We start from the raw sequence: 56,907 nt of genomic DNA, 5'->3' as shown, positions 1-56,907 counted from the left end.
GGTCATGCCCTGGTCCGTGATGATCGCGAACTGTCCGCGCTTGTCCGAGGGGCAGTCCTCGCGCCGCACCCAGCCGTTCTTCTCCAGCCGGGCGACGGCATGCGAGAGCCGGGACCGCGTGATCTTCATCTTCATCGCGAGTTCGGTCATCCGCAGTCGCCTGTGCGGTGCCTCACTGAGGCATGCGAGCAGAACGTAATAGATGTGCGGCATCTTGGCGTCGCGCTGGAGCTGACGGTCGAGGTGGTCCTCGAGGAGGGCGGTGGCGTGCACATACGCACGCCAGACGAGCTGTTCCTCATCGCTGAGCCAGCGCGGCTCTTCAACGTGTGCCGTATCCATGTATCTACTGTAGACGACCCCTCCTTGAATTTTAAACGAAAGGGAGCTATTGTCCTTTTCAGATAAGTTTAGGTTTCAAGTACGGCTTCAAGTGCTGAGGTCGATCACGAGATCCCGGAGGGGAGCCGCCGCCATGTCCGCCGCCACCGAGGAGCGTTCCGCCCCCGAGCGCATGCCCGCGCTCTACCTCTCGCACGGAGCCCCGCCGCTGGCCGACGACCCCATCTGGCCCGGCGAACTCGCCGCCTGGTCGGCCGGCCTGCCCCGCCCCAAGGCGATCCTCATGGTCTCCGCCCACTGGGAAGAGGCCCCACTGGCCCTCGGCGCGGTCGAGACCATCCCGCTCGTCTACGACTTCTGGGGCTTCCCCGAGCACTACTACCAAGTCCGTTACGAGGCTCCCGGCGCCCCCGAACTCGCCGAGTCCGTACGCAAGTTGCTGCGTGCCCCCGGCACCCCGGTACAGGACATCCCCGACCGCGGCCTCGACCACGGGGCGTACGTCCCGCTCGTCGAGATGTTCCCGGCCGCCGACATCCCCGTACTCCAGATCTCGATGCCCACGCTCGACCCGGTCCGCCTCATGGACATCGGCCGCAAGCTGGCACCGCTGCGCGACGAGGGCGTCCTGATCGTCGGCTCCGGCTTCTTCACGCACAACCTCGCGGCCCTGCGGCACACGGGCGGCGGCGTGCCCTCCTGGTCGAGCGAGTTCGACGACTGGGGACGCGCCGCCCTGGAAGCCGGTGACATCGACGGACTGCTCGACTTCGAGCGCAAGTCCCCGGCGGGCCGCCTCGCCCACCCCCGCACCGAACACTTCGCCCCGCTCTTCGTGACCATGGGCGCGGCGGACGCGGCCGGCGAACTGAAGAACCAGAAGTCCGTCATCGAGGGCTTCTGGGTGGGCATGGCCAAGCGGTCGGTGCAGTTCGGCTGAGCATGGCCAAGCAGTCGGTGCAGTCCGGCTGAAGGGTGTTCCCGTACGAGCGGAGCCCCTAGAGTTCTTTCTCGTACCAGGCCACGTCCCAGTACCGTCCGAACTTCCGCCCGACCTCGCGATACGTGCCGACGTAGCGGAAACCGAAGCGCTCGTGGAGTCGTACGGAGGCCTCGTTCGGCAGGGCGATCCCCGCGTATGCCCGGTGCAGGTCCTCGTGAGCCAGATCCTCGAACAGGGACTTGTAGAGCAGCGTGCCGATGCCGCGCCCGCCCGCATCCGGGGCGAGGTAGACGGTGACCTCGACGGAGGTGCCGTAGGCGGGCTTGGCTCGGTAAAGGCTGGATGTGGCGTAACCCAGAATCTCCTGTGAGTCCACGTCCACGGCAACCTTCAGGCGGTGCGGACCGTCTTCAGGGTGGGAGAGCAGCCAAGGGCGGCGTTCTTCCGGAGTGAAGACCGCGGTATCGAAAGTGATAGGCGTCTCGCGTACGTAGTGGTTGTAGAGGTCGGTGAGAGCGACGAGGTCATCCTCGACTCCCGGTCTGACCAGCACCTCTGTACGTTTCGACGACATCTGGCCTCCCTTTGTGGCGGCACAGGGTACTGCAAGATCAGAAAAATTGAGGGGCAGGTTGGGAATTCTGTCCGGATTCCAGTCGTTGAATCCATCGGATGCAGGGCACCCGGAAGGGTGGCCGAACCCCCACAGATGACCCGCAAGCCCACCACGCAAGGGAGCACGCATGGCAACCCGTGCCGTCGCCCGTCACAAGTCCGCCTCTGGCGAGACCGACGCGGTACGCAGCGTTCGCGCGGGCGAGATCGCCGACCGGGACCTGGTCGGCATGTACCTCGACGAGATAGCGCGTACACCGCTGCTCGACGCCGCCAAGGAAGTCGAGCTGTCCCAGATCATCGAGGCGGGTGTGTTCGCCCAGCAGATCCTCGACGGTGAGGTGACCGACGCCAAGGCCGACGCCTCCCGTGAGGAACTGGAAGCGCTGGTGGCCGACGCCGAGCGGGCCAAGGACATCTTCATCCGCTCCAACCTGCGCCTGGTCGTCGCGGTCGCCCGCCGCTACCCCCGTAGCGGGCTTCCGCTCCTCGACCTGATCCAGGAGGGGAACGCGGGCCTGGTGCGCGCGGTCGAGAAGTTCGACTACCGCAAGGGCTTCAAGTTCTCGACGTACGCGACCTGGTGGATCCGTCAGGCCATCACGCGCTCGATAGCCGACCAGTCGCGCACCATCCGGCTCCCCGTCCACCTGGTGGAGGAGCTGGGCCGGATCCGCCGAGTGCAGCGCGAGTTCAACCGCGAGCACGGGCGGGAGCCGGAGCCCGCGGAGATCGCCAAGGAGTTGGGCTCGAACCCGGAGCGCGTCATCGACGTCCTGGACTGGGCCCGTGACCCGGTCTCGCTGAACATGTCGGTGGACGACGAGGGCGACACGCAGTTCGGCGACCTGCTCGAGGACACCTCGGCGGTCTCGCCTGAGCAGTCCGTACTCACCCTGCTGCGCAGCGAGGAGCTCGACGACCTGATCGGACGGCTCGACCAGCGCACGGCCTCGATCATCAAGATGCGGTACGGCATCGAGGACGGTCGCGAGCGCACGCTCACCGAGGTCGGCAAGGAGCACGGCCTCACCCGCGAGCGCATCCGCCAGATAGAGAAGCACGCACTGCTGGAGCTGAAGAAGCTGGCCCGCCAGACCGGCTTCGACGCGGCGGCGTAACGCTCGGCCACCGCCTCGCGATGAGTCGCACACCACACGCTTCAGACCCGCATCAACCGCTCGAGCCCGGGCACAAGCCCCGAGGGCTCCCAGAACCAAGTCCCGACGCTATCCCCCCCGGCGCCGGGACTTCCCCAGAGCCGAGCCTCCGGCGCCTCTCCCCCTGGCGCCGGGGCTCGGCTCCATCTTTGTAGCGGGATGGGGATAGAAGAAGGGCCACCCCGGACCTGAACCCCGGGGTGACCCTGTGGACACATTGTGTCACGGGGGCAGGTCCTGCGGCCCCTACAGGCTGAGGGGGACCTGTGAAGTAAGGGGAGGATGGCGCCCCTTTTAGGGGCGCGGGGCTGTATCAATTTGCGGCTCCGCCGCGTGGGCGCGACAAGCCACAACGAACCCGCAGGTTCGAACCGGCCCCCTCGGCGGAGCCGTCAGCCCGGGCCCGCCGCCCGAGAAAGGCGCCCCCCCAAGTCCCGTACACACTGCACAAGTTCCACAGGTGCATGCACCGTGAACTCGCAGTCCACCATCGCCAACCGCACCGCCATCCACTCCACCGAGTCCCCCACGGTGGCCCGGAGCCGGCAGCTCTGGTCGTCGATTGGCTCGGGCGCACCGAGCCATTTGGGCAGGCGGGCCGCGATGGAGTCCGCGGGTGCCGCGAACGTCACGTCCAGCTCGTACGTCTGCTGCCATGCGTACATCGACTGCCGCAGATACTCGGCCGCATCCCCCGTCGGCAGCTCGCGCGGCGCGAAGCGGGCGCCCGTCGCGAAGGGGTCGGAGACCCGGTCGACGCGGAACGTACGCCAGTCCTCGCGGTCGAGGTCGTACGCGACGAGGTACCAGCGGCGGCCGGTCGACACCAGACGGTACGGCTCGGTCAGGCGCTTCGAGGGCGTGCCGTCCCCCGAGCGGTAGGCGAACCGCAGTCGCTCATGGCCCGCGACCGTCGAGGCCATCACGGTCAGCGTCTCGGGCGCGATGCTCGCCCCGTCCCCGCTGGTCAGGGGAGTGGTCGCGGCCTGAAGCGTGGAGACACGGTGGCGCAGCCGGCCCGGCAGGACCTGCTCCAGCTTGGCGAGCGCCCGTACGGAGGCCTCGTCGACGCCCTCGAGGGCGTGCCCGGCACCGGCCCGCAGCCCGACCGCGATCGCCACCGCCTCCTCGTCGTCGAGCACGAGCGGCGGCATGGCCTTCCCGGCGACCAGCCGGTATCCGCCGTCCGCGCCCATCGTCGCCTGCACGGGATATCCCAGTTCCCGCAGCCGGTCCACATCCCGCCGTACGGTCCGCCGTGACACCCCGAGGCGGTCGGCGAGCTCGCCGCCGGGCCACTCGCGCGGGGTCTGGAGGAGGGAGAGGAGCGTGAGAAGCCGGGCCGGAGTGTCGGTGGTCATGGGGTGTCTCCCTCTCAGCGTTTCCGTTTTCTTGGCTACTTCGAGGATGCCCGACCAGTAGGACACGATCTGACCTACTAGACCTCTAACTTCGAAGCATGACTTCCACCGAGACCCCTCTCAACAGTCCGGCCGACAAGGCCGACCGGCGGCGATGGATCGCCCTCGCCATCGTGATGACCGCGGCCTTCATGGATCTGGTCGACGTCACGATCGTCAACATCGCGATCCCCTCGATCCAGCGGGAGGCCGGTGCGTCGTACGGCCAGATCCAGTGGATCACGGCCGGATACGCGCTCGCCTTCGCCGCCGGTCTGATCACTGGAGGGCGGCTCGGCGACATCCACGGCGCCTCTTCCTCATCGGCATCGGCGGATTCACGCTCGCGTCCGCGCTGTGCGGCTTCGCGGTGAATCCCGACATGCTCGTCGCCTCCCGCATCCTCCAGGGCGGAATGGCCGCGCTGATGGTGCCGCAGGTGCTGTCGATCGTGCACGCCACCTTCCCGGCGCACGAACGCGGCAAGGTGTTCGGCCTGTTCGGCGCGGTCGTCGGACTCGGAGCGGTGTCCGGTCCGCTGCTGGGCGCGCTGCTGACCGAGTGGAACCTGTTCGGGCTCGAGTGGCGGCCGATCTTCCTCATCAACCTGCCGGTGGGCATCGCGGGCCTCATCCTCGGCCGCCGCTACATCACCGAGTCCAAGGCCCCGCACGCCCTAAAGCTGGACCTCGTCGGCGTCGCCCTCGTCACCCTCGGCCTGCTGATGCTGCTCTACCCGCTGATCCGCGGTCGTGAGCTGGGCTGGCCGATGTGGGGTTACGTCTCGATGGGCGGCGCGCTTGTCGTGTTCGCGGCGCTGGTGGCGTACGAGAAGAGGAAGACCGTGCGGGACGGTTCGCCGCTGATCGAGCTCTCCCTGTTCAAGGTGAAGAGCTTCGCGGCGGGCATCGCGGTGCAGACGGTCTTCGGGATCGCGCTGGGCATCTTCTTCCTGGTGTGGACGTTCTACATGCAGACCGGCCTCGGCTGGGGCGAGTTGAAGGCCGGACTGACGGGCGTCCCCTTCTCGATCGCGGTGTCGTTGGCGGCCGGGCTGTCGGTGCAGAAGCTGACGCCGCGGTTCGGGCGGAAGGTGCTCCAGGCGGGCGCGCTGATCATGGCCCTCGGTGTCGTGATCTACATCTGGGAGTCCGAGCGGTACGGCCTGACCATCGCCCCGTGGCAGATGGCGCTTCCCCTGGTGGTCATGGGCGTGGGCATGGGCCTGATCGTGGCCCCGCTGACGGACGCGATCCTCTCCGAGGTGCCCCGCGAGCACTCGGGTTCGGCGTCCGGCCTGATCAGTACGGTCCAGCAGATGGGCAACGCGCTCGGGCTCGGCCTGGTGTCCGTGGTCTTCTTCGGCACGATGTCCGACCACCTGCCGCGGGCCGAGGTGGGCGCGGCCTTCGTCGACGCCTTCCAGAACGCGCTGATCTGGGTCGCCGCGGTGATGACGGCCATCTTCCTGCTGATGTTCGCCCTGCCGAAGCGCCCGGCCCAGCACGTGGAGGGCGCCGAGCCGACGCCCGCCGTCGCCACGGACAAGGAGCCCGAACTCGTGGGCTGAGGCGATCAGTTCACGCCGACGTGGCTCAGTCACAGGCCCGGTCCCACTTGGGACCGGGCCTGACGGCTGTCCCGTGACCGGTGCTACGCGACCCACGCCCTTGCCTTGCTGGCTCCTTCCGGACGATGTCCGTTCGTGCCCACTTTTACTTCCGCACCCGTTTACATGGCTGAAATCCGGGCGTACTCTACGAGTGAAACCACACGTTCGGGCATGAGCGGAGGCGAACGGACATGTACGCACCGGAGCGGCAGCAGGAGATTCTCCGGCTGGCGCGTGACGGTGGCCGCGTGGACGTGGTGTCGTTGGCCGAGGAGTTCCAGGTCACGGCCGAGACGATCCGGCGGGACCTGAAGGCGCTGGACCGCGCGGGGCTCGTTCGCCGGGTTCATGGCGGTGCCATCCCGGCCGGCCGGCTCGACTTCGAGCCCGACCTCGCCGAGCGCGAGACCACCGCGGCCGACGAGAAGGACCGCATCGCGAAGGCCGCGCTCGCCGAACTGCCCAGCAACGGCACGATGATTCTCGACGCGGGCACGACGATCGCCCGGCTCGCCGGGTCCCTCCCGCTGGAGACCACGCTCACCGTCGTGACGCACAGCCTCCCCATCGCGGCCCGCCTGGCCGACCACCCGGGCATCCAGCTCCACCTCGTCGGGGGGCGCGTGCGGCACCGTACGCGCGCCGCCGTCGACGCCTGGGCGCTGCGGGCGTACGGCGAGATCCGCGCCGATGTCGTCTTCCTGGCCACGAACGGCTTCTCCCTCGACTACGGACTGACCACGCCCGACCTCGCCGAGGCCGCCGTGAAGCGCGCTGCGGCAGCCGCCGCACGCCGGGTGGTGCTGCTCGCCGACTCCGCCAAGCACGGCCAGGAGCACTTCGCGCGCTTCGGTGCCATGGCCGATGTGGACGTTCTGATCACCGACAGCGGGCTGAGCCCTGAAGACGCCACCGCCCTCAAGCGCGGCGGCACGGAAGTGGTGCGTGCATGATCCTCACCGTCACCCCCAATCCCTCGCTCGACCGGACCTACGAGATTCCCTCGCTCGACCGCGGCGAGGTCATCCGGGCCACCGGCGAACGCATGGACCCGGGCGGCAAGGGCGTCAACGTCTCGCGGGCGGTCACCGCGGCCGGCCGACGCACCGTCGCCGTACTGCCGCTGGGCGGCGCCCCCGGCTCACTCGTCGCGGACCTGCTTCACGCGCAGGGCATAGAGGTCGCGCCGGTCCCGGTCGCCGGGCCGACGCGCTCCAACATCTCCCTCGCCGAGGCCGACGGAGTACTGACGAAGATCAACGCACCCGGACCCGAACTCACCTCCGCCGAAGAGGAGTTGCTCCTGGAGACGGTACGGGCCCAGTCCCGCGACGCCTCCTGGATCGCCTGCTGCGGCAGCCTGCCGCGAGGCCTCGCCCCCTCCTGGTACGCCGCACTGGTTGCCCGGGCGCACGCCGCCGGCACCCGGATCGCCCTGGACACGTCGGGACCGGCCCTCCTCGCGGCCCTGCGCGAGCGACCCGACGTCGTCAAGCCGAACGCCGAGGAACTGTCGGAAGCGGTCGGCCGCCCCCTCGCCACCATCGGCGACGCGGTCAAGGCCGCCGAGGACCTGCGGGAACGGGGCGCCGGTGCGGTGCTGGCCAGCCTCGGCGCGGACGGGCAGCTGCTCGTCGAGGCCTCGGGCGTGTGGTTCGGCAGCGCGCGAGTCGACACGGTCCGCAGCAATGTGGGCGCGGGTGACTCCTCGCTCGCCGGTTTCCTGATCGCCGGCGGCAGCGGTCCCGACGCCCTCGCCTCCGCCGTCGCCCACGGCGCCGCGGCCGTCCAGCTCCCCGGCAGCGTCATGCCGGGCCCGGCGGACCTCGACCCGGACGCCGTGACCGTCACCTCGACGGTTCCGGTCGACCGCGTACTCACGGAGCCGGTCTCATGAACTTCCTTACCGCTACCGCTAGTTCGGCCTCCGCAGCCCGTACGTCTCGTATGCCTCGTACGGCCCCTGGATCGGCCCTGAAGCGGTGGGGCCTGCCCCTCCCCGCCGCAGCCACGGGGAGGCGGGGCTTCCCCGGCCCCGCCTCCGCCTTCCCCGCTGACCTCGACGTATGTGACACTTCCGGCAATTCGGTCACGGTCGAGCGCGACACATCTGAATGCAGCCGGTCTGAATGCAGCCTGTCTGAACGCACCGGGTCTGAACGCAGCCGGTCTGAAGGCAGCACCCCCGTCCCCGCCCATGACATCCCCCGGGCGATACGCGTGCGAAGGAGCCCGCGATGAGCGAGATGATCACCGCGGACCTGGTCGACCTCGACCTGTCCGCCGATACGAAAGAAGCGGCGGCGCGCGCCCTCGCCGAGCGCATGGTGGCCAAGGGCCGGGTGACCGACCTGGAGGGCTTCCTCGCCGACGTGGCCGCCCGCGAGGCACAGATGCCGACCGGCCTCGACGGCGGCATCGGCATCCCGCACTGCCGAAGCGAACACGTCACCGAGCCGACGCTGGGCTTCGGCCGCAGCGCCGCCGGGATCGACTTCGGCGCTCCGGACGGGCCCGCCGACCTGATCTTCCTGATCGCCGCCCCGGCCGGTGCCGACGACGACCACCTCACGATCCTGTCGTCGCTGGCCAGGCAGCTGATGAACACCGAGTTCACCTCCGCGCTACGGGCGGTGGACGACCCGGAGGGCGCCGCCGCCCTGATCCGCGGGAACGAGCCCGCGGTGACCGCGCAGGTCGCCACCACGGTGGGCACCACCGAAGACTCCGCAGACACCACAGACTCCGCGGCGGCCCCGGCAGGAGCGGCCTCCGCCGAGGCCGCCGCGGACACCTCGGCCACGGGGACGACGACCGCCGGTGACGGCCCGGCCCCGGCGCCGGGCGCGGAGGCTTCCGCAGTCGGCGTGGCGGCCGAGGCGCCGAGCACCGACGGCACCGACTCCGCCCAGTCCGGCGGCGGCCGGCCGTTCCGCATCGTCGCCGTCACCTCCTGCCCCACCGGCATCGCGCATACGTACATGGCTGCCGAGGCGCTGGAGAACGCGGGCCGCGACAACCCCGACGTCGAGGTCGTCGTCGAGCCGCAGGGCTCGGCGGGCTTCAACCGGCTCGACCCGGCCGTCATCGCCGCCGCGGACGGCGTGATCTTCGCCCACGATGTGCCCGTACGGGAGAAGGACCGCTTCGCCGGGAAGCCGACCGTGGACGTCGGCGTGAAGGCGGGCATCAACCGGCCCGCCGAACTGATCACCGAGGTCCGGGCCAAGGCCGAACGCGGCGAGGCCACCGCGGCCGCCAAGCCCGGCGGTACGCCGGTCGAGCGGACCGGAGAGCCCGGCGAGGGCTACGGCACCAAGCTCCGCAAGTGGCTGATGACCGGCGTCAGTTACATGGTCCCGTTCGTCGCCGCGGGCGGTCTGCTCATCGCCCTCGGCTTCGCGATCGGCGGCTACCAGATCAACGAGGCCAAGCCGGTCACCGAGGTCTTCAACTGGGGCCAGGTCGACAGCTGGGGCGCGCTGCTGTTCCAGATCGGCGGCGTCGCCTTCAACTTCCTGATCCCCGTCCTCGCCGGATACATCGCGTATGGCATGGCGGACCGGCCCGGTCTCGTCCCCGGCTTCGTCGGCGGCATGATCGCCTTCAACATCAACGCCGGCTTCCTCGGCGGCCTGGCCGCCGGTCTGCTGGCCGGTGCGGTCGTCCTCGGGATCCAGAGGATCAAGATCCCTCCAGTGCTGCGCGGCATCATGCCAGTGGTCGTGATCCCGCTGATCTCCTCGATCATTGTCGGCTTCCTGATGTTCGTGGTGATCGGCAAGCCGATCGCCGAGGCCCAGGAGGCCATGACCGACTGGCTCTCCGGCCTCTCCGGCACCAACGCCGTCCTGCTCGGCGTCCTGCTCGGCCTGATGATGTGCTTCGACCTCGGTGGCCCGGTCAACAAGGTCGCGTACGCCTTCGCCGCGGGCGGTATCGCCGTCCAGGACCCGAGCAGCTCCGCGATGAAGATCATGGCGGCGGTCATGGCGGCCGGCATGGTGCCCCCGCTCGGGATGGCCCTGGCCACCACGGTTCGCAAGAAGCTGTTCACCACGGCCGAACGCGAGAACGGCAAGGCCGCGTGGGTGCTGGGCGCCTCGTTCATCTCCGAGGGCGCCATCCCGTTCGCCGCCGCCGACCCGCTGCGGGTCATCCCCGCCTCCATGGCGGGCGGCGCTGTCACCGGCGCGCTGACCATGGCCTTCGGCTCGACCCTCCGCGCGCCGCACGGCGGCATCTGGGTCACGTTCCTGATCGGCAAGCCGTTCCTGTACCTGCTGGCCATCGCGGCCGGCACGGCAGTGACGGCAGGTCTGGTGATCGCCCTGAAGGGCATGCGCAAGGCAAAGCCGGACGGCGAGGCGGACGCCTCCGGCGTCTCGGCAGCGAAGGCTAAGGAGCCGGTGGCTGCCTGAGCTCCACTCCAAGAGACGGGCTGTGGCCCGGGACTTTCGTCCCGGGCCACAGCCCGTCTGACGCATGTCGGCTGCGGGTGCGTGGTGGCTGGTCGCGCAGTTCCCCGCGGGGTGCCTCCGGCGGTTGGGCGGGTGCGGGTGCGTTGTGGTTGCTCGCGCAGTTCCCCGCGCCCCTAGGTGGTTGGTGGGTGCGGGCCGCGGTCCGGTGCGTCAGCCCGTCGCCAACGGGGCATACGACCCCTTGCTGATACAGGGCGCAGGTATGCCCAGACCGAAGCTAAGCGACGGGCATAGGACGCACCGGCCCACGTCCCCTTCCACCGGAGCGAGGGTGCCGGTTTCGTCGGGGTGCGGGCAGTCGCAGGCTTTTCAGGGGCGCGGGGAACTGCGCGACCAGCCACGACGGGCCCGCAGTCGCCCAACCGCCGGAGGCACCCCCCGGGTAGGCGCCCTGCTCAACCGGCGGAGCCAGTGGCACGCCTTTCCATGGCGTCCCGCGCAGCGTCCTCCGTCACATACACCTCGCACATGTGCCGCCCATCCGGCGTCGCCGTGTGCTCGACCTCCCAGAGGGACAGCTCACGCCCGTCCAGCAACAGAAACGCATGCTCGTAGAGCGAGAAGCCCACGCCCCGCCCACCGTAAGGGCGGCCAAACGCCTGCGTGATCTCGTGCGCGAACGCCATCCGCAGCAGCTCGGCCATGTCCTCGCCGGGCCGATCCGCGTTCTCGGCGCGGCGCAGCAACCGGCGCCCGTGGTCCGCCGAGTCGTCGAGCACGTACACATGCCGAGGCTCGGGAACCGGCGCCAGCAGGGCCAGAGTCGGCATCTCGAACTCCGGCTCATCCGGCGGCAGCGGCAAGCGTGCGGTCGCCGTCCGCAGCTCCTCCCGGTCCTCGTACACCTCGTGCTCCACATGGCTGCCGGGCCCGGTGTTGTGGACCAGCTCCCACAGCGTGAGCGCCGAACCGTCGGCGAGCAGCCACGTGTGCCGGTACGTCTCGCGGTGCAGTCCGGCACTGTGGTGCGCGGAGTGCAGCGAACTGTCGTGCGCCAGCGCGCAGTCGAGCAGCCCTATCGTCTCGTCGGAGAGCTCGAAGGAGTTCAGGGCGCGGCCGAGGAGTCGCGCGAGATGCTCCTCAGGAGACTCGGGCGACTCGGGTGGCTCGTACGCTGCCGTCTCGTACGGAACGCTCAAGGTTTCTCCCGGCGTTGCTGCATGTCACCTTGTGGGTGCATACCGTAGCCCCTCAGTCGGACATCATGTCCGGGAACCGAGAAAACGTACGCACAGAAAACGTGGAGCCCGCGTGAGGAGTTCCCGCACGCCCTGACACAGCCTCAATCCGCCCTGGTCAGAAGGGGGCATACGCCCCTTTCCCGTGCGCTCAGGCACGCACACCCCTCGCTCACGGCCGTCACCGCAACCCGCCATACAGCTCCCCGTACGCCGGCCACACCCCACCCGGCCCCTCCACCGACTCGGCGGCCCGTACCGCCCGCACTATCGCTCGCGTCACCAGATCCGCCCCGGCCGCGAGGATCCCGTTCAGCGCGAGGGGGTTCTCCTCCGCCAGCGGACGCGCACCTGTGGCGAGCGCGAACACCGTGTCCCCGTCGTTGAGCAGATGCACCGGCCGTACGGCGCGTGCGATGCCGTCGTGTGCCGTCCCCGCGAGCTTCTGTGCCTGCGCCTTCGACAACTCCACGTCGGTGCCGACCACCGCGAGCGTGGTGTTCAGCGGGGGAGCGCCGTTCTTCGCCGCGGTCTCGGCCAGCCGCACCCGCGCCGCCTCATGCACCTCCTCCGCCGGGTACGTCATACGTCCCTGAAACAGCTCCCCGTACAACGCCCCCGTCAACGGATCCACCGCCGACCCCGCCGCGTTGGCCACCACCAGCGCCGCCACCGTGACACCCGAGTCGAGCACCGCACTCGCGCTGCCGATCCCTCCCTTCATGCTCCCGACCGCCGCTCCCGTGCCGGCGCCCACACATCCCTCCTGGACCGGCGCACCGAACTCGCTCGCCGCTGCCGCCGCCACCGCCTCGCGTCCGGTCGCCGCATCGGGCCTGGACCGAAAGTTGCCGCCGCGCCCCAGGTCGAAGACACAGGCCGCCGGGACGACCGGCACCACATGCGCCGGGTCGGGCCCGACGCGCACCCCCCGCCCTCTCTCCTCCAGCCAGGCCATCACGCCCGCCGCCGAGTCCAGTCCGTATGCACTGCCGCCGGTCAGGACCAGTGCCTCGACCTTCCGCACCAGGTTGCGCGGATCGAGGGCATCGGTCTCCTTGGTGCCGGGGCCGCCGCCGCGGACGTCCACGGCAGCGACGGCACCGCCCTCCGGAGCCAGGACCACCGTCGTGCCGGTCAGCCAACCGCCGCCGGTCCGCGTGGCATGCCCCACGCGCAGCCCGGCTACATCTGTCAGAGCGCCAACTGTCATGCCACCCAGTCTCACCCCCAGGGCCGTACCCTGAACGAATGAGCAGCACCACAGTCCCCGAACCCCAGCCTGCGCCTTCCGAGGGCGTGGCCCCGGCCCTCCGGGACTCCCGCAAGCCCGCGCTGGTCTTCGATGACCCATTGAGTCGGCAGTCCGAGGACGACACGGACCGCGGGTGGGGCGAGCGGCCCAGCGGTGACAGCGCCGGAGATCTGGCCCGCTTCCTGGACGAGAAGCCGCCCCACCACCTCTGAGCCCACCACTTCTGAGCCCACCACCTTTGAGCCTGGTCGGCCCGACGAGCAGCAGTCGCTATCGCTCGGTATGCCCGGACCCGCGCTGTGCCACCAGGGCGTCGCGGATCTCCTTGAGGACCTCCAGCTCGGTCACCTCGATGACCTCGTGGGTGCTCTCCTTCTCCTTCTGGCGGGCCGCCTGCCGGGCCAGATACTTGGCCATCGGCAGCACCATCAGGAAGTAGACGACGGCGGCGGTGATCACGAACGAGAGCGTCGCGCCGAGCACCGAGCCCCACATGATCCGGACGCCCTCCGCGGTGGCGCCAGTGCCTCTGCAGGGTTCCTTGATGCAGGAGCTGTAGTTGTCCAGGTTCTTTGTGCCGATCGCCCCCACCAGGGGGTTGATGATCCCCTGCACCACGGAGTTGACGATGTTGGTGAAGGCCGCGCCGATGACCACCGCTACTGCCAGATCGACGACGTTCCCGCGCATCAGGAAGGTCTTGAAGCCCTCCCAGAGGCTCGGATCCTTCTTGTTCTCGCTCACCAGGGAGCCCCTCTTCAGCCGTACGAGTTGTGGAACAAACAGCTCCGCAACCTACGGCAGGGCGTGGCATGCCCGCCCAATGCCCCAGACAAAACGAGGGACTTGACAGCCAGCCGGTGATCCTCTTGAACAGACTCAGCACAGGGTCACCGCCAATCGCGAGGTCGCCCCCGCTCCGGCCAGCCGCACCGCCGTCTGCCGTGGCACGGACAGCACGACCAGCGCACCGCCCTCGGCCACACCGTCCAGGGCCTCCGGCACCTTCGTCACCCGCACCCCGCGCGCGACCACCCGGGCATCGCCGCCACCCGCCGCCGACTCCTCAGCCGCGACGACATCGACACGATCGCCCGGCCGCAACAGCCGTACCGTCGCGCCGTCGGCGATCCGCACCGGCGCCGTCACCATCTCGACGGCGCGCCGCTTCCGTACGGGATCGTCCGCCACTCTCGACTCCGCCGCGACAGGCGGTGTACCGGCGGAGGGGGCCCGCGCCCGGCCGGCGTCCCGCGGCCCCGCGGCAACCAGCGCGGCAGCGGTCACGGCGAGCCCCGCGGCCACGGCCCGCCTTTTGTGCCGTACGAGCCGCCGCAGTTGATACCGCCCGCCACGCACCCGCACGGGGGTGAAGTGCGGTACCTCGCAGGTACCGGGCGCGTCCGTGCCCAACGGGCGCGGAAAGGAAGGGAGTAGCGACACGGGAACCACCACCAGCGGTCGGGATTTCGGCTTGCGATGCCAGATTGCGGCCTCGCGCCGAATCCCGCTCGGGCCCGTGGACAACCGGCCGATTGTGGACAACTCGCTCACCCGAAGGGGAAGTTCCGCCCCCCCAACCGAGCCGGCCACGAAGCCATTGAGCCAGCCACGCCACCACCGAGCCGGCCAAGCTGCCATCGAGCCGACTGCGGAGCCAGCGAGCCGTCCACAGAGCCGACCCGGGCGCAGCCAGCCGCCCGGCCAAGCCCCCACGCCCGCCCTACGGCAGCTCGAACCCCGGATCCATCCCGCCCAGCGCCTTCGCGCACAGGCAATCCCGCGCCCCGTTCTCGGGCAGCCCCGCCACCGCGTCGAACAGCACACCCCGCAGCCGTTCCACATTCGCCGCGAACACCTGCAGCACCTCCTCGTGCGAGACGCCCTCGCCGGTCTCGGCCCCCGCGTCGAGGTCGGTGACCAGGGTCAACGACGTGTAGCAGAGCTCGAGTTCACGGGCGAGCGTCGCCTCGGGGTGCCCGGTCATGCCGACCACCGACCAGCCCTGCGCCTGGTGCCACAACGATTCGGCACGGGTGGAGAACCTCGGCCCCTCGACCACCACGAGCGTCCCGCCGTCCACCGGCTCCCAGTCCTGGCCGCGGGCCGCCTCCAGCGCGGCCTCGCGCCCGACGGGGCAGTACGGGTCGGCCAGGGACACATGCACCACGTTCGGCACCTGGCCGCCGGGCAACGGCATCCCGTCGAAGTACGTCTGCTCCCGGGACTTCGTACGGTCCACCAGCTGGTCCGGTACGAGCAGCGTGCCTGGCCCGTACTCCGGACGCAGCCCGCCGACCGCGCAGGGCCCGAGCACCTGACGCGCCCCGACGGAGCGCAGCGCCCACAGGTTCGCGCGGTAGTTGATGCGGTGCGGCGGCAGATGGTGGGCGCGGCCGTGGCGGGGGAGGAAGGCGACCCGCCGCCCGGCGATCTCGCTCAGGAAGAGGGAGTCGCTGGGCGCCCCGTAGGGCGTGGCCACCTGTATCTCGGTCACGTCGTCGAGGAAGGAGTAGAAGCCCGAGCCGCCAATGACGCCGATCTCGGCGTTCTCCGTGTTCGCCATGACCGCACCCTAACCGGGCCCGGAAACGCCGCGGACCCCGCCGTCGTACGACGACAGGGTCTCGTAAGAAAGCCTTACGCGGCCGAGCTGCTGCTCGAGGAGGTGCCGGTGCCGGACGACGACGAGTCCGAGGAGGACGAGGTCGTGGAGGACGACGAGGTCGAGGCGGCGGCAGTCGACGAGGAGGACGACTTGGCAGTCGAGCTGCTCGAAGAGGAGCCACGGCTGTCGTTGCGGTAGAAGCCGGAGCCCTTGAAGACGATGCCGACCGCGGAGAACACCTTCTTCAGGCGGCCATCACAGTTGGGGCATTCGGTCAGGGCGTCCTCGGTGAACTTCTGCACCACCTCGAGGCCCTCGCCGCACGCGGTGCACTGGTACTGGTAGGTCGGCACTTTGTCTTCCTCCTGGCACTCTCACTCGATGAGTGCTAACGACCATCAATAGTGACCTATTCCTCGCGTTCAGTCCACTGCCAGCGGTACGCGGTGACCGACGCCACGTGCGACGGTCCGTCCGACCGGCCTGGGCGTGAGCCTCGAGCGCAAGGCCACGAGCGTCGCCAGAGCCAGCAGCGTTCCGACCGTCGGGACGAGGAAACCGGCGCCGTCCCAGAGGCGGTCCTCCAGTTGCCCGGCGACGGTGACGGCCGCCGCCTGTCCGAGCGCCACTGCGCCGGTCAGCCAGGTGAAGGCCTCTGTGCGGGCACCTGCCGGAACCAGGCCGTCGACCATGGTGTAGCCGGTGATCAGGGCGGGCGCCACGCACATGCCGACCAGGAAGCCGACCCCGGCGAGGGCGACCACGGAGTGCGCGGTCAGCAGACCGGTGGCGGTGAGGGCCAGTGCCGCGTACCCGATGACCAGACGCCGGCGAGGAGCCCTCTTCCAGGCGATGGCGCCGCAGACGGTCCCGGAGAGCATGTTGCCCGCGGCGAAGGTGCCGTACAGGACGCCGTTCAGGCCGGGCTCGCCGATCGACTCGGTGAACGCGGCGAGCGAGACCTGTAGACCGCCGAAGACGGAACCGATGCCCAGGAAGGCCACGATCAAGACGCGTACTCCAGGGACCGAGACAGCGGAAACGTGCTCCACGCGCGCGTGCCCGTCGAGACGTACAGCGGGCTGAGTGCTCTTCTGGGCCGCGAACAGCAGACCGCCGACCAGGGTCAGCGCGGCCTCCGTGAGCAGGCCCGCCGCCGGGTCCACGGTGGTGCACAGGGCGGTCGCGAGCAGCGGGCCGAGGACGAAGGTCAGCTCGTCGGTGACGGACTCGAAGGCCGCCGCGGTGGTCATCAGGGGCGAGCCTTGGAGCCTGACGCCCCAGCGGGCCCGCACCATGGGGCCGATCTGCGGCACGGAGGCGCCGGTGGGGACGGCCGCCGCGAACAGCGTCCACAGGGGAGCGTCCGCGAGCGCGAGCGCCGTCAGGGAGAGACCCGCCACGGTGTGGACGAGGATGCCGGGCACCAGGACGGTGCGCTGCCCGTGACGGTCGGCGAGACGACCGGTGAGGGGCGCGAACAGCGCCATGGAGACACCGGTCGCGGCGGCGACGGCGCCGGCAGCCCCGTACGAGCCGGTGGTGTGCTGCACGAGCAGCACGATGGAGAGGGTCAGCATCGCGAACGGCTGCCGTGCGGCGAAGCCGGGGAGCAGGAACGTCCAGGCGCCGCGGGTGCGCAGCAGTTGCCCGTATCCGGGGCGGGAGGTGACCGATGTCCTGGCGGACTCGGAGGTGACCGTGGATGCCACGGCCGTGCCTTTCTGCCGCCTGGTAGCGCGACCCCTTTATTGCTGGTTCGCCTCCGGGGCGCTCAAGTCGGTGATGAGGGCGCGACCGTGCTCAACCCTTCGGGCCTCCGCGCGCTCGCGCCCTCATCACCGACGCGCCCCTTCGGCTCACCCTGCGGGGGGCGCCGAGAGCTGTCCTCTTGCGCGGAACTGCGGTAGATACCGGGCCCCTGGAAGGGCAGCGGCCGCCATACGGTCGCGCCAGCTCTGCGTCAGGCAGAGGTGGATCGATCTGAGTGCGCCTTCATCGTACAGGTATCAATCACCGTGCCCCTGGGAAAGCCAGATCCCGAACAGCATCCCCCTACGAAGTGCCGTTCCCGCCCGTCCCGAGCCACCCCGCCAGCTTGCCGCCCTGCCCGACCGCCCGCAGTCGCCGCTCGGCCGCGTCCCGGACGGGGTCCGTGGCGACCACGAGGAGTTCGTCGCCGCGTTGCAGGATTGTCGTGGGCAGTGGCACGAACGATTCACCGTCACGTACGACTAGCGTGACGGCGGCCCCTGGGGGCAGCCGCAGCTCGTTGATCTCGACGCCGTGCATTTTCGACCCCTCCGGGATGGCGACCGACAGCAAATGTCCGCGCAGTCGCTCCAGGGGCGCCGATTCGATGCCCAGGTCGGCCGCCTCGGCGGCGGACTTGTCCAGGCGCAGCTTCCGGCCCAGCCAGGGCAGAGTCGGGCCCTGTACGAGGGTGTAGACGACGACCAGTATGAAGACGATGTTGAAGATGCGACGGCTTTCTTCGATGCCGCTCACCATGGGGATCGTGGCCAGGATGATGGGCACCGCGCCGCGCAGCCCCGCCCAGGACATCAGGACCTGCTCCCGCCACGGCAGCCGGAACGGCAGCAGGGCTACCACGACGCTCAGGGGGCGCGCCACCGCGGTCAGCACCAGGCCGATGGCCAGCGCGGGCCAAAAGTCGTCCTCCAGTTCATGTGGCGTGACAAGCAGGCCGAGCAGGACGAACATGCCGATCTGGGCGATCCAGCCGAGCCCGTCGGCGAAGCCGCGGGTGGCCGGCCAGTGCGGCAGCTTCTGGTTGCCGAGCACCATCGCCGCCAGATACACGGCGAGGAAGCCGCTGCCGTGGGCGAGCGCCCCGCCCGCGTACGCCATGACCGTGATGGCCATCACGGCGATCGGGTAGAGGCCGGAGGCGGGCAGTGCCACATGGCGCAGCCCGTACGAGCCGACGAAGCCCACCGCGAGCCCGATGGCCGCCCCGATGGCCAGCTCCAGGATTATCTTGCCGATCAGCGCGTACCAGTGCTCCACCGGACCGGCCGTGGAGAAGGCGACGACGAGGATGACCACCGGAGCGTCGTTGAAGCCGGACTCGGCCTCCAGCATGCCCGTCAGGCGCGCGGGGAGGGGCACCTTGCGCAGCACCGAGAAGACCGCCGCCGCATCCGTCGAGGAGACCACCGCGCCGACGATGAGCGCCTGCCGCCACTCCAGGTCGATCAGGTAGTGGGCCGCAGTGGCCGTGACGCCGACGCTCACCGCGACCCCCACCAGCGCCAGTGACGAGGCGGCCGGAAGCGCCGGCTTGATGTCCTTCCACTTCGTGCCGAGACCGCCCTCGGCGAGGATCACGACCAGGGCCGCGTACCCGAAGACCTGGGTCAGTTCGGCGTTGTCGAACTGGATGCCGCCGACGCCGTCCTGCCCCATGGCGACGCCGATGCCCAGGTAGACGAGCAGGCTGGGGAGCCCGCTGCGCGAGGAGATACGAACCGCTGCCACCGCGACGAGCAGAACGAGAGAGCAGACGAGCAGGAGCTGGTTGAGGTGGTGGACAGTCAGCGGGTGCTCCCCTCTCGGCCATGCAAGTACTTCGTTACTTTACCTAACTCTTGACGCTTTCTTGACGATCGGAGATGTGGCCCCGATCGCCTTGAGCCGCACGTTCCGGACTCCGCGTCAGGGCGCGTCGGGCCCTGACCTATGGTTGCTCCTGCGTTCAGTCAAAAGCACGGCCCCGCCTGCCGCTCGCGTGAGGACAGCAAGGACAGCGATGCCCCCCAACACCACCTCTTCTTCCGGTCAGACGCGCGGCAAGTCCGGCAGGAAGAAGGGGCGCAGAGCCCGTCTGATCCTGATCGTCCTGGTTCTGGCCATCATCGGGGGCGTCGGTTTCGGGGCGTTCTGGACCATCGGCACCGTGCGCGCCTCCTTCCCGCAGACCAAGGGATCGGTCGAACTGGACGGTCTGTCAGGACCGGTGGACGTCAAGCGTGACGCCAACGGCATCCCGCAGATCTACGCCGATACCGACGAGGACCTGTTCATGGCGCAGGGCTACGTCCAGGCGCAGGACCGGTTCTACGAGATGGACGTACGCCGCCACATGACGTCCGGCAGGCTCTCCGAGATGTTCGGCAAGGGCCAGGTCGACAACGACGAGTTCCTGCGCACCCTCGGCTGGAAACGTGTCGCGGAGGAGGAGTACAAGACCAAGCTCTCGGCCGAGACGAAGAAGTACCTCCAGGCGTACGCCAAGGGAGTCAACGCCTACCTCAAGGGCAAGGACGGCGACGACATCTCCCTGGAGTACGCGGCGCTCGGCTTCTCCAACGACTACAAGCCCGCGGAGTGGACTCCGGTCGACTCGGTGTCCTGGCTCAAGGCGATGGCCTGGGACCTGCGCGCCAACATGCAGGACGAAATCGACCGCTCATTGATGACCAGCCGCCTCGGCCCGCAGCAGATCGAGGACCTGTACCCGCAGTACCCGTACGACCGGAACAAGACGATCGTCCAGGAGGGCGAGTACAACCGGACTACCGACGAGTACGAGCAGAGCGGCGGCACGAACGCCTCCGAAGGGGGCTCCGGGCTCGCCGGCGGCGCCACGGCCCCGGACGGTCTCCAGAGCCAGCTGTCGGGCCTCTACGACGAACTGGACGACGTCCCCACGGCCGTCGGCGTGAACGGCAACGGCATCGGCTCCAACTCCTGGGTCATCGGCGGCGCCCACACCATCAGCGGCAAGCCGCTTCTCGCCAACGATCCGCATCTGTCGCCGTCGCTGCCGTCGGTCTGGTACCAGATGGGCCTGCACTGCAGGGGCGTCTCCGACAAGTGCCAGTACGACGTCTCCGGGTACACCTTCGCGGGCCTGCCGGGCGTGATCATCGGCCACAACCAGAACATCGCCTGGGGGATGACCAACTCCGGTGCCGATGTCGCCGACCTGTACCTGGAGAAGCTCACCGGGGACGGCTACGAGTACGACGGCAAGGTGAGGTCTTTCACCACGCGCGAGGAGAAGATCGACGTCGCCGGCGGCTCCAGCAAGTCGATCGTCGTCCGGGAGACCAACAACGGGCCGTTGCTCTCCGACCGTGACGACGAGCTCGTGAAGGTCGGCAAGAAGGCCACCGTCGACCAGGACGCACCCGACCGCGGCGACGGCTACGGCATCGCGCTGCGCTGGACCGCCCTGGAGCCGGGCACCTCTATGGACGCCGTTTTCGCGATGAACAAGGCCACCGACTGGAACGGCTTCCGCAAGGCCGCCGCCCTGTTCGACGTGCCTTCGCAGAACCTGATCTACGCCGACCAGCAGAACAACATCGGCTACCAGCTGCCCGGCAGGATCCCGAAGCGCGGTGCGGGCGACGGCTCGCTCCCGTCGCCCGGCTGGGACTCCGAGTACGAGTGGACCGGCTACATCAAGCAGTCCGAGCTGCCCTACGAGTACAACCCGAAACGCGGCTACATAGTGACCGCCAACCAGGCCGTCGTCGACAAGGAGAAGTACCCCTACACGCTCACCACGGACTGGGGTTACGGCACACGCAGCCAGCGGATAACCGACCTCATCGAGTCGAAGCTCAAGGGCGGCGGCAAGGTCTCGACCGACGACATGCGCCAGATGCAGCTCGACAACAGCAGCGAGATCGCCAAGCTCCTGGTACCTCTGCTGCTCAAGATCGACGTCGCCGACAAGGACGTACGGGACGGCCAGAAGCTCCTGGAGGGCTGGAACTACACCCAGGACGCCGATTCGGCCGCCGCCGCCTACTTCAACGCGGTCTGGCGCAACATCCTGAAGCTCGCGTTCGGCAACAAGCTGCCCAAGGAGCTGCGGGTCGAGGGGCAGTGCCTGTACGTCGAGCCGGTCGACACCACCGGTCCGGCCGACGAGGACCGGCGGGTGCGGGAGTGCGGCGAGCGTGACGCGGACAGTGCGCAGCCGGACGGCGGCGACCGCTGGTTCGAGGTGGTCAGGTCGATCCTCGACGATGAGAAGAACGACTGGTGGAAGGCGCCGGGCAACCGCACCGACAAGCCGGCCAAGAACCGCGACGAGCTCTTCGGGCGGGCCCTGGAGGACGCCCGCTGGGAGCTGACCGCCAAGCTCGGCAAGGACATGGACACCTGGAACTGGGGCCGCCTGCACCGGCTGTACCTGAAGAACCAGACCATGGGCACCGACGGCCCCGGCTTCCTGCAGTTCATGCTCAACCGCGGCCCGTACAACCTGGGCGGCGGCGAGGCCGCCGTCAGCGCCACCGGCTGGAACGCCGCGGGCGGCTACACCGTGGTCTGGGTGCCGTCGATGCGGATGGTCGTGAACCTCGACGACTTCGACAAATCGAAGTGGATCAACCTCACCGGCGCCTCCGGGCACGCCTACAACGAGCACTACATCGACCAGACCGACAAGTGGGCCAAGGGCGAACTCCTGGACTGGGTCTCCACAGAGCGGGCGGTCGACGAGAACACCGAGGACACGCTGGTGCTGAAGCCCTGAGCCGGTCGGCCTTCGACAGGCCTCGCGGTGAAAATGGCCCTCCACGCGCGCGTGGAGGGCCATTTCGCATATCGGCCACTACAGGCAGATCAGCCTCTACAGGCAGTCGAGTCTCTACGGGCGGCGGCGGAAGCGACGTACTCCCGAAGGGGTGACCACCGCGTGCACCGGCCGGTCATGCGGTTCCTCAGGGACCCGATCGACCACTTCGGAGTCGTACAGCAGCACCACCAGAGCCGGATCGGCCCCCGCCCCCTCCAGCCGCGCGAGCACCCGGTCGTACGACCCGCCGCCGCGGCCGAGCCGCATCCCGCGCGCGTCCACGGCGAGCCCCGGCAGCAGGACGGCATCGGCCGAGAGCACCGCATCCGGTCCCAGGCGCTCGCCCGCGGGCTCCAGGAGGGCCATTTTTCCCCGGTGTTGTACGCGGGCCAGCGAGCCCTCGCCGTCGTACGCACCCCAGTCCAGGTCGTTGTCCGCCATCAGGGCCGGCAGCAGAACACGTACCCCGCGCGCGTGCAGTGCGTCGAGCAGCGCGCGCGTACCCGGCTCACTCCCCACGGAGACATACGCCGCCACGGTTCGCGCCTGCGTCAGTTCGGGCAGCTCCAGGGCGCGAGCGACAAGCGCGGCTTCCGTTTCCTCCGCGTCATCAGCCGTCAACCGGCTTCTCACCAGGAGGAACTCCTGCCGCAACATTCGCTTGCCAGGCTCCGCATCTGGTCTCGGTCGACTCACAGTTCGCTCCCGTATTTTTGCTGATGCGCTCATATGAGAGCGAATTAACCGGAGCCACATATTCCGACCATAGGCACCGGATAAGGTGACCGGCATGACTCAGGCACACCCCAGGATCAGCAAGGCTGTCATCCCCGCAGCAGGCCTCGGTACCCGGTTCCTGCCGGCCACCAAGGCCACTCCCAAGGAGATGCTGCCGGTCGTCGACAAGCCGGCGATCCAGTACGTGGTCGAGGAAGCCGCCTCCGCGGGCCTCGACGATGTCCTCATGATCACGGGCCGCAACAAGCGCCCCCTTGAGGACCATTTCGACCGCAACTACGAGCTGGAATCGGCCCTTCAGAAGAAGGGCGACGCCAGCCGGCTCGCCAAGGTGCAGGAGTCCAGCGACCTCGCGACGATGCACTACGTGCGCCAGGGCGACCCCAAGGGCCTCGGCCACGCCGTCCTGTGCGCCGCCCCGCACGTCGGCCACGAGCCCTTCGCCGTCCTCCTCGGCGACGACCTGATCGACCCGCGCGACCCCCTGCTGGCGCGCATGGTCGAGGTCCAGGAGCAGTACGGCGGCAGCGTGATCGCCCTCATGGAGGTCGCGCCCGAGCAGATCCACCTCTACGGATGCGCGGCCGTCGACACCACTGCGGACAGCGACGTGGTCAAGGTCCACGACCTGGTCGAGAAGCCGTCCGCGGCGGACGCCCCGTCGAACTACGCGATCATCGGCCGCTACGTTCTCGACCCGCACGTCTTCGACATCCTCCGCAAGACCGAGCCGGGCCGCGGCGGCGAGATCCAGCTCACCGACGCCCTCCAGGAGCTCGCCGCCGACGAGAAGATCGGCGGACCCGTGCACGGCGTCGTCTTCAAGGGCCGCCGCTATGACACCGGCGACCGAGGCGACTACCTGCGTGCCATTGTCCAGCTCGCGTGCGAACGTGAAGACCTGGGCCCGGACTTCCGGACCTGGCTTCGCAGTTACGTCACCGAGGAGATGTAGCAACTTTGAGCAGCGCCGCGACCCGCGTCACCGGCCAGGACCACCTCTGGTCGGTGACCGAGCACCTGGAGGACATCCTCACGACCGTCCGTCCCCTCGAACCCATCGAGCTGCAACTCCTCGACGCCCAGGGCTGTGTCCTGGTCGAGGACGTCACGGTGCCGGTCTCCCTGCCGCCGTTCGACAACAGCTCGATGGACGGGTACGCGGTCCGGGTCGCCGATGTCGCGGGCGCGAGCGAGGAGTTCCCGGCCGTCCTCAGGGTCGTCGGGGACGTCGCGGCGGGTCCCGCCGAGCCACTCCAGGTGGGCCCCGGCGAGGCCGCCCGCATCATGACCGGCGCCCCGCTGCCGCCGGGCGCCGAGACCGTCGTCCCCGTGGAATGGACCGACGGCGGCCTCGGCGAGGGCCCCGTCTCCCGGATGCGCGCCCACAGCGCGGCCCCCGAGGGCGCCTCCGGAGAGGTCCAGGTACACCGTCCGGCACCTGCACGCGCGCACGTGCGCGCGATGGGCAGCGACGTCAAGGCCGGGGACCGCGCCCTGGAAGCGGGCACGATCCTCGGACCGCCGCAGATCGCGCTGCTCGCCGCGATCGGCCGCGGGACCGTTCGCGTGCGCCCGCGCCCGCGCGTGGTCGTCCTGTCCACCGGCAGCGAACTCGTCCAGCCCGGCGAGGAGTTGGGCAACGGCCAGATCTACGACTCCAACAGCTTCGCGCTGACCGCCGCCGCCCGCGACGCCGGAGCCATCGCCTACCGTGTGGGCGCGGTCACCGACGACGCAGAAACCCTCCGGGCCACCATCGAGGACCAGCTCATCCGCGCCGACCTCCTGGTCACCACGGGCGGCGTCAGCGTAGGGGCGTACGACGTCGTCAAGGAGGCACTGGAGTCCGTCGGCGACGAGGACGAGCCCGGCAGCGGCATCGAGTTCCGCAAGCTCGCCATGCAGCCCGGCAAGCCCCAGGGCTTCGGCTCCATCGGCCCCGACCACACCCCGCTGCTCGCGCTGCCGGGCAACCCGGTGTCCTCGTACGTCTCCTTCGAGCTGTTCGTACGCCCCGCGATCCGCACCCTGATGGGCGTCGACGACATCCACCGGCCCACGACCAGGGCGGTCCTGCAGACGGACAAGGCGCTGACCTCGCCCGCCGGACGCCGTCAATACCTGCGCGGGCTGTACGCGGACGGAGAGGTGACCCCCGTCGGCGGCGCCGGCTCCCACCTGATCGCGGCCCTCGCCCGCGCAGACGCGCTGATCGTGGTCCCCGAGACCGTGGAATCCGTGGAGCCCGGCACCGAGGTCGAGGTGGTACTCCTCGGCTGACCGGGCCGGGATGGCGGTACCGTGTCGCGCACAACAGGCCCGACCGGGAGCGCCATGAGTACCAACGACCGACTGACCCACATCGACGAGGCGGGTGCCGCCCGCATGGTCGACGTGTCCGGGAAGGACGTGACCGCGCGCACCGCCCGCGCCAGCGGCCGGGTCCTGGTCTCGCCCCGGGTGGTCGAGCTGCTGCGCGGCGAGGGCCTGCCCAAGGGCGACGCACTGGCCACCGCCCGCATTGCGGGCATCATGGGCGCCAAGCGCACACCGGACCTGATTCCGCTGTGCCACCCGTTGTCAGTGTCGGGTGTCAAGATTGATCTGTCGGTCGCGGAAGACGCCGTCGAGATCCTGGCCACCGTGAAGACCACCGACCGTACGGGGGTGGAGATGGAGGCCCTCACCGCGGTCAGCGTGGCGGCTCTCACCGTGATCGACATGGTCAAGGCGGTCGACAAGGGGGCGGTCATCACGGACGTACGCGTCGAGGAGAAGACGGGCGGCAAGTCGGGCGACTGGAGCCGGACATGACGTATCGCGCCATGGTCCTCACGGCGTCCAACCGTGCCGCCGCAGGCGTTTACGAGGACAAGGGCGGCCCGCTGATCGCCGAGGGGCTCGTCTCGTACGGCTTCGAGGTGGACGGACCCCAGGTCGTGCCCGACGGGGACCCTGTGGAGGCCGCTCTGCGCGAGGGCATGGAGGCCGGGTACGACGTCATCGTGACCACCGGGGGCACCGGTATCTCGCCCACCGACCGCACCCCCGAAGCGACCCGGCGCGTCCTCGACTACGAGGTGCCGGGCATCGCGGAGGCCATCAGAGCGTTCGGAAGGGAGAAGGTGCCGACGTCGGCGCTGTCCCGGGGGCTGGCCGGAGTCGCCAGGCGGACGCTGATCGTGAACCTGCCGGGTTCCACCGGCGGGGTCAAGGATGGACTCGCCGTTCTGCGGCCCCTGTTGATCCACGCGGTGGACCAGCTCCGCGGTGGCGATCACCCCAGACCCAGCGGCAGTGGGGGTGCGAGCTGAACAGCCCATCCTGGCCGATCGAGCTGGTGGACGGAGATGTCGTCCTCCGGCCCATAAAGATGCGCGACCACCGAGCCTGGCGCGACGTCAACCGGCGCAACCGGGACTGGCTGCGTCCCTGGGAAGCCACCATTCCGCCGCCCACTCCCACCGGACCGATAACGCACCGCCCGACCTACCGCCAGATGGTCCGGCATCTGCGCGCCGAGGCCAACGCGGGCCGGATGCTGCCGTTCGTCATCGAGTATCAGGGGCGGCTCGTCGGGCAGTTGACCGTCGCCGGAATCACCTGGGGCTCGATGTGCTCGGGCCATATCGGCTACTGGGTGGACGAGGCGGTCGCCGGACGCGGAGTGATGCCGACAGCCGTCGCTCTCGCGGTCGACCACTGCTTCCGCACCGTCGGACTGCACCGCATCGAAGTCTGCATTCGCCCCGAGAACGGCCCCAGCCGCCGGGTCGTGGAGAAACTCGGATTCCGCGATGAAGGACTTCGTCCACGTTATCTTCACATCGACGGAGCCTGGCGCGACCACCTCGTCTTCGCACTCACCGCAGAAGAGGTCCCCGAGGGCCTGCTCAGCCGCTGGCAGCGGACACGCTCCCGGAACACGTCCGAAAACTCACCGCGGGACACCCCGCGGAACACGGCCTAACACCGCCAAACGCCGACTGACATCGCCCAAATGAAATGCGTGTTCGAAAATGACCGGTGATCGACCGTCCTCGGGCATTAATTTCCCGCTCCCGGTGGCCCGCTGATCGCATCGGCTGCAAAAAAGCTCGAAATATCAGCCAGATCGTGCGACACACCGGCGGAATTGGCAGATGGCCTCACGCAAACCCCTCTACCGTGTGAGGCGTGAGCAGCAGCGGCCTCATCTACGCAGTCATTGTCGGGGCCTGGGCCGCCTACTTGGTGCCCATGTGGCTCCGTAGGCAGGACGAGCTGAATGAGGCTCGTCCGACGGAACGCTTCAGCACCGCCATCCGGCTGCTGTCCGGACGGGCGGCGATGGAGCGCCGATACGCCAAGGACCTGCGGGCGCGCTCCTCCGAAGAGGGGGAGCACGACGCCGAACCGGACGTCCACACCGACTCGGTGGACGCCCGGGCCTTCGCCATGCCCCAGACCCGGCGCGAGGCACGGGGCAAGGTCGCGGACGTACGGGACGATGCGCGGGGCGTACGCGGTGAGGGGCGGTCCGAGGCGGAGGGCGGTCCTTCGGCTTCGGCCGCCGTTTCAGGGAAGCGGGCGGCCGACTCGGCGTCCAGGACTGGATCGGCGGGTGCGTCGAAGCCCGGTGCCAAGTCGGCGTCGCAGGCGGGCCGTTCGGCCGGGGCCGGACCGGTACCTCAGCAAGGGGCGAAGCCGGGAGGGAAGCCCGGCGCCAAGCCGTCAGCGTCCCCGACGCAGTCCTCGTCCTCGGCCTCGTCCTCCTCCTCGGCTCGTTCGCGCCGGGCTGCCGCGGCGGAGGCCGCCGCGCGCGCCCGGCGCTCGAAGGTGCTCGCGCGCCGACGGCGTACGACGACGGTTCTCTTCCTCGCCTTCACGCTCGGCGCGATCGTGGCGGCTGTCGGAGGGCTCGCGTTTCTGTGGGCGCCCGGGGTGCCGGCGATACTGCTGAGCGTCTACATCGCGTATCTGCGCTCCCAGGAGCGGCGGCGATTCACGTACACGATGGACCGTCGGCGCGCCGAGGCCGCGGCGCAGCGGCTGCGGGAACGCCAGCCGAGGCGGCGACCGCCCGCCGAGCCGTCCGCCGCGGACGACCCGGAGGACGGACCGGAGCCCACCAGTGACCCCGGCCTTTCCGCACTGGCCGCCGACCGCCGTGCCCTCGTCGAGCAGACCGACCACGCGGAGTGGGTCGACCAGCAGCGCGAACGCCGACGCGGTCCGGCCGGCGGCGACAGCTGGGACCCCGTCCCCGTACCGCTGCCGACGTACGTGACGGCCCCCGTCGCCCCGCGCGCCGCGGCCGGCGTCGATCTGGGCGCACCCGACGCGTGGAGTTCGGCACGTTCCAGCGCGGCCGAGCGCCCCGCGGCCCAGGCGGCCCAGGCGCAGGCGGCCGGGGCGGCTCCGGCGCCGGAGGACGACCCGTCCGACCCCGACGCGGACTCGGACGGTGCCGCGGATGCCCGCCGCGCCGCCTCGGCCCGCCGGGCCCGCGAACGGGGCCGCACTCCGCTCTTCGACCAGTACGAGGACGGCGACCGGCCACGCGCCGCCAACGAGTGACAAGCACGTGGCAAGCGAGCGGCAACGCCCCAGAACCCCCACCCTTGACCAGCCAGGAACGGATTTCCAAGCACCCGGACGCGGATGCTAGAGTTTCCCTCGTTGCAAGGGCCTGTGGCGCAGTCTGGTAGCGCACCTCGTTCGCATCGAGGGGGCCAGGGGTTCAAATCCCCTCAGGTCCACCGCAGCTCAAAGCCCCTACTGGTGATCACCGGTAGGGGCTTTTGCGTGCCGTACAGCAGCGAAGTACAGCAACTACTTTGGATCTTGCTTCCCGAGGTGCTTGGATCATGAGCTGTACTCGCGGCTTCGAGGAACTGCCGCGCCTCTTCCACGGACCAAGGATGCCGCTTCGTCTTGCGCGCCGACCGAACCTTGACCAGGGCCGCGACGTTCTTAGAGATCAGCGAGCAGTGCGTTCACCCAGTTCCGCACGTCGCGCACGGTGAGTTTGTCGAGCCGCTTCGAGCCCAGTCCCGGCACGATGTAGAGCCGAACGTGCATCGCGTAGGTCTCGGCGGTCTTGGGCTTCAGATCCGGCTCTACGACCTCCCGGAGCCACCGCGTGAGGTACTGGGCCAGCGTCGGCGTGGATGTTGTTACCGGCCCCTTCTTAGCTTCGGCATGCAACTTGATCCACTTGTCGTGGACTTCCTCGCGCGTCTTGCCGTAGACGTACTTGCGCTTGCGCTTGCCGTCCGGAGTGGTGACCCAGACGTACGCGGCAAAGCCGTTCTTGTACGGGTAGATCGAACCCTCGCCGTTGCCACGCTTGCCGCTCATTCCGAACACTCCTGTTCGGCTTCCTGGGCACGGCGTTTGATGTACTCGTCTACGTAGCGGGGCAGAATGCGGCGGTTACGGCCGTCCTTGATAGAGCGGATCTCCCCGGTCAGGACCAGCATCTTGGTCTTGGAGAGGCCATAGCCGAGCATCTCGGCGACTTCGCGTGTGGTGTACCACTTCCGTTCGATCACTGCTGTTGGCATGGTGCGGCTCCCTGGCTCGACAAGAGTCAGGACGGCGAAGCCCAGTTGGCTGTGGGCGCACGCCTGTTCGTCGCACCGGAAGCGCGCCATGAAGGACTCGGCGAACGGCTCATGCAGGCAGCGAACACCTACGCTCGCGAACGCGGGCTACGGGTGGTGCTCGACGTCATGGCCAAGGACACAGCAGCCATTCGGCTCTACGAGCGCTTGGGGATGCAGCGCATCGGAACCTCCAGGCACGCCTATGGCGACGGCAAGCAGATCGAAGCCATCTGCTACGTCTCACCTGCCGACTGAGCGTGATCGCGGACAGACTTTCCCTACGTCATCAAGGCCCGCGCACGGCGCGGGCGCGCGCCGCCGCTGCGGCGCGGCCTGCCTCCTGTCTCCGCCCCGGCTGGCCGCGCCCGGCGGCGCGCTACGAGCTGCGGACGAAGAAGGCAAACCCGCTGTGGCTGGGGCGGTCGGCTCCACAACTTTAGCCAGCCACTTTGGCGCGAGCCTCGAAGATCATGGCCCCAACGTCGTGCTTTAACGGGCAGGTCCACAGACTGCCCGACGCGCCGGAAGCTTACGGGGCCATGATCACTCGCCCCATGGCAGCTCCCGCCCAAAGTCGTTCCGCCGACCTGGTGGATGGTGTGACTCAGGTCACTCGCGTCGAACCGATCACTTCATCCTTCCTCTCCGGTCATATCGAGCGCACATCCACTCAACACACGACGATGGGACACTGACGACATGACTGAATCCGTGAAGGGTCCTGCGAGCTACTTCCCTTCGATTGAAAAGAAGTACGGCCGCCCCATAGCGGAGTGGAAGGACCTCATACGTTCGTCGCCCCTGACGAAGCACATGGAACTCGTCTCCTGGCTCAAAGCCGAACACGGACTCGGCCACGGCCACGCCAACGCCCTTGTCGCCCACACCCTCGCCGAGGACAGCGGGAAGTGAACCGTCCCATTTCGGTGCCGTGAGGGAACATCGCCATGGTGCGGCACGGCCGCGACCCGCATACGGCGTCTTCCAAACTGGTGCTGTACAGCAGCGAAGTACAGCAACCACCGCGCCCGCAGCCGACCGTGCCAGCCTTCAGACGACCGACTGACCAGCCGGGCAGGCCTCAGCGACCATCGTGCCCGTAGTTCGCATCGAGGGGGCCAGGGGTTCAAATCCCCTCAGGTCCACGCACGGCCGTTCTTGAGTTAGCTCAGGGTCGGTTGACGAGATCCCGGCGATCATGATGATCGTGCGGGATCTTCGTCGTTTCCGGGGTCTGTTCGAGGTTGTTCGGGGTGGTGGATGGCGGCGATCCTTGGGGGTGGCCGCGCCGCCGCGCTGTATTTCTCTGTCGCGCCCATCGCTGTCAGCCCCGGGGTGCCGGGGCTGACCGAGGTCCTGTGTGGTCTTTCCCGCTCAGCGATCTGTGGTGGACGGCGGTGGCCGTCCGGTCTGCGCGGGCGGCTCTGCTTCTGGCCGTGCTGGTGGCTGGGATCGGCGTAGTCGCAGTCCAAGTGGCTGAGTTGGGCGCCGGTGCGCTGGTTGAGCCAGGTCTCGAGAATGTCGAGGTTTCCTGCGGTGACCAGGATGGCGACGAGGAGCGTCTGGGCGACCTGACCCGGGGCCGGCCGGTGTTTGGGTTGTCGATCTCGGCCAACTCGCCCTTGTCGTAAGGCCGTTGCGGGTTCCTTCGGGACGAGATCCGCACGGGCGGAGCCTCTCCACGCTGTACCCACACCAGCGCCTCGCGGGTGCGTCGCAGCCAGGTGCGGCAGATCTGGACCGTGGATCCGTCCAGGCCGGTGCAGCCGGACAGCATGAAGGCGTCGATCGTCTCCGTGCGCAGCCACACTCCCGGGTCCCGTGGCAGGCCCTGCTGGTCGGCCCACACGGTCAGGCGAAGGTGCAGGTCCGTTGAGCGGACTGGCTGCGTTGCACACCCGTTGCTCGAAACGGAGCATGTGGATTTCCCGCTCGCTCCTGCCTCTCGGGAGGTTCAGTGCGCTCCATTGTTCGACGGGAACTTGCGGCTCTTGTGAGTCTGCTCGCCCTGCTGACCGTTGTATCGGCCGTACCTTCGTCCGCGGCCCCTCGCCCCTTGACGATCTCCACCGACAAAGGCTCGGTCGCGGGAGCCACGGCGGACGGGGTCGATCGGTTCCTCGGCATCCCGTACGCCGCGCCACCGGTCGGTACCAGACGCTGGCAGCCTCCCGCACCCGCTTCCGCCTGGTCGAGCCCGCGGTCGGCCACCGCGTACGGCTCGCGCTGCCCGCAGTCGCCCACCAGCACCGGCCCGGGCATGAGCGAGGACTGCCTGTATCTCAATGTCTACACCCCCGAACGGCGAACGAACCGCCCGCTGCCGGTGCTGTTCTGGATCCACGGCGGGGGCTTCTCCAGCGGTGCCGGTGACCTCTACGACGGCTCGCAGATCGCGAAGGCCAACAACGTAGTGGTCGTCACGATCAACTACCGGCTGGGCGTCTTCGGTTTCCTCGACGTGCCCGGGCTGAGCAGGCAGGGTGCGGGCAACTACGGCCTGCTCGACCAGGAGGCGGCTCTTCGCTGGACGCAGCGCAACGTAGGTGCCTTCGGAGGGGACGCGGGCCGCGTGACCATCGCGGGCGAGTCGGCCGGCGGCCACTCCGTCTGCGCTCTGCTGTCCTCGCCTCCGGCGCGCAATCTGTTCGCCGGTGCAATCATCCAGAGCGGCGGGTGCCCGAGCCTCACGGTCGCACAGGCCACCGCCAAGGGCGATGCCTACGCCGCGGCCGTCGGCTGTTCCGTTCCGGCGACCAGAGTGTCCTGTCTACGGGGCAAGTCGGCAACCGAACTGCGGGCCGCCGACAGCGGCTTCGTCGGCGGCATCCTGACCGGTCCCCTTCCCGTGTCCGGGGTTCCCGAACTGCCCCTCGCGCCGAGCGTTGCCGTACGAACCGGCCGGATCCACAATGTGCCCCTCCTCATCGGCAGCACCCGCGACGAGGTGCGCCAATGGGCACTGCCGTTCGCGAACGCGACGAAGAGTCAGTACGAGCGGGCGGTCAGGCTGGAGTTCGGCGCACAGGCCGACGCCGTACTCGCGCGCTACCCCTACAGCGCCTACGACAGCCCGTACACAGCGACGTACGCCATCGGCACGTTGTGGGGCGACAGCAGCGTCTTCTACGGACTCGGCGGCTGCCAGTACCAGAAACTCGCGGCTCAGTTCGCCACTCGGCAACCGAAGACGTACTTCTACGAGTTCGACGACCCGCACCCACCCACCCTCGCGACGACTCCGGCCGGCTTCGACTCCGGCGCCCCACATGCCAGCGAGCTCGGCTACCTGTGGCCCATGGAGACCTCGAAGTCGCTGACTCCGGAGCAACAGCAGCTGTCCAAGGCGATGGTGCGCTACTGGGGCGCGTTCGTGAAGCACGCGAACCCCGCGACCGGAGGACTGGCAGCCTGGCCGTCATACCGCAGCGGCAAGTACATGTCTCTGCTGCCCGGTGATGACAGCCAGGCCCTGAAGTCCGAGTTGTACGCGGATCGACACCAGTGTTCGTTCTGGAACAGCATCAGCTACGACTGGCTCACCACCAACCCGGACCGCCTCGCCGCACAGGCAGGCGTTCACACGTCCTGATGCCCGGTAGTCCACGTCGTGGGCTGTAGCTGGTGTGATCAGTGTGATCCACGTTGCCGCGTGCGCAGAGTGGCCTCGATCTTCCGGCCCGGCCGGAACAGGTAGCCGCCCCCATCCCGCAAAACTGCACAGACGGATTCCTCGCCGCCTTCTGGCGCCGACCCGAGGCATACCTCGACCCGAAAATGCGGGCCGGTATCTCGCTGTTCGCCCAGACCGGCGACGAGGTCATCCGGCCGGACCTGGCCCGGCTGTCTGACGACCTGTCTTCCGGCCGGTGGCACCAGCGCCATGCCGACCTGCTCGACCGCGAAGCACTCGATGTCGGCTACCGGCTTCTCGTAAGCGACCTGTAGAACCAGGCGAACCGTCTGACTGCACACTCAAGCCTGGAGTGGCGTCTCCACAGGCGTTGCAATCTCTGCGTTTCTGGACTCGGCGCGAGGTCCGGGTGCGGTCGGGTGGACCGAGGTGAAGGCTGTGGTGAGCGCGGCGAGCAGGGGGGCTGCTGAGGGGTGGGGGTTGCGGTGGCGTGTGATCGTGTAGATGCCGCGGGTCGGGGGATCTACGAGGGGCACTGCGGTGACGTCGGTTCGTAGTGCGCGCGTCAGGACCCCGGGGATCAGTGCGATGGCGTGGCCGGTGGCGACCAGGGCCAGCTTGCCGGGCAGGTCGGCTGCGGTGAGGTCGATGCGGGCGGTGACTCCGGCTCGGGCGGCGTGCTGGCGCAGTAGGGCCGCCGAGCCGTCGTTGTCCTCGACCCAGGTCTGGTCGGCCAGCGTCTGGATGTGCACCGGGTCGGACCCGGCCTGCGGATGGCCGGCGGGCAGGACGACGGCCATGTCGTCGAGGCCGAGGAAGCGTCGTTCGACCCGCGGGTCATCGGGGAGCCCTGGTGGTGCGTCGGTGACGACGGCGATGTCCAGATCGCCGTTGATCACGCGGTCGTGCAGTTGCGCGCTCAGGGCCGGCAGCAGGATCCACTGGAGGGGCCCGGTTTGCTCCAGCAGGGCCCGGATGGCCTCGGGGACAACTCCTGCGGCCAGCGAGGGTGTTGCACCGACGGCCAGCGGTCGGTTGAACGCCCCGTCACGGAGGTCTTGTACGGCGCGAACGGCGCGGTCGGCTTCGTTGAGCGTGGCCAGGGCGCGATGCCGGAACACCTCGCCGGCGGGCGTCGGACGAACACCGCGGGCATGACGCTCCATCAGCGGCACGCCGAGCTGCCGTTCCAGCCCGGCGATCTGCCGGGAGACGGCCGACTGTGTGTGGTTGAGTTCGGCTGCCGCCGCCGACAGCGAGCCGAGTCGGCACACCGTCACGAAGGTTCGCCACACGGTCAGTTCCATGGCGCCAGTATGCCCAGCAGGTATGCGTGCCTCGCAGAGCTAGCCTGCGAGATCTGCGCTTGTCGCAGCCATCGTCCCGTACCACTCTGGCCCGTATGACCGCATCACACACGACCGACATCGCCATCGCCGCCACGGTCCCCGCCGTGGAGGATGCCGTGCTCGAACCGCTCCGCGCCTACGCCCGCGGACACGCCACCGGCGATCCCGCGCACTTCCGCGACGCGTTCCTGGCCACCGCCCACATCGAGGGAATCCGGGACGGCGTATTCGTCTCGTGGCGCCTGGACGACTACTGCGCCCGCTTCCCCGGCCGCCCGGCCCCGGACGAACCGACCCGCTCCCGCCGCATCGACGCCGTCGACGTCCACGGCACCGTCGCGACCGCGACGATGACGCTGTGGCACGGCGCCGACACCTTCACCGACATCTTCCTGCTGGTCCGCGTCGACGGCAGCTGGCGCATCGCCAACAAGGCTTATCACCGGCACGTCTGAGGGGGGCGGCAAGCAGGGGGTTTGCCCTGGTGCGGAATCCGGACCGACCTCACTCGCGCACGCCCGCCAACCCCACCGCCCCACGCCGCAAAGCCACCCCCGCGGCGGCGAGTGCCGAGAGCACGGCGAGGAGTGCGCACGTCGTGAGCGTTGTGGCGAGGGCCGGCCAAGGGATCTGGAGCCGGGCGGGGGCCGACAGGAGGGTCAGGGCGGTCCATATTGCGAGCAGGTTCAGGGTTGTGGTCATGAGGCCGAGTACGGCTCCTACCGTTACCACCAGCAGGGATTCGGCGGCGACCAGGCGCAGGGTCTGGCCCTTGGTGGCGCCGGCCAAGCGCAACGACGCCAGGTCGCGGGTGCGGGGGCGGTCTGAGGTGGCCATGATCATGGTGTTCGTGAGGGAGATGGCCGTGTAGAGCAGGGCGATGCCGAGGACCAGGAGGATGCCTAGGCTGGTCGTGCGATTGGGTTCGGGGTAACTCGACTGGATCCACTCGGAGTTGGTGAGGAGCTCGGCGCCCGTGCCGTGCACCGACGCGTGCAGGGCCCTTGCCGTCGCGGATCTGTCGGCGCCCTTCGCCAGGGTCACGTCCACTCGGTCGACCGTCGCGCCCGGAGCGTTGCGTGGCGTGACGTAGACGCCGTTGTCGCCCGTGCCGATGGACAGTACGGCGGCGATCCGTAGGGACTTCTTCGTGCCGTCGCCGAGCCAGACGTCCACGCGCTGTCCGACCGTGTGCTTCTCCCACTCCTCGTTGACGATGATCGAGTCATCGTCGAGGCCGCGGACGCTGCCGGCCGTGACCGGGAGGTGGGTGGTCGCGGCGAGCGTACGCGGATCGGCGGCGCGGGCCTCGGACTTGATGAGGGCCACGCCCTCCTCCAGGGTGTACACGGCGCTCGACGAGGTCGCGGAGACCACGGTTCCGGGCACCTCGCGCAGGCGCGCCACCGTCGCCGGAGTGAAGCCCGAGCCGCCGTCCGCAGCCCTGATCACGAAGTCGGCGGCCGTCTGCTCGCGGATCTCGGCGGCCTTCGCCTCGTTCAGGGTGGCGGGAGCGCCCAGCAGGGAGCCGGCCAGCGCGACGGTGACCAGGACGGGGGCCGCGACGGCGGCGGTGCGGCGTACGTCCGTGGCGGCGTTCTCGCGTGCCAACCTGCCGATCACGCCCGGCAGTTGAGCCGGGAGCCAGGCGAGCACGCGGGTCAGCGGACGCACCAGGACCGGGGAGAGCAGGGCTACCGCGGTGATCAGCAGCATGGTGCGGCTGATGTACGTCTTGCGGTGCAGCAGGTCGCCCGGATCGCTGAACAGGGCCATCACCAGCGTCACGGCGGCGGTGAGCAGCAGTGCCGCGCCGCACAGCCCGCGGCCCCACGTCATCGTCCGCGTATCGACGGACGCCTCGCGCAGCGCCTCGGTCGGCGCGGTCCTCCCGGCCCGCCAGGAAGCGGCCAGCACCCCGCACACTGCGACGAGCAGGCCCGTCCAGAAGGCCAGATGGTACGGCCAGGTGTGATCGCCGATCGTGAACCAGCCCGGCGCGAGACCGCCGTCGACCACCCGCTCGGCGAGCCACGGCGCACCGTACGCCCCGAGTACGCACCCGGCGGCCGAAGCGAGTACCCCGATCACGAGGGCCTCGGCGAAGACCATGCGCCGGATCTGGCCGGAGGTCGCCCCGACGGTACGCAACAGCCCGAACTCCCGGCGCCGTTGGGCCACCGCGAACGCGAAGGTGGACGCCACCACGAACACCGACACGAAGCCGGTGACCCCGCCCGCCGTGCCGAACAGGGCGTTCATCGCGGTGAGCGCCTCGCTGTCCCGTTCGGGATCAGCATCGGCGTAACGGCGCGCGTCCCCGGTGAGCACCTGTACGCCGCTGCCGCGCACCACGTCGCGTACGGCCGCCGCGTCCGCGTCCACGATGAGCTGGACGCTGCGCGGGGACAGTTCGGCGGCGCGTGCGTCGGTGTAGAACACGGCGTTCTCGAAGCCGCGCCCGGCGACGGTGCCGACGACGCGTACGGTGCCGCGGTCGGTCCGTATGCGCTCGCCGGGCCGCGCCCAGTCGCCACTCAGGACGACCTCGTCGGCGGTGCGCGGCGCGCGGCCCGTCTTCAGCTCGTACGGGGTGAAGGTCGCCGTCGACCAGGGATGGCCCACCAGTTCGCGGGGGCCGCCCCGGGACCGTACGGGAAGCGACCGGTCCTCGACGACTGTCCCAAGCCCCTTCAGCCGCGCGATGACCTCGTCCGGTACGGCGCGCGGATGCGCGAGTTGGCGCGTCTCGTCGCCGTTCGCGGTGGGCACGCGCAGGGTGTCCGCGCCCTGCACGACGACCGGTGCCGCGGCGAACCGCTCGGGTCGGCGTTCGGGCGCGTCCAGTGAGGAGGCCAGGGCCAGGCCCATCACGGCGATCAGCGCGACGCCCAACGAGAGGGCTACGAAGCTGCCGACGAAGGCGGTCCAGCGGGTACGCAGCGTGCGCAGGGCGATTCTCAGCACAGCTTGGCCTCGATCTGGTGATCCGGTTTCGGGATGGCTTCACGAAACCGTGTGGGGGCACAGCAGCGCAGTGCGGCAGAGGCGAGACCTGAGGTAGGGCCAGGCCTACCTCCGATCCGGACCCTGGACCGATGGCACCGGCACATACGCCGCTCATACGGTGATCCCCATGCATCCCGCGATCCCCGCGCAGCCCCGCACCGTGTGGCAAGCCATGACCAGGCGCAGCTACCTTCTGTCGGCGTGGCCCTGGCGCTCTGTCGGCTACCTGGTCACCGGTGCCATCACCGGTGCCGCCGCCCTGGTGGCGATCGTGATACTCGCGGTGGTCGGCGGGGTCTTTGCCGTTGTGCTGGTGGGGCTGCCGCTATTGGTCGGAGTGGCCCTGGCCGGTCTGCCGGTGGCGCGCGTCGAGCGGCTCAGGCTGCGGCTGGTCGATCTGGAGCCGGTGCCGGAGCAGCACCGGGTACCCGCCGAACCCGGTCTGTGGGCCTGGCTGACGACGCGGCTGCGGGAGCGGGCGACCTGGCGGGAGCTCGGGTACGCGCTCCTGTTCGCAGGGCTGTTGTGGCCGGTGGACGTCCTGGTGCTCACGGTCGCGCTGCTGTTGCCGGTGTCTGTGGCCTCAACTCCCTTGTTGATGGCGATAGTTGGCGACGGCCACGAGGCGAAGGTGCTCAAGCAGTGGACGGTCACCAGTTGGCCGGTCGCCTTCGGCGTCGCCGTCCTCGGGCTCGTGCTGTTGGGCCTGTGCGCCTACGTTCTCGGGGTCGCGGCGGGCGCGCGGGCCGCGCTGGCCCGGCTGCTGATCGGCTCCCGCGAGGGCGACCTGGATGCGCGGGTCGTCGAACTGGCGCGTTCCCGCGTCCGGTTGGTGGACGCCTTCGAGGCGGAGCGGCGGCGTATCGAGCGCGATCTGCACGACGGGGCGCAACAGCGGCTCGTGGCCCTCACGATGAGCCTCGGCCTTGCCCGCCTCGACGCCCCGCCCGGCCCCCTCGCCGACCAGCTCGCCAAGGCGCACGACGAGGCGGGCAAGACCCTCGCCGAGCTGCGTGAACTCATCCACGGCATCCATCCGCAGGTCCTCGCGGACTACGGACTCCAGGCGGCCGTCGCGGACGCCGCCGACCGCTCCGTAACCCCCGTGGACGTGAGCCTGGAACTGCCCGGGCGGCTGCCCCAAGCGGTCGAGGCAGCCGCGTACTTCGTGGTCTGCGAAGCCCTCGCCAACGTCGACAAGCACAGCGGGGCCGACTGTGCCGAGGTCGGTGGCGGCCATCGCGACGGGCGGCTGGTCCTGGAGATACGCGACGACGGGCGGGGCGGCGCGGACGCCGGGAGCGGCAGCGGGCTGACCGGACTCGCGGACCGGGTGTCAGTACTGGATGGCAGACTTTCCCTGTCCAGCCCACCCGGCGGACCGACCTTGTTGCGCGTGGAGATCCCTTGCGAGCTGACCGAGTTGACCGACCGGCCCGAGCCCTGCGTGTAGTCCTGGCCGAGGACAGCGTGCTGCTCAGGGACGGGCTGATCGGCCTGCTCACCCGCTACGGGCACGAGGTGGTCGCGGCCGTCGGCGACGCCGAGGCGTTGGTCGCCGCGGTCGGCGAGCACGGGCCGGACATCGTGGTGACGGACGTCCGGATGCCTCCCGGTTTCCAGGACGAGGGCCTGCACGCGGCCGTACGGCTGCGCGAGACGCGACCCACGCTGCCCGTTCTCGTCCTCAGCCAGTACGTCCAGCGCAGATACGCCGCCGACCTGCTCGACTCCGGCGACGGAACCGGCGTCGGTTATCTGCTCAAGGACCGCGTCGGGCAGGTGGAGGAGTTCGTGGACGCGTTGACCGAGGTCGCCGACGGCGGCACGGTTATCGACCCCGAGGTCGTACGCCAACTGCTGCGCCGCCGCCGCGATCCGCTGGAGCGGCTCACTCCGCGTGAACGCGAGGTCCTGGCGCTGATCGCCGAGGGCCGGTCGAACGGCTCGATCGCCCGCGAACTCGTGGTGTCCGAAGCCGCCGTCGGCAAGCACATCAGCGGCATCCTCACCAAGCTGGACCTGCCTCCGGCCGACGAGACCCACCGCAGAGTGCTGGCGGTACTGGCCTTCCTGCGCGCCTGACACCCCATCAAAGCCCGCTGCTTCACAGGGGCTTCGCGAAGCACCTGCTCAAGTCGTGGAAGCGGTAGTGGCCGAACTTGGCGCAGGGCTCGTAGCCGCTGGACGTGTAGAGGGCGATCGCCTCCGGCTGCTTCGTGCCCGTCTCCAGGACCATGCGGGTACGGCCGGCCGCGCGGGCGTCGTCCTCCAAGGCTGAGAGGATGCGACGGGCGAGACCGTTGCCGCGGGCCTCTTCGATCACGTACATGCGCTTGATCTCCGCGTCGCCGTCCGAGTAGCCCTCGTCGTTCGCGTCTTGGGAGCGCCAACCGCCCGTGGCCACCGGCCGGTCCTGCGCGTCGTACGCGATGAGATACAGGCCGAGCGGCGGCTCGAACATCGACGGATCGAGGGGAGTTACGTCACCCTCGTCGTCGTAACGCACGGCGTACTCGGCCTGGACCTGGTCGTTCAGCTTGACGGCGTCAGGGTGGTCGAAGGGGACGCGGCGTATATTCATGCCGAGTATCGTACTTCTATGCGCTACGGGGTGGCGACCCATTTTCCCACGGGCCGCCCTGCCGTGGGCCGCGGCCGACTCGAGGGGTGCGATCGGCCCGCAAAAGCCAAACACCGGGCTGCTGCCTCGTGCCGCCGCCACGACCGGCCGGGCGCACGCGCCGGTTTGCCTCACCCGAAGCGAGTACGGGGCGCTCGCGCAGTAACCTACGTTCCCTGTTGCGTAGGAGAGTGCTGTGCTGACTGTGACCTCTGTGAATGTGAACGGGCTTCGGGCCGCCGCGAAGAAGGGCTTCGTGGAGTGGCTCGCGGGCACCTCCGCCGATGTGCTGTGCCTCCAGGAGGTGCGCGCCGAGCCGCCGCAGTTGCCCGAGGGCATTCGGCAGCCGGACGGCTGGCATGTCGTGCACGCGCCCGCCGCCGCCAAGGGGCGTGCGGGGGTGTCCGTCTATACGCGGCGTGAGCCCGACCGCATCCAAGTCGGCTTCGGATCCGCCGAGTTCGACGGCAGCGGACGGTACGTCGAGGTCGATCTGCCCGGCGTCACGGTCGCCTCCCTCTACTTGCCCTCCGGCGAGGTCGGGACCGAGCGGCAAGACGAGAAGATCCGGTTCATGGGGGAGTTCCTCGCCTATCTGAAGGCGCTCAAGGAGCGTGCCGCCGCCGGCGGTCGCGAGGTCGTCGTCTGCGGTGACTGGAATATCGCCCACCAGGAGGCGGACCTCAAGAACTGGCGCGGCAACAGGAAGAACTCCGGGTTCCTGCCGGAGGAGCGCGAGTGGCTCACGACGGTCTTCGACGAGACGGAGGGCGGGTACGTGGATGTCGTACGGGCCCTGCATCCAGACGTCGAAGGGCCGTACACGTGGTGGTCCTACCGTGGGCGCGCTTTCGATAATGACACTGGTTGGCGCATCGACTACCAGGTCACGACGCCGGGGCTCGCGGCCAAGGCTGTCAAGGGGTACGTGGAGCGGGCGGCCACGCATGCGGAGCGGTGGTCGGACCACGCGCCCGTGACCGTCGTCTACAACCTCTAGGACCCCGAGGGCCGTTGCTCAGCCTCCCGCACGCGCCGGTCCAGCGCCATCGACAGCTCCGCCTCCACCACGCTCTTCGCGAGCGGCCGCAAGCGCTCCAGGTCGGCCGGAGAGGCGCCCCGCGTGAGGGCCAGGCCGGTGAACAACTCGGCCAGGGCGTCCGCGTGTTCGCGTACGCGGCGACCGGTCCGTAGGACCTCCGCGAGGGGGATGCCCTCGCGTACCAGGGCCGCCGAGACGTCCAGCAGGCGGCGGCTGATGTGGACGAGGTCGGTGCCGTCTGTGGCGAGGTAGCCGAGGTCCAGGGCGGCGGCGAGGTTTTCGGAGGTGGCCTGGTCGCCGAAGGCGTCGGCGAGTTCCTCGGGGGAGAGGCGGACCGGGATCTCCTCGGTGGGGGCGCCGAGGCCCAGCAGTTCGCCGACGTCGCGGCCGTTGTCGAAGGCTTCGGCCAGTTCGGCGATGCCGCTGAGGGTGTGGCCGCGTTCCAGGAGGGCCGAGATCGTGCGGAGGCGGGCCAGGTGGTCGTCGTCGTACCAGGCGATGCGGCCCTCGCGGCGGGGTGGCGGAAGCAGCTTGCGCTCGCGGTAGAAGCGCAGGGTGCGCACCGTGATGCCGGCCTCTTTGGCCAGCTCCTCCATGCGGTACTCCCGCTTGCCGGGCTCCGGCTTTCCCGGCCCGGAGGTCCCCTGTCCGGAGCTCGCCTGTCCCCGCTTTCCCGATCCCTCAGCCACGCAATCAGCCTATGCCTATGTTGTACCGCCAGTAACTTCTTCGGTTCCGGGCCTACCCAGGAGTGTGGCGTTCCCCTTACTCTCCCCATTGCGCCAGTGTTCACTGGCATGGTCGCACGGGGCAGGGCGAGGATGGACCAGGGAGGCGTAGGGATGGCCGAGCGCGAAGATGCGGATGTGCGGCATGTGCGCGTGGCGGTGGTGGGGTCCGGGTTCGGTGGGCTCGGGGCCGCCGTGCGGCTGCGGCGGGAGGGGATCACCGACTTCGTCGTACTCGAGCGGGCCGGCAGCGTCGGCGGCACCTGGCGGGACAACAGCTATCCCGGCTGCGCCTGCGACGTACCGTCCCACCTGTACTCGTTCTCCTTCGCCCCCAACCCCGACTGGCCGCGCGCCTTTTCGGGGCAGGAGCACATCCGCGCGTACCTGGAACATGTGACGGATGTCTTCCGGCTCCGTCCCCACCTCCGCCTCAACTCCGAGGTGAAGAAGATGACTTGGGACGGCGAACGGCTGCGCTGGGAGATCGAGACCAGCAGCGGCAACCTCACCGCCGATGTCGTCGTCTCCGCCACCGGGCCGCTCTCCGAGCCCCGGATCCCGGACATCCCCGGGCTCGACACCTTCCCCGGCAAGGTCTTCCACTCGGCCCGCTGGGACCACGACTACGACCTCCGCGGCAAGCGGGTCGCATTCGTCGGTACGGGCGCCTCCGCAGCCCAGATCGTGCCCGCGATCCAGCCCAGGATTTCCCATCTCACCCTGTTCCAGCGCACCCCGCCGTGGGTGCTGCCTCGCGTCGACCGGGCGATCAGCGGCGCCGAGCGCTTCGTGCACCGGCAGTTGCCGTTCACCGCTAAGGCCCGGCGCGGATTGCTGTGGGGCATCCGGGAGTTGCAGGTTCAGGCGTTCACCAAGCACCCGGGCGAGCTCGGCCTGGTCGAGCAGCTCGCGAAGCTGCACATGGCCCGCGCCATCAAGGACCCCGCTCTGCGGGCCAAGTTGACCCCCGACTACCGCATCGGCTGCAAACGCATCCTGCTCTCCAGCGACTACTACCCGGCGCTCGCCCGGCCCAATGTGGACGTCGTCGCCTCCGGGCTCGCGGAGATCCAGGGCAGCACCGTCGTCGCCGCCGACGGCAGCCGCACCGAGGCCGACGCGATCGTCTTCGGTACGGGCTTCCATGTCACCGACCTGCCGATCGCCGAGCGCGTCGTGGGCGCGGACGGCCGCACCCTCGCCGAGGCCTGGGAGAACGGCATGCAGTCGCTGCGCGGTGCGAGCGCCGCCGGATTCCCCAACTGGATGTCGATCATCGGCCCGAACACGGGTCTCGGGAACAACTCCATGATCCTGATGATCGAGTCCCAGCTGAACTACATGGCCGACTATCTGCGGCAGTTGGACGTCCTCGGCGGACCGGTCGCCCTGGACGCCCGCCCGGGCGCCGTCAGCGCCTGGAACGACCGGGTTCAGGAGCGCATGAAGCGCACGGTGTGGAGCACGGGCGGCTGCACCAGCTGGTATCTCGACGCGAACGGCCGCAACACGACCATCTGGCCCGGTACGACGGCGGAGTTCCGCAGGGCGACACGACGCGTCAACCTGGGGGAGTACGAAGTACTCCGGGAGCCCCGGACCCGTACCGACGACATCCGAGGCGAGCAGGACGACATCCGAGGCGAGCAGAAGGTGGAGGCCGGCGCGTGAGCCGACTGACGCATGTGAAGAGTGGTCCCTACTCCCCGCCCGTCCCCGTAAGGGAGTTGACCGCGGTCTCCGCCGACGGCGCCCGGCTGCACGTAGAGGTGCACGGACCCGAAAACGGGCCCGCCGTGGTGCTCGTACACGGCTGGACCTGCTCGACCGCCTACTGGGCCGCGCAGGTACGGGACCTCGCCGCCGACCACCGGGTCATCGCGTACGACCAGCGCGGACACGGCCGCAGTCCCGCGCACACCACGTGCACCACGGAGGCGCTCGCCGACGACCTGGAGGCCGTGCTCGCGGCCACCCTCGAGTCGGGCGAGAAGGCCGTGATCGTGGGGCACTCCATGGGCGGGATGACGGTGATCGCCGCCTCCGGGCGGGAGCGGCTGCGGGACCATGCGGCGGCCGTACTGCTGTGCAGTACGGGCAGTTCGCGGCTGGTCACCGAGTCGCTGGTGGTGCCGCTGCGGGCAGGACGGCTGCGGTTCTGGCTCACCCGGCGCATCCTGGGGGCGCGAGCGCCGCTCGGGCCGGTCACGCCGATCGCCCGGCGGATCCTCAAGTACGCGACGATGGGCCCCGGTTCGGCGCCCGAGATGGTGGAGGCGTGTGCGCGTATCGTGCACGCGTGTCCGCGCCGGGTGCGGCACGCCTGGTCGTACGTACTGGACGCACTCGAACTCGACCACGCCGTACGGGAGTTGACCATGCCGACGGCCGTCATCGTGGGCACGGCCGACCGGATGACTCCCGCGGTCCACGCGCGCGCGATGGCCGCCGCGCTGCCCGACTGCGCCGGACTCACCGAGCTGCCCGGGATCGGGCACATGACCCCCATCGAGGCGCCCGAGCTGGTCAACGGGCGGATCCGGGAACTCGCGGCCGCCTATGTGCGGGCCGGGTTGAAGGAGGGCGCATGAGGAGCGGGAGCGGGACAAGCCTGGAAGGGCAGGTCGCCGTCGTCACCGGAGCGGCGCGAGGCGTCGGCGAACTCCTCGCCCGCAAGCTCTCCGCGCGCGGTGCGAAGGTCGCGCTGGTCGGCCTTGAGCCGGACGAGCTGAAGCGGGTCGCCGGGCGGCTGCACACCGAGGGCGGCCACTGGTACGCCGACGTCACCGACCACGAAGCGATGGTCCAGGTCGCGGCCGAGGTCGAGGAACGGTTCGGGAAGGTCGACATCGTCGTCGCCAACGCGGGCGTCGCGACCGGCGGGACCTTCGCCGGCTCCGACCCCGAGGCCTGGCGCCGCGTCATCGAGGTCAACCTCATCGGCTCCGCGGTGACCGCCCGCGCCTTCCTGCCCGCCCTGCTCGCGAGCCGCGGCTATCTGCTGCAGATCGCCTCGCTCGCCGCGCTCACACCCGCGCCGATGATGACCGCGTACTGCGCCTCCAAGGCGGGCGTCGAGGCGTACGCGCACAGCCTGCGCACGGAGGTCGGCCACAAGGGCGTACGAGTCGGGGTCGGTTATCTGTCGTGGACCGACACCGACATGGTGCGCGGGGCCGATCAGGACGACGTGATGCGGGAGTTGAGGCAGCGGATGCCGTGGCCGGCCGGCAAGACCTATCCGCTGGGGCCCTCCGTCGACCGGATCGTGGCCGGGATCGAGCGGCGGTCGAGTCATGTGTACGGGCAGTGGTGGCTGCGGGGCGTGCAGGGTGTACGGGGCTATCTGCCAGGGCTCGTTGCGACGGTGGGGCGGCGGGAGATGCGGCGGTTCGAGCCGCGGCTCGGGAAGATCCGTACGGGGCTTGTCGGTGCGGGTGGGGCGGCTGATGAGGCGGCGCGCGATGCGGGGCACGATGCGGTGCGTAACCGAACGTAACTGACCGAAATGCGCGCTTTGTCGGTCCATGTGAATCTGAGTGAGGCCCCATCCCCTCACCCAGTACGGGAGTGAATCTCATGGGCATGAAGGACGAGTTCCAGGACAAGGCCGAGAAGCTTCAGCAGAACGCGAAGGGCAAGACGAGTGGCCGCGGGGAGAGTGAGCGTGGCCGGATGACGCCGGAGGAGCGGGAGCGTCGGTCACGGATGACTCCGGAGGAGCGGGAGCGGACTCAGCATGAGGAGGCTGCTCGGCGGCGGCGTCAGCAGGAACAGGATCCGACGCGGCGGGCGCAGCAGGAGGAGCAGGATCGGCTCGATCAGGACTACGACATCTGAGTCGGGCTGACTCGGTAGGGGTGCCCTCTCTTTGGGGAGGGCGCCCCTTGCGTTTGCTGTCGCTGGGCCGTGCTAAGCCGTTGCCCGGTGCTGTTGGCTGTGCCCACCCGTTCCGCCCTGCGGAACGATTGCCCACAGCGGTGCGGGACGATTGCCCACAGCGCGTGCGGCGCGCGGTCACCTCGGTGGGAGGTTTGGGCGGCTGCGGTCCGGAATGTGGTGGTGGTCCGGGGGAGTTGCCGCCGGATGGTCCGTCAGTAGGTTCAGGGCCAAGTGCACGGCGTCGGCCAACTGGGCGTGGCGGCCCTCTGCCCAGTCCAGGGGGGTGCGGAGTATGGGCAAGTCCGGGCTTACGCCGTGGTTTTCTACCGACCAGCCGTATGCGTCGAACCATGCCGCGTTCATGGGGACCGTGATGGTTGTGCCGTCGCCTAGGCGGTGGCGGCCGGTCATGCCTACTACGCCGCCCCAGGTGCGTTGGCCTACCACCGGGCCGAGTTTGAGGAGTTTGAAGGCGGCTGTGATCATGTCGCCGTCCGAGGACGTCGATTCGTCGGCGAGGGCGACGACCGGGCCGCGCGGGGCGTTGGAGGTGTACGACACCGGCTGGGCGTTACGCGTTACGTCCCAGCCCAGGATCGTGCGGGTGAGCTTCTCTACGACCAGCTCGCTGATGTGGCCGCCGGCGTTGCCGCGTACGTCGACGATCAGGGCGGGACGGGACATCTCCATGCGCAGGTCGCGGTTGAACTGGGCCCAGCCCGAGCCGCCCATGTCCGGGATGTGCAGGTAGCCGCACTTGCCGTGGCTCAACTCCCGTACGACCTCCCTGCGTTTGGCCACCCAGTCCTGGTAGCGCAGCGGCCGCTCGTCGATCAACGGGACCACAGCGACCCGGCGCGCATGCCCTTCGCCGTCCGCCGACGCGAACGTCAGCTCCACCGTCGTACCGCCCGCCCCCGCGAGCAGCGGATACGGGCCGGCGACCGGATCGACCGGCCGTCCGTCGACGTGGGTGAGTACGGCGCCCTCGCGGATGCCCGTACCGGCCAGCGGTGAACGGGCCCTGGAGTCGGACGACTCGCCGGGCAGGATGCGACGGATCGCCCAACTTCCGTCCTTGTGAAGGAAGTTGGCGCCCAGCAGGCCCTGTGCGCGCTGGTAGTGCGGCGGCCCTTCGTTGCGGCGCGCGGCAGTGACGTACGCATGGGAGGTGCCCAGCTCGCCCAGGACCTCGCGCAGCAGATCCGCGAACTCGTCGGGGGAGGCGACCCGTTCGACCAGCGGCCGGTACTGGTCGAGGACCGCGTCCCAGTCGATGCCGCACATCTTCGGCTCCCAGAAGTACGCGCGGATCAGGCGGCCCGCCTCCTCGTACGACTGGCGCCACTCGGCGGCCGGGTCGACGTGGTGCACGATGCGCCGCGAGTCGATCCACACGGTCGTGTCGAGGTCGCCGGACTCGGTGGAGGGGACGGCCCGCAGATCGCCCTCGTCGACGACGACGAGCCGCGAGCCGTCGCCGCTGACCGCGAACCAGTCGAGGTGGTCGACGAGTTCGGACTTCTTCGCCTTGCTGATGTTGAAGTACTCCAGCGTGGGCCGCCCGGAGGTGTCGGCCGGGTTGACGAAGGTCTCGCCGAGCGCGCCGGAGATCGGCCAGCGCAGCCAGACCAGGCCGCCGCCCTCGACCGGGTACAGCGCCGAGTACTTGGAGGCGGGCACCGGGAACGGCGTTACGCGATTCGCCAAGCCTTCGGTCTCGACCGTGACCGCGGCGCCGTCGCCGGTTTCGTCCTCCACCACATCCAGGCCGCCCGCGGCCGGGCGTCCCTCGGGGGTCAGTGCGAAGGGGGAGGGTGTCGCGGACGACAACGGAACGATGTACGGGCGGCAGCCCAGCGGGAAGGACAGATCGCCGGTGTGCACGTCGTACACCGGGTCGAAGCCGCGCCAGGACAGGAACGCGAGGAAGCGGCCGTCCCGCGTGAACACCGGTCCCTCGTCCTCGAAGCGGCCGTTGGTGACGTCCACGATCGTGTGTACTGGCCGGCCTTCGGCTCTCGGCCCTTCGATGCGCGCGATCTTGATCTGGCGCAGGGACCGGCCTATGCCCGGGTGCGACCAGGTCAGCCAGGCGCCGTCGGGGGAGAAGGCAAGGTCGCGCACGGGCCCGTTGATGGACTGGATCAGCTCGGTGACCTCGCCGACCTCGCCGCCTTCCGGCTTCTCGGTCGCGTCGATGAGCAGCAGCCGCCCGTCGTTGGACGCGATTGCGAGCCGTTCGCCCTGCGGATCCGAGACGAGTTCCAGTACGCGGCCAAGGCGGCCGGAGGCGAGTCGGCGCGGTGCGCCGGTGCCGGTCGCGCGCGGCAGGTATGCGATCTCGACCGCGTCCTCGCCCTCCGCGTCCGTCACATACGCCAGCCGCCCGCTCGAGCCGAGCATCTCCGGCAGCCGTACGCGTACGCCCGGAGTGTCCGCGATGGTGCGCGCCGGGCCGTCGCGGTGGGTGAGCCAGTACAGGCTGCCACGTACGACGACGGCGCTGGCCCGGCCCGTCTCGTCCACGGAGATCCCGTCGACGTGCAGACCGGCCGGTACTTGGTACGGGCGGCGCCCGGCCCGCGGTCCGCCGAGGCGCACCTCGAGGCGGCGGGGTGCCGAGTCGGCGGACAGGTCGTCGACGATCCACACCTCGCCCGCGCACTGGTAGACGACGCGGGTGCCGTCGCTGGCGGCGTGGCGGGCGTAGAAGGCGTCGTGGTCGGTGTGGCGGCGCAGGTCGGAGCCGTCGTGCAGGCAGGAGTAGAGGTTGCCGACGCCCTCGTGGTCGGAGAGGAACGCGATGCGGTCGCCGACGAACATGGGCGCGTCCAGGTGCCCGTCGAGGTCGTCGAGGATGCGCTGCCCGTGTACCCAGAGGCGTCCGGTGGCGCCGCCGCGGTAGCGCTTCCAGGAGGCGGGCTCGTGCGGGGGTGTGCCGGTGAGCAGCAGTGTTTTGTGCTCGCCGGCGACGTCGGCGACCGCGATATGCGAGACCGGGCCCCAGGGGAGCTTGCCGCCGGGGTCGCCGGTGACCGGGAGCTTGTAGGCCCAGGTGTAGTGGGCGAAGGGCTCGCCGTGTGAGGCGACGGCGAGGATGTCGCCATCGGGGTTCCAGCCGCAGACGCGGGTGTCGGGGCTGCCCCAGTAGGTGAGGCGCTTGGCGGGGCCGCCGTCGACCGGGGCGAGGTGGATCTCCGGGTCGAGGCTGCGCCAGGTCGTGTACGCGATGTGGCGGCCGTCGGGTGAGAAGCGCGGGTGGCCGACCTTCGTACGGTCGACGGTGAGGCGCCAGGCTCGGCCGGGGCCGTTGAGGGGGGCGACCCAGAGGTCGTCCTCGGCGACGAAGCACAGGCGCTCGCCGCTTAGGTGGGGGTAGCGGAGGTAGCCGGGGGCGGGTTGGTTCTTGTGCTTGTCGCTCACCTACTCATGCTTTGTCGGGGGAGGGGGCGCGGCAACTTGTGGGTGGGTTTCTTTCCCCAGTCCCGCCCCTTCCCGAAGCTGGGGCTGCGCCCCAGGCCCCCGCCAGGCGGTGGTGGGTGACACTGCGTGTCGCGGCTGCGGGGCGCGTTGTGGTTGCTCGCGCAGTTCCCCGCGCCCCTGACGGGGCCTGCTGTGAGCCGGGACACGTACGAAACGGTTTCGTTTCGTACGTGCGGCGGGGTATCGTCATAGGCGTACGAAACCGTTTCGTTCGGAACGCGGTCTGTAGGCCTGCATGCGTGGGTCTGTAGCCTGGCGCTCCGGACGTGGGAGCAGGAGAGGTGAGTGGGATGGCTGAAGCCGCGACGGTGCGCCGCAGTCGGATCACGCCCGAGCGGGAGGCCGAGCTGTACGGGGCCGTGCTCGACCTGCTCCGGGAAGTCGGCTACGACGCCCTGACCATGGACGCCGTGGCCGCCCGCACCCGGTCCAGCAAGGCGACGCTCTACCGCCAGTGGGGCGGCAAGGCCGAGCTGGTGGCCAAGGCGCTCCGGCATCACAAGCGGATCGACCCGGCCGAGATCGACACCGGTTCCCTGCGGGGCGACTTCCACGCCATGGCGGTGCGTGAGGACGACTGCTCCATGGAGCAGGACACCGCGCTGATGCGGAGCCTGGTCATGGCGGTCCACAACAGCCCCGAACTCCTTCAGGAGTTCAGGGAATGGCTCATCGAGCCCGAGATGGCCGAGATCAACAAGGTGCTGCAGCGTGCCGTCGAACGGGGTGAGATCCGTGCGGACAACCCCGCGATCGAATACGTGCTGCACATGATGCTCGGCGCCTTCGTCGCCCGGAACCTGATCGACGGACTGCCGCCGACCCAGGAGTTCCTCCTTTCGTACGTCAACGCCGTGGTCCTCCCCGCCCTCGGCGCCTGACGCTCAATCAGCACAACCAGCTCAACCACCTTCCAGAGTCACCCACTTGCACCTGACGTCACCGCTCTCGTCGTCGGGCTGATGACCCCTGCCCTGTTCCACCCCACGACCTGACCGGGAGTACTCCCTCGTGGCTACCTTCCTCTATAAACTCGGCCGACTCGCCTTCCGGCGACGGCACTTCGTCGCCCTGATATGGGTGGCGCTGCTGACGCTCGCGGGTGTCGGCGCCGCCAGTGCCCCGGTGGCGGGGTCGAGTTCCTTCTCGATCCCCGGGACCGAGGCGCAGAAGACCTTCGACCTGCTGGAGGAGCGCTTCCCCGGCATGAGCGCCGACGGAGCGACCGCGAGGGTCGTCTTCGAGGCGCCCGGCGGCCAGAAGATGACGGACGCGGACCACAAGGCGGCCGTCCAGGACACCGTCAAGGAGCTGGGCAAAGGCTCCGAGGTCGTCTCCGTCACCGACCCGTACGTGACCAAGTCCCTCAGCAAGGACGGGACCACCGCGTACGCGCAGGTGTCGTACAAGGTCCCCGGCATGGAGCTCGAGGACTCCTCGAAGGACGCCCTGGAGGGGGCCGCGCAGGACGCGCGGGACACCGGGCTGACCGTGGAGATCGGCGGTGACGCGCTCCAGGCGGTCCCGCACACCGGGACCACCGAGATCATCGGTATCGCGGTCGCCGCGGTCGTCCTCGTCATCACCTTCGGCTCGCTGGTCGCGGCCGGGCTGCCGCTGCTGACCGCGCTGATCGGGGTGGGCATCGGCGTCGCGTCCATCACGGCACTCGCGGACGCACTCGACCTCGGCACCACCACCTCCACGCTCGCGATGATGATCGGCCTCGCCGTCGGTATCGACTACGCGCTGTTCATCGTCTCCCGCTACCGGGCCGAGCTGGCGCAGGGCAGGGAGCGCGAGGAGGCGGCCGGACGGGCCGTCGGCACGGCGGGCTCCGCGGTGGTGTTCGCCGGACTCACCGTGGTGATCGCCCTCGTCGGCCTGGCCGTCGTCAACATCCCGATGCTGACCAAGATGGGCATCGCGGCCGCGGGCACCGTCGCCATCGCCGTACTCATCGCCCTCACCATGGTCCCGGCGCTGCTCGGTTACGCGGGCCGCAAGGTCAGGCCCGCGGGGGAGAAGGGCAAGCTGCTGGGCGGCGGCCGGGCCGCCAGGAAGGCCGAGGAGCGGGCTGCCGCGGGTGCCGAGCCCAAGCCGAACGTGGGGACCCGCTGGGCTCGCTTCGTCGTCCGCCGGCCGATCGCCGTACTCCTCTTCAGTGTCGTGGGGCTCGGCGTGGCCGCCGTCCCGGTCGGACAGCTGGAGCTGGGCCTGCCGGACGACGGTTCGCAGCCGACGTCGACGACACAGCGCAAGGCGTACGACACGCTCTCCGAGGGCTTCGGTCCCGGCTTCAACGGTCCGCTGATGGTCGTGTACGACGGGAAGTCCAGCGACGACCCGAAGGGCGACGCCACCGCGGCGACCGACAAGATCAAGGGGCTGGACGGCGTCGCGTCCGTGACTCCGGCGCAGTTCAACAAGGCCGGCGACACCGCGACGATCACCGTGATCCCGGACTCGAAGCCGTCCTCGGTGCAGACCGAGGACCTGGTGCACGCCATCCGTGACACGGACGGCGCCGTCAAGTCGGGCACCGACGGGAACGTACTGGTCACCGGTACGACGGCAATGAACATCGACGTCTCGCAGAAGCTCAACGACGCGCTGGTCCCGTACCTGGCGCTGGTGGTCGGCCTGGCGTTCCTGCTCCTGATCGTGGTCTTCCGCTCGATCCTGGTCCCGCTGAAGGCGGCCCTCGGCTTCCTGCTCTCGGTACTGGCCGCGCTCGGCGCCGTCGTCGCGGTCTTCCAGTGGGGCTGGCTGTCCGGCCTGCTGGGCGTCGAGGAGACCGGCCCGATCATGTCGATGATGCCGATCTTCATGGTCGGCGTGGTCTTCGGCCTGGCAATGGACTACGAGGTCTTCCTCGTGACCCGCATGCGCGAGGCCCACGTCCACGGCGAAAGCCCCGACCAGACGATCGTGACCGGCTTCGAACACGGCGCCCGCGTCGTCACCGCCGCCGCGATCATCATGATGGCCGTCTTCGCCGGCTTCATCGGCTCCAGCGAGTCGATGGTCAAGATGATCGGCTTCGGCCTGGCGATAGCGGTCTTCTTCGACGCCTTCGTAGTCCGCATGGCGATCGTCCCCGCGGTCCTGGCCTTGCTGGGCAAGAAGGCCTGGTGGCTCCCGAAGTGGCTGGACCGCGCCCTCCCGAACGTCGATGTCGAGGGCGAGGGCCTCCGCACCCTCGACAAGGACGGCCCGAAGGACACGGACGAGGACAGGGAGTTGGTACGGGTCTGAGGCTGCGGCTTTGAAGCTACGGTCCTGAGGCCTGACCTCTACGGACAGGGCGCCCCACGTGTTGGTGGGGCGCCCTGTTGCTTGCGCTTGAACCGACCTGCCGCGCTACTGCTTCGAGTAGCGCGGCAGGTTCTCCGTGGAGATCGTCCACTCGGCGATGGTGACGTCTTCGCCGTACACGAAGTCCTTACGGGTGGCGTAGCGCGGGCCGCTCGGGGTCGAGTGGATGTTGGAAAGGACTGCGCCCTCTCCCGTCCGCGGGTCGAAGATCACGTAGATGGGGATACCGAGCAGGGGGTAGTCGCGCACCTTGCTGACCCAGTCGTTGTCCGGGTTGGAGCGCGAGACGACTTCGATGGCGGCGATGAGCGTGCGCGGATCGAAGGAACCCGGCACATCCATGTCCTCCATGGAGATCACCATGACGTCAGGGTGGCGCATGATCCCCTCGGATTCGGCTTCCACGTCAGGCGTTCCCGTATGAGCGACCAGCTCTTCCGGCATGACCTTCTCGAGGCGCTTCCGGATGTGCAGAGTGGTCATCTCATGAGGGCCGATGGGCGCCATCATGTCGTGGACGATCCCTTCCTTGGTGATCTCGAACTTGCCGGGAAGCGTGTCGTCCATCGACTCCAGGAACTCACGCATCGCCTGGTAACGGTGGTGAGCGTCGGGCCGCGCGTCGTCAGAGGCGATGGTCATGGCGCTCGCTCCTCGTGGTCTGTGCCCAGGGGCAAGGATCGTCACGTCCATGCTAGGCGGCCCCCTTCTGACCGGAGCGGCAGTCGCGACAGCGGCTGGGTTCCGGGGCCGGGGCCGGGGCGTGGAGGGCGCGGTCGCGGCCGTCGCGAATCCGGAACAGGCCGGGACGGCGTGGTGCACGGTCGCGCCTGGGCGCACGGGTGCGCGCTAGGGTTCTGCGCATCCATCGGGAAGGCTCCTGCTTCCTGGTGGTCAGGCCCTCGATCGGGATTGCAGTCCCGGACGGGGGCCGTCGCATGTCTGAGGTTATTTGCGCGGCGAGCATATGCCCGCCAACCAGTCGAAAATCCAGCCGAGTTGGCGGTTGTCATCCTTGTGGGCGACCGGCCTCGCGCTGCTGACGCGGGAAGTGCCCGGTGCGCATCCTCGAGCGGAGAACTCGGTCGCATGCTCCGTACACGCGCCGCTAGCGTGCCGTGCATGACCGCCGCTGAAGAGCAGAACGCTGCCCATCCTCGTTTCGCCGAAGCCCTGCGTGAGCTAGGGCTTGATGACCTGCCCGCTCAGATCCGCCGCTTTCCGGACGCGACCCGTACCGCCGTCGAGGCCGCCGAGGCGGTCGGATGCGAGTTGAGCCAGATCTGTAAGTCGCTGATCTTCGCGGCGGACGGGGTGCCGGTCCTCGTTCTCATGGACGGGGCGTCCCGCGTTGACCTGGAGCTCGTCCGGAGTGAACTCGGTGCCGAGAAGGTCACGCGGGCCAGGGCGGACCTCGTGCGGGAGACGACGGGGTACGCGATCGGCGGCGTACCGCCCTTCGGGCATCGCACCAAGACCCGTGTCCTGGCGGACCGTTCACTGCTCGACCACGATGTCGTGTGGGCCGCCGCGGGCACCCCGTACACCGTCTTCCCGATGGACCCCAAGACCCTCATCGCGCACGCGGGCGCCGCACTGGTGGACGTACGCGAGCAGTCCGAGTGACACCACTCGTCGCGGCAGCCGTCCTTCTCGCCGCCGTCACCCATGCGAGCTGGAACGCGATCGCGCACCAGATCACCGACAAGCTCGTCGGGTTCACGCTGATCGCGGGCGGCGGGACGCTGATCGGGCTGGCCATGGTGCCGTTCGTGCCGTTCCCGGCGGCCGCGGCGTGGCCGTACCTGATCGCCTCGGCTCTCATCCACGTCGCGTACTACGTCCTGCTGATGAGGTCCTTCCGGCTGGGCGACTTCGGCCAGGCCTACCCCATCGCACGCGGCACCGCCCCGCTGGTCGTGACCGTACTGGCGGCGATCTTCGCCCACGAGGTCCCCGACAGCTGGGCGGCGGCCGGCATCGCGGTGTCGTGCGCGGGCCTGACCGGGGTCGCCCTGTGGGGGCTGCGCGGCCACCGGCCCAACTGGGCGGCGATCGGCGCCGCGCTCGCGACCGGGCTGACCATCGCCGCGTACACGGTCGTCGACGGCCTGGGCGTACGGGCCTCCGGCTCCGCCCTTGGCTACATCGCCTGGCTGATGGCGGTGGAGGGCGTGGCGGTCCCGGCGTACGCGCTGTATCGCTGGCGTGGTCAACTGCTGGGCGTACTGCGGCCGTTCGCGGGGGTGGGGCTACTGGGCGCTGCCCTTTCCGTAGCGGCGTACGGCCTCGTCCTGTGGGCCCAGACGAAAGCGGAGCTCGCTCCCATCGCGGCCTTGCGTGAATCGTCGATCATCGTCGGTGCGGCCATCGGCGCGGTGTTCTTCAAGGAGCGGTTCGGGGCGCCGAGAGTTGCCGCGGCCGCCCTCCTCGTCGTGGGTATCGGGCTAATGCTGCACGCGGGGTGAGGCCTGGCGCCTACACGGTCGCAGCCACCCGTACCGCCCGCACCAGCGCCTGCGCCCGCGGGTCAGCCGTAACCGTCTTACGGAAGCCGTTCGTCACATAGCCGAGCGCGATGCCGGATTCGGGGTCGGCGAAGCCGAGGGCGCCGCCTCGGCCCGGGTGGCCGAAGGAGCCGGGGGACAGGAAGGGGGAGGCTGGGCTGTGGAGCATGTAGCCGAGGCCGAAGTGGGTGTTGATCACCAAGACGCGGTCCGGGCCCGTGGATTCCTTCGTGCGGGCCGCCGCCAGGGTCGATGGGGTGAACAGGAGTGGTGCGCCGTCTACTTCGGTGATCAGGGAGGCGTAGAAGCGGGCCAGGCCGTCTGCCGTTGCTATGCCGTTCGTGGCGGGGAGTGTTGCCGCGCGGTACGCGGGGTCGTTCTGGTCGGGGAATGGGGTGATTGCGGCGAAGGCTCGGCGGGTCAGTGACTCCGGGTTCTCGTACGCCTCCGAGACCGTGCGTTTGGGGCGTGTGCGCAAGCCGCCGGCGGTTGCAGGGGTTTCGAGTCGGCCGACTCGGCCTACGCGGGCCGCCTCTGCGTCCGGTAGGCCGATCCAGAGGTCCAAGCCCCGTGGGGCGGCGATCTCTTCGGCGATCCACTGCCCGACTCCCCGGTCCGTCACCCTCCGGACCAGCTCGTCCACGAGCCAGCCGAACGTCAGCGCGTGATAGCCGTGGTCCGTGCCCGGCTCCCATACCGGGGCCTGCCGCGCGACCGCCTCCGCGCCCCGCCTTGGGTCCAGCGCCTGCGCCGGTGTCAGCGGGCGGTCCAGTACCGGCAGCCCGGCCCGGTGCGACAGCACCTGCCGTACCAGCACCCGGTCCTTGCCCGCCGCCTTGAACTCGGGCCAGTACTCCGCCACCGGCGCGTCCAGGTCCAACTGGCCGCGCTGGTGCAGGAGAAGGGGTACGGCCGCGGCGACGCCCTTCGTCGCCGAGCGCACGATCTGGGCGGTGCCGTGCTCCCAGGGGGCGGGGGAATCCGTCACGTCCCGCAGCCCGGCCCACAGGTCGACCACCTTGCGGCCGTCCCGGTACACGGCCACCGCCGCGCCCCACTCCCCGAGCGCCGTGAAGTTGCGTACGAACGCGTCCCTGACCGGCTCGAAGCCCTCCGCCACCGTGCCGTTCACGTCCACGCCCGTACTCCCGTCCAGAAACAGCCGACAGTAGGGGCAACACCCGCCCACCGCCCGCGATTCCTAGCCCAGCAGGATCGTGACCTCGATATTGCCGCGCGTCGCGTTCGAGTACGGGCAGACCTCGTGCGCCGCGTCCACGAGCTTCGAGGCGATGTCCGGGTCGAGGACGGGGAGCGAGACGCTGAGGGCGACGGCGAGTCCGTAGCCGCGCTGCTTGTTCGGGCCGATGCCGACCTTGGCCGCGACCGTGGAGCCGGTGAGGTCGAAGCCGGAGCGGCGGCCGACGAGGACCAGCGCGTTGTGGAAGCAGGCGCTGAAACCGGCCGCGAACAACTGCTCCGGATTGGTGCCGTTGCCGTCCCCGCCGAGCGCGGGCGGCATCGCGACCCTCAGCTCGATCTGGCCGTCCTGGCTGGTGACGTAGCCGTCCCGGCCGCCGTGCGCGGTGGCCTCGGCGACGTACATGATCTTCGTTGGACGGGTGTCGACAACAGTGGTGGTGTCGTCAGTCATGGTTGGCCTCCCCCAGAAACCCATGCGCACAAGTGCATCGTGCACAAGGTACTTCGCTGCGGAAGAGCCTCTGTTACCGGGGGGTAGCAACCGTGGGTAACGCGAGATCAGCGCGTACGGTCCGCCGCCGCGGCCTCCGCCTTCTCCGCCAGTCGCCACAAGTCCTCGCGCAACCGCGCGATCTCCGG

General features: G+C 69.5%; 50 protein-coding genes, 1 tRNA gene and 3 pseudogenes (2 of these 54 cut by a window edge). 31 read left to right on the top strand and 23 right to left on the bottom strand.

The genetic code is table 11. The features are described from left to right. Nucleotides 1–342, bottom strand: partial view of a MarR family winged helix-turn-helix transcriptional regulator gene (locus tag ACQEVY_RS18610; protein ID WP_432949863.1) — the 5' portion only. It extends 162 nt beyond the left edge of the window; only the first 342 of its 504 coding nucleotides appear in the window; its start codon is at nt 340–342; its stop codon lies beyond the left edge, outside the window. A gap of 133 nt (nt 343–475) precedes the next feature. Between ACQEVY_RS18610 and ACQEVY_RS18605 the strand changes: the two genes are divergently transcribed. Beyond that, the gene (locus ACQEVY_RS18605) at nt 476–1,282 is read left to right on the top strand and encodes a dioxygenase family protein (protein WP_432949861.1); all 807 of its coding nucleotides are present in this window, start codon (nt 476–478) and stop codon (nt 1,280–1,282) included. A gap of 58 nt (nt 1,283–1,340) precedes the next feature. On the opposite strand, the gene ACQEVY_RS18600 is transcribed toward ACQEVY_RS18605, so the two are convergent. After that, on the bottom strand, nt 1,341–1,859 hold the full coding sequence (locus ACQEVY_RS18600; protein WP_432949859.1) for an N-acetyltransferase family protein: 519 nt from the start codon (nt 1,857–1,859) through the stop codon (nt 1,341–1,343). Nucleotides 1,860–2,028: 169 nt separating this feature from the next. Here ACQEVY_RS18600 and ACQEVY_RS18595 point away from each other — a divergent pair, with 169 nt between their 5' ends. Further along, on the top strand, nt 2,029–3,021 hold the full coding sequence (locus ACQEVY_RS18595; RefSeq protein ID WP_432949857.1) for a sigma-70 family RNA polymerase sigma factor: 993 nt from the start codon (nt 2,029–2,031) through the stop codon (nt 3,019–3,021). Nucleotides 3,022–3,452: 431 nt separating this feature from the next. Here ACQEVY_RS18595 and ACQEVY_RS18590 read toward each other — a convergent pair whose 3' ends face one another. Further along, nucleotides 3,453–4,421: a helix-turn-helix transcriptional regulator gene (locus tag ACQEVY_RS18590; RefSeq protein ID WP_432949855.1), complete on the bottom strand. Its 969-nt coding sequence runs from the start codon at nt 4,419–4,421 to the stop codon at nt 3,453–3,455. A gap of 98 nt (nt 4,422–4,519) precedes the next feature. On the opposite strand from ACQEVY_RS18590, the pseudogene ACQEVY_RS18585 reads away from it, so the two are divergent. From ACQEVY_RS18585 to ACQEVY_RS18570, 4 genes and pseudogenes are all read left to right on the top strand, one after another. Beyond that, nucleotides 4,520–6,030: pseudogene (locus ACQEVY_RS18585) on the top strand (MFS transporter). A 233-nt stretch (nt 6,031–6,263) separates the two neighbouring features. Continuing rightward, nucleotides 6,264–7,025 carry a DeoR/GlpR family DNA-binding transcription regulator gene (locus ACQEVY_RS18580; protein WP_432949853.1) on the top strand — a complete coding sequence of 254 codons (762 nt, stop codon included), beginning with the start codon at nt 6,264–6,266 and terminating at the stop codon, nt 7,023–7,025. Continuing rightward, nucleotides 7,022–7,969 carry a 1-phosphofructokinase gene (pfkB, locus tag ACQEVY_RS18575; protein WP_432949851.1) on the top strand — a complete coding sequence of 316 codons (948 nt, stop codon included), beginning with the start codon at nt 7,022–7,024 and terminating at the stop codon, nt 7,967–7,969. Before ACQEVY_RS18580 ends, pfkB begins: the two co-directional genes overlap by 4 nt. A gap of 340 nt (nt 7,970–8,309) precedes the next feature. Then, nucleotides 8,310–10,493: a PTS fructose transporter subunit IIABC gene (locus ACQEVY_RS18570; protein WP_432949849.1), complete on the top strand. Its 2,184-nt coding sequence runs from the start codon at nt 8,310–8,312 to the stop codon at nt 10,491–10,493. 455 nt (nt 10,494–10,948) lie between these two features. Here ACQEVY_RS18570 and ACQEVY_RS18565 read toward each other — a convergent pair whose 3' ends face one another. Further along, nucleotides 10,949–11,692: a DUF6227 family protein gene (locus ACQEVY_RS18565; protein ID WP_432949847.1), complete on the bottom strand. Its 744-nt coding sequence runs from the start codon at nt 11,690–11,692 to the stop codon at nt 10,949–10,951. A gap of 220 nt (nt 11,693–11,912) precedes the next feature. After that, entirely contained in the window at nt 11,913–12,944 is a 1,032-nt protein-coding gene (locus ACQEVY_RS18560) for a P1 family peptidase (protein WP_432949845.1), read from the bottom strand. Nucleotides 12,945–12,982: 38 nt separating this feature from the next. Here ACQEVY_RS18560 and ACQEVY_RS18555 point away from each other — a divergent pair, with 38 nt between their 5' ends. Continuing rightward, entirely contained in the window at nt 12,983–13,198 is a 216-nt protein-coding gene (locus ACQEVY_RS18555) for a hypothetical protein (protein WP_432949843.1), read from the top strand. Nucleotides 13,199–13,256: 58 nt separating this feature from the next. Here the strand turns inward: ACQEVY_RS18555 and mscL are convergent, their stop codons facing one another. From mscL to ACQEVY_RS18525, 6 genes are all read right to left on the bottom strand, one after another. Then, the gene (gene mscL, locus ACQEVY_RS18550) at nt 13,257–13,730 is read right to left on the bottom strand and encodes a large conductance mechanosensitive channel protein MscL (RefSeq protein WP_432949841.1); all 474 of its coding nucleotides are present in this window, start codon (nt 13,728–13,730) and stop codon (nt 13,257–13,259) included. A gap of 135 nt (nt 13,731–13,865) precedes the next feature. Continuing rightward, complete coding sequence (locus ACQEVY_RS18545; protein WP_432949839.1) at nt 13,866–14,429, bottom strand: hypothetical protein; 564 nt, start codon at nt 14,427–14,429, stop codon at nt 13,866–13,868. Between the two features lie 280 nt (nt 14,430–14,709). Continuing rightward, complete coding sequence (locus ACQEVY_RS18540; protein WP_432949837.1) at nt 14,710–15,552, bottom strand: S-methyl-5'-thioadenosine phosphorylase; 843 nt, start codon at nt 15,550–15,552, stop codon at nt 14,710–14,712. A 74-nt stretch (nt 15,553–15,626) separates the two neighbouring features. Then, on the bottom strand, nt 15,627–15,947 hold the full coding sequence (locus ACQEVY_RS18535; RefSeq protein WP_432949835.1) for an FmdB family zinc ribbon protein: 321 nt from the start codon (nt 15,945–15,947) through the stop codon (nt 15,627–15,629). Nucleotides 15,948–16,016: 69 nt separating this feature from the next. Then, complete coding sequence (locus tag ACQEVY_RS18530; RefSeq protein ID WP_432949833.1) at nt 16,017–17,306, bottom strand: MFS transporter; 1,290 nt, start codon at nt 17,304–17,306, stop codon at nt 16,017–16,019. 343 nt (nt 17,307–17,649) lie between these two features. Then, entirely contained in the window at nt 17,650–19,155 is a 1,506-nt protein-coding gene (locus tag ACQEVY_RS18525; protein WP_432955295.1) for a potassium/proton antiporter, read from the bottom strand. Nucleotides 19,156–19,366: 211 nt separating this feature from the next. On the opposite strand from ACQEVY_RS18525, the gene ACQEVY_RS18520 reads away from it, so the two are divergent. Continuing rightward, entirely contained in the window at nt 19,367–22,111 is a 2,745-nt protein-coding gene (locus ACQEVY_RS18520) for a penicillin acylase family protein (protein ID WP_432949831.1), read from the top strand. Between the two features lie 114 nt (nt 22,112–22,225). Here the strand turns inward: ACQEVY_RS18520 and ACQEVY_RS18515 are convergent, their stop codons facing one another. Next, nucleotides 22,226–22,810 carry a 5-formyltetrahydrofolate cyclo-ligase gene (locus ACQEVY_RS18515; RefSeq protein ID WP_432949829.1) on the bottom strand — a complete coding sequence of 195 codons (585 nt, stop codon included), beginning with the start codon at nt 22,808–22,810 and terminating at the stop codon, nt 22,226–22,228. Nucleotides 22,811–22,943: 133 nt separating this feature from the next. Here ACQEVY_RS18515 and galU point away from each other — a divergent pair, with 133 nt between their 5' ends. From galU to ACQEVY_RS18480, 7 genes are all read left to right on the top strand, one after another. Further along, complete coding sequence (gene galU, locus ACQEVY_RS18510) at nt 22,944–23,846, top strand: UTP--glucose-1-phosphate uridylyltransferase GalU (RefSeq protein ID WP_432949827.1); 903 nt, start codon at nt 22,944–22,946, stop codon at nt 23,844–23,846. A 5-nt stretch (nt 23,847–23,851) separates the two neighbouring features. Beyond that, nucleotides 23,852–25,174, top strand: coding sequence for a molybdotransferase-like divisome protein Glp (gene glp, locus ACQEVY_RS18505; protein WP_432949825.1), 1,323 nt, complete (start codon nt 23,852–23,854; stop codon nt 25,172–25,174). Nucleotides 25,175–25,228: 54 nt separating this feature from the next. Further along, the gene (moaC, locus tag ACQEVY_RS18500) at nt 25,229–25,708 is read left to right on the top strand and encodes a cyclic pyranopterin monophosphate synthase MoaC (RefSeq protein WP_328769356.1); all 480 of its coding nucleotides are present in this window, start codon (nt 25,229–25,231) and stop codon (nt 25,706–25,708) included. Then, entirely contained in the window at nt 25,705–26,208 is a 504-nt protein-coding gene (locus ACQEVY_RS18495) for a MogA/MoaB family molybdenum cofactor biosynthesis protein (protein WP_432949822.1), read from the top strand. The genes moaC and ACQEVY_RS18495 overlap by 4 nt, the downstream gene beginning before the upstream one ends. Nucleotides 26,209–26,225: 17 nt before the next feature. After that, complete coding sequence (locus tag ACQEVY_RS18490) at nt 26,226–26,864, top strand: GNAT family N-acetyltransferase (RefSeq protein ID WP_432955293.1); 639 nt, start codon at nt 26,226–26,228, stop codon at nt 26,862–26,864. A gap of 206 nt (nt 26,865–27,070) precedes the next feature. After that, nucleotides 27,071–28,453 carry a divisome protein SepX/GlpR gene (sepX, locus tag ACQEVY_RS18485; RefSeq protein WP_432949820.1) on the top strand — a complete coding sequence of 461 codons (1,383 nt, stop codon included), beginning with the start codon at nt 27,071–27,073 and terminating at the stop codon, nt 28,451–28,453. Between the two features lie 108 nt (nt 28,454–28,561). Further along, nucleotides 28,562–28,635 (top strand) — tRNA-Ala (locus ACQEVY_RS18480). Nucleotides 28,636–28,740: 105 nt separating this feature from the next. On the opposite strand, the pseudogene ACQEVY_RS18475 reads toward ACQEVY_RS18480, so the two are convergent. Continuing rightward, nucleotides 28,741–29,245: pseudogene (locus ACQEVY_RS18475) on the bottom strand (site-specific integrase); the annotation flags it as partial. Beyond that, nucleotides 29,233–29,442, bottom strand: a complete 210-nt coding sequence (locus tag ACQEVY_RS18470) for a helix-turn-helix domain-containing protein (protein WP_432949818.1) — start codon at nt 29,440–29,442, stop codon at nt 29,233–29,235. The pseudogene ACQEVY_RS18475 and the gene ACQEVY_RS18470, both read right to left, overlap by 13 nt. A gap of 45 nt (nt 29,443–29,487) precedes the next feature. Here ACQEVY_RS18470 and ACQEVY_RS18465 point away from each other — a divergent pair, with 45 nt between their 5' ends. From ACQEVY_RS18465 to ACQEVY_RS18450, 4 genes are all read left to right on the top strand, one after another. After that, nucleotides 29,488–29,739 carry a GNAT family N-acetyltransferase gene (locus ACQEVY_RS18465; protein ID WP_432949816.1) on the top strand — a complete coding sequence of 84 codons (252 nt, stop codon included), beginning with the start codon at nt 29,488–29,490 and terminating at the stop codon, nt 29,737–29,739. Between the two features lie 444 nt (nt 29,740–30,183). Continuing rightward, entirely contained in the window at nt 30,184–30,396 is a 213-nt protein-coding gene (locus ACQEVY_RS18460; protein ID WP_432949814.1) for a DUF4287 domain-containing protein, read from the top strand. A gap of 1,144 nt (nt 30,397–31,540) precedes the next feature. After that, complete coding sequence (locus tag ACQEVY_RS18455) at nt 31,541–33,076, top strand: carboxylesterase/lipase family protein (RefSeq protein WP_432949812.1); 1,536 nt, start codon at nt 31,541–31,543, stop codon at nt 33,074–33,076. A 53-nt stretch (nt 33,077–33,129) separates the two neighbouring features. Next, nucleotides 33,130–33,432 (top strand): hypothetical protein, encoded by a 303-nt coding sequence (locus ACQEVY_RS18450; protein WP_432949810.1) that lies wholly within the window; start codon nt 33,130–33,132, stop codon nt 33,430–33,432. 27 nt (nt 33,433–33,459) lie between these two features. On the opposite strand, the gene ACQEVY_RS18445 is transcribed toward ACQEVY_RS18450, so the two are convergent. After that, complete coding sequence (locus ACQEVY_RS18445; protein WP_432949808.1) at nt 33,460–34,425, bottom strand: LysR family transcriptional regulator; 966 nt, start codon at nt 34,423–34,425, stop codon at nt 33,460–33,462. Between the two features lie 116 nt (nt 34,426–34,541). Between ACQEVY_RS18445 and ACQEVY_RS18440 the strand changes: the two are divergent. Continuing rightward, nucleotides 34,542–34,922: pseudogene (locus tag ACQEVY_RS18440) on the top strand (nuclear transport factor 2 family protein); the annotation flags it as partial. A 49-nt stretch (nt 34,923–34,971) separates the two neighbouring features. Here ACQEVY_RS18440 and ACQEVY_RS18435 read toward each other — a convergent pair. Next, nucleotides 34,972–37,434 (bottom strand): FtsX-like permease family protein, encoded by a 2,463-nt coding sequence (locus ACQEVY_RS18435; RefSeq protein ID WP_432949806.1) that lies wholly within the window; start codon nt 37,432–37,434, stop codon nt 34,972–34,974. Nucleotides 37,435–37,648: 214 nt separating this feature from the next. Between ACQEVY_RS18435 and ACQEVY_RS18430 the strand changes: the two genes are divergently transcribed. Next, a complete protein-coding gene (locus tag ACQEVY_RS18430; RefSeq protein ID WP_432955292.1) occupies nt 37,649–38,929 on the top strand; it encodes a sensor histidine kinase in 1,281 nt (426 codons plus the stop codon). Next, nucleotides 38,884–39,561 carry a response regulator gene (locus ACQEVY_RS18425; RefSeq protein WP_432949804.1) on the top strand — a complete coding sequence of 226 codons (678 nt, stop codon included), beginning with the start codon at nt 38,884–38,886 and terminating at the stop codon, nt 39,559–39,561. The genes ACQEVY_RS18430 and ACQEVY_RS18425 overlap by 46 nt, the downstream gene beginning before the upstream one ends. A 22-nt stretch (nt 39,562–39,583) precedes the next feature. Here the strand turns inward: ACQEVY_RS18425 and ACQEVY_RS18420 are convergent, their stop codons facing one another. Further along, on the bottom strand, nt 39,584–40,060 hold the full coding sequence (locus tag ACQEVY_RS18420; protein ID WP_432949802.1) for a GNAT family N-acetyltransferase: 477 nt from the start codon (nt 40,058–40,060) through the stop codon (nt 39,584–39,586). 244 nt (nt 40,061–40,304) lie between these two features. On the opposite strand from ACQEVY_RS18420, the gene ACQEVY_RS18415 reads away from it, so the two are divergent. Then, a complete protein-coding gene (locus tag ACQEVY_RS18415) occupies nt 40,305–41,099 on the top strand; it encodes an exodeoxyribonuclease III (RefSeq protein ID WP_432955291.1) in 795 nt (264 codons plus the stop codon). Here the strand turns inward: ACQEVY_RS18415 and ACQEVY_RS18410 are convergent. Then, entirely contained in the window at nt 41,096–41,737 is a 642-nt protein-coding gene (locus tag ACQEVY_RS18410) for a MerR family transcriptional regulator (protein ID WP_432955289.1), read from the bottom strand. The genes ACQEVY_RS18415 and ACQEVY_RS18410 overlap by 4 nt on opposite strands. A gap of 246 nt (nt 41,738–41,983) precedes the next feature. On the opposite strand from ACQEVY_RS18410, the gene ACQEVY_RS18405 reads away from it, so the two are divergent. The 4 genes from ACQEVY_RS18405 to ACQEVY_RS18390 all read left to right on the top strand — a co-directional run bounded on the left by ACQEVY_RS18405 (nt 41,984) and on the right by ACQEVY_RS18390 (nt 45,712). Continuing rightward, nucleotides 41,984–43,543, top strand: coding sequence for a flavin-containing monooxygenase (locus ACQEVY_RS18405; RefSeq protein WP_432949800.1), 1,560 nt, complete (start codon nt 41,984–41,986; stop codon nt 43,541–43,543). Further along, entirely contained in the window at nt 43,540–44,463 is a 924-nt protein-coding gene (locus ACQEVY_RS18400; RefSeq protein ID WP_432949798.1) for an alpha/beta fold hydrolase, read from the top strand. The genes ACQEVY_RS18405 and ACQEVY_RS18400 overlap by 4 nt, the downstream gene beginning before the upstream one ends. After that, a complete protein-coding gene (locus ACQEVY_RS18395; RefSeq protein WP_432949796.1) occupies nt 44,460–45,371 on the top strand; it encodes an SDR family oxidoreductase in 912 nt (303 codons plus the stop codon). The genes ACQEVY_RS18400 and ACQEVY_RS18395 overlap by 4 nt, the downstream gene beginning before the upstream one ends. Before the next feature lie 80 nt (nt 45,372–45,451). After that, on the top strand, nt 45,452–45,712 hold the full coding sequence (locus tag ACQEVY_RS18390) for a hypothetical protein (protein ID WP_432949794.1): 261 nt from the start codon (nt 45,452–45,454) through the stop codon (nt 45,710–45,712). 177 nt (nt 45,713–45,889) lie between these two features. Here the strand turns inward: ACQEVY_RS18390 and ACQEVY_RS18385 are convergent, their stop codons facing one another. Further along, nucleotides 45,890–49,180: a S41 family peptidase gene (locus tag ACQEVY_RS18385; protein WP_432949792.1), complete on the bottom strand. Its 3,291-nt coding sequence runs from the start codon at nt 49,178–49,180 to the stop codon at nt 45,890–45,892. Between the two features lie 350 nt (nt 49,181–49,530). On the opposite strand from ACQEVY_RS18385, the gene ACQEVY_RS18380 reads away from it, so the two are divergent. Next, entirely contained in the window at nt 49,531–50,121 is a 591-nt protein-coding gene (locus ACQEVY_RS18380) for a TetR/AcrR family transcriptional regulator (protein WP_328769342.1), read from the top strand. Nucleotides 50,122–50,251: 130 nt separating this feature from the next. Next, the gene (locus tag ACQEVY_RS18375; protein ID WP_432949789.1) at nt 50,252–52,498 is read left to right on the top strand and encodes an MMPL family transporter; all 2,247 of its coding nucleotides are present in this window, start codon (nt 50,252–50,254) and stop codon (nt 52,496–52,498) included. Between the two features lie 105 nt (nt 52,499–52,603). Here the strand turns inward: ACQEVY_RS18375 and ACQEVY_RS18370 are convergent, their stop codons facing one another. Beyond that, nucleotides 52,604–53,200, bottom strand: a complete 597-nt coding sequence (locus ACQEVY_RS18370; protein WP_432949787.1) for a Uma2 family endonuclease — start codon at nt 53,198–53,200, stop codon at nt 52,604–52,606. A gap of 480 nt (nt 53,201–53,680) precedes the next feature. Between ACQEVY_RS18370 and ACQEVY_RS18365 the strand changes: the two genes are divergently transcribed. After that, nucleotides 53,681–54,184: a YbaK/EbsC family protein gene (locus tag ACQEVY_RS18365; protein ID WP_432949786.1), complete on the top strand. Its 504-nt coding sequence runs from the start codon at nt 53,681–53,683 to the stop codon at nt 54,182–54,184. Further along, nucleotides 54,181–55,026, top strand: a complete 846-nt coding sequence (locus tag ACQEVY_RS18360; RefSeq protein ID WP_432949784.1) for an EamA family transporter — start codon at nt 54,181–54,183, stop codon at nt 55,024–55,026. The genes ACQEVY_RS18365 and ACQEVY_RS18360 overlap by 4 nt, the downstream gene beginning before the upstream one ends. A 10-nt stretch (nt 55,027–55,036) precedes the next feature. Here ACQEVY_RS18360 and ACQEVY_RS18355 read toward each other — a convergent pair whose 3' ends face one another. The 3 genes from ACQEVY_RS18355 to ACQEVY_RS18345 form a co-directional block, all read right to left on the bottom strand. Beyond that, the gene (locus ACQEVY_RS18355) at nt 55,037–56,203 is read right to left on the bottom strand and encodes a serine hydrolase domain-containing protein (RefSeq protein WP_432949782.1); all 1,167 of its coding nucleotides are present in this window, start codon (nt 56,201–56,203) and stop codon (nt 55,037–55,039) included. 63 nt (nt 56,204–56,266) lie between these two features. Beyond that, a complete protein-coding gene (locus ACQEVY_RS18350) occupies nt 56,267–56,719 on the bottom strand; it encodes an organic hydroperoxide resistance protein (RefSeq protein ID WP_432949780.1) in 453 nt (150 codons plus the stop codon). 107 nt (nt 56,720–56,826) lie between these two features. Beyond that, nucleotides 56,827–56,907, bottom strand: the 3' portion of a protein-coding gene (locus ACQEVY_RS18345; RefSeq protein ID WP_432949779.1) for a MarR family winged helix-turn-helix transcriptional regulator. 396 nt of this gene lie beyond the right edge of the window; 81 of the gene's 477 nt are visible here — the last part of the coding sequence; its start codon lies beyond the right edge, outside the window — the gene reads right to left on this strand; the stop codon is at nt 56,827–56,829.

Source organism: Streptomyces sp. CA-288835 (assembly GCF_050936385.1).
Taxonomy (GTDB): Bacteria; Actinomycetota; Actinomycetes; order Streptomycetales; family Streptomycetaceae; genus Streptomyces.
This window is presented reverse-complemented; position numbering and strand designations above follow the sequence as displayed.

What these genes read in the sequence shown, in the direction of transcription:
- ACQEVY_RS18605 (WP_432949861.1), top strand. Translation starts at nt 476, where the DNA reads ATGTCCGCCGCCACCGAGGAGCGTTCCGCCCCCGAGCGCATGCCCGCG.
- ACQEVY_RS18600 (WP_432949859.1), bottom strand. Translation starts at nt 1,859, where the DNA reads ATGTCGTCGAAACGTACAGAGGTGCTGGTCAGACCGGGAGTCGAGGAT.
- ACQEVY_RS18595 (WP_432949857.1), top strand. Translation starts at nt 2,029, where the DNA reads ATGGCAACCCGTGCCGTCGCCCGTCACAAGTCCGCCTCTGGCGAGACC.
- ACQEVY_RS18590 (WP_432949855.1), bottom strand. Translation starts at nt 4,421, where the DNA reads ATGACCACCGACACTCCGGCCCGGCTTCTCACGCTCCTCTCCCTCCTC.
- ACQEVY_RS18580 (WP_432949853.1), top strand. Translation starts at nt 6,264, where the DNA reads ATGTACGCACCGGAGCGGCAGCAGGAGATTCTCCGGCTGGCGCGTGAC.
- pfkB (WP_432949851.1), top strand. Translation starts at nt 7,022, where the DNA reads ATGATCCTCACCGTCACCCCCAATCCCTCGCTCGACCGGACCTACGAG.
- ACQEVY_RS18570 (WP_432949849.1), top strand. Translation starts at nt 8,310, where the DNA reads ATGAGCGAGATGATCACCGCGGACCTGGTCGACCTCGACCTGTCCGCC.
- ACQEVY_RS18560 (WP_432949845.1), bottom strand. Translation starts at nt 12,944, where the DNA reads ATGACAGTTGGCGCTCTGACAGATGTAGCCGGGCTGCGCGTGGGGCAT.
- ACQEVY_RS18555 (WP_432949843.1), top strand. Translation starts at nt 12,983, where the DNA reads ATGAGCAGCACCACAGTCCCCGAACCCCAGCCTGCGCCTTCCGAGGGC.
- ACQEVY_RS18540 (WP_432949837.1), bottom strand. Translation starts at nt 15,552, where the DNA reads ATGGCGAACACGGAGAACGCCGAGATCGGCGTCATTGGCGGCTCGGGC.
- ACQEVY_RS18520 (WP_432949831.1), top strand. Translation starts at nt 19,367, where the DNA reads ATGCCCCCCAACACCACCTCTTCTTCCGGTCAGACGCGCGGCAAGTCC.
- ACQEVY_RS18515 (WP_432949829.1), bottom strand. Translation starts at nt 22,810, where the DNA reads ATGTTGCGGCAGGAGTTCCTCCTGGTGAGAAGCCGGTTGACGGCTGAT.
- galU (WP_432949827.1), top strand. Translation starts at nt 22,944, where the DNA reads ATGACTCAGGCACACCCCAGGATCAGCAAGGCTGTCATCCCCGCAGCA.
- moaC (WP_328769356.1), top strand. Translation starts at nt 25,229, where the DNA reads ATGAGTACCAACGACCGACTGACCCACATCGACGAGGCGGGTGCCGCC.
- ACQEVY_RS18495 (WP_432949822.1), top strand. Translation starts at nt 25,705, where the DNA reads ATGACGTATCGCGCCATGGTCCTCACGGCGTCCAACCGTGCCGCCGCA.
- ACQEVY_RS18470 (WP_432949818.1), bottom strand. Translation starts at nt 29,442, where the DNA reads ATGCCAACAGCAGTGATCGAACGGAAGTGGTACACCACACGCGAAGTC.
- ACQEVY_RS18460 (WP_432949814.1), top strand. Translation starts at nt 30,184, where the DNA reads ATGACTGAATCCGTGAAGGGTCCTGCGAGCTACTTCCCTTCGATTGAA.
- ACQEVY_RS18445 (WP_432949808.1), bottom strand. Translation starts at nt 34,425, where the DNA reads ATGGAACTGACCGTGTGGCGAACCTTCGTGACGGTGTGCCGACTCGGC.
- ACQEVY_RS18430 (WP_432955292.1), top strand. Translation starts at nt 37,649, where the DNA reads ATGACCAGGCGCAGCTACCTTCTGTCGGCGTGGCCCTGGCGCTCTGTC.
- ACQEVY_RS18420 (WP_432949802.1), bottom strand. Translation starts at nt 40,060, where the DNA reads ATGAATATACGCCGCGTCCCCTTCGACCACCCTGACGCCGTCAAGCTG.
- ACQEVY_RS18410 (WP_432955289.1), bottom strand. Translation starts at nt 41,737, where the DNA reads ATGGAGGAGCTGGCCAAAGAGGCCGGCATCACGGTGCGCACCCTGCGC.
- ACQEVY_RS18405 (WP_432949800.1), top strand. Translation starts at nt 41,984, where the DNA reads ATGGCCGAGCGCGAAGATGCGGATGTGCGGCATGTGCGCGTGGCGGTG.
- ACQEVY_RS18395 (WP_432949796.1), top strand. Translation starts at nt 44,460, where the DNA reads ATGAGGAGCGGGAGCGGGACAAGCCTGGAAGGGCAGGTCGCCGTCGTC.
- ACQEVY_RS18390 (WP_432949794.1), top strand. Translation starts at nt 45,452, where the DNA reads ATGGGCATGAAGGACGAGTTCCAGGACAAGGCCGAGAAGCTTCAGCAG.
- ACQEVY_RS18380 (WP_328769342.1), top strand. Translation starts at nt 49,531, where the DNA reads ATGGCTGAAGCCGCGACGGTGCGCCGCAGTCGGATCACGCCCGAGCGG.
- ACQEVY_RS18370 (WP_432949787.1), bottom strand. Translation starts at nt 53,200, where the DNA reads ATGACCATCGCCTCTGACGACGCGCGGCCCGACGCTCACCACCGTTAC.
- ACQEVY_RS18365 (WP_432949786.1), top strand. Translation starts at nt 53,681, where the DNA reads ATGACCGCCGCTGAAGAGCAGAACGCTGCCCATCCTCGTTTCGCCGAA.
- ACQEVY_RS18350 (WP_432949780.1), bottom strand. Translation starts at nt 56,719, where the DNA reads ATGACTGACGACACCACCACTGTTGTCGACACCCGTCCAACGAAGATC.